Genomic DNA, 57,286 nt, shown 5'->3' with positions numbered 1-57,286 from the left:
AGCGGGCCGAGCAGGTCGCCGAACTCAACCGCGCCGCGCCGCTTCTGCGTCGCGAACTGGGTCGGCGCATGCACATCCGTATCGTGCCAAAGCTGGAGTTTCGCTACGACGAGGTGGTGGAGCGCGCCGCCCGGCTGTCGGCGCTGATCGATGCCGCAGTGGCCGCCGACGCCGTCCACCACCGCGACGAGCCGGCGGCGGACGACGCCGAGGAATCGGTGTGACCGGGCGTCGCCCGCGCCGTCCGGTGAGCGGCGTGCTGCTGCTGGACAAGCCGGTCGGTTGGACTTCGAATGCGGCACTGCAGGCGGTCAAGCACTTGTATCAGGCCGCCAAGGCCGGGCACACCGGCAGCCTCGATCCGCTGGCCAGCGGCCTGTTGCCGATTTGTCTGGGCGAGGCCACCAAGCTATCCGGTTTCTTGTTGAACGCCGACAAGGGTTATCGATTTACCTGCCGGCTGGGAGTGACCACCACGACCGGCGATGCCGAAGGTGAAGTGGTGGCCGTTCGTCCAGTGGGACCACTAAGCCGGGAATCGATGGAAGCGGCGCTGCGGCGATTCGTGGGCGCGATCCGGCAGATCCCGCCGATGTACTCTGCGCTGAAGCATAATGGCCAGCCGCTGTACAAACTGGCGCGCAAAGGCATGGAGGTCGAACGGGCGCCGCGCGAGGTGACCGTCCGCGAGCTGCATCTGCTGCGTCTGGATGACGAGGAGTTCGAGTGCGAATTGCGTTGTTCCAAGGGCACTTATGTGCGGACGCTGGCCACCGACCTGGGCGAGATACTGGGTTGTGGCGCGCACGTTACGGCGCTGCGCCGCACTGTGGTGGAGCCCTACGATGCCGCGAGGATGGTGACATTGGAGTCCTTGCGCGAGTGGGCCGAGCAGGGGTTGGCGGTGCTGGATACGAAGCTGTTGCCTTCGGACAGCGCGGTGACGCAGTGGCCAGCGGTGCGGAGTGGGGGGGGATGCCGCCTTTTACTTACGGCAGGGCCAGCCGGTGCTGGCGCCGCGCGCGCCTTCCCAAGGCTGGGTACGTTTGTACCAGGATGAACAGCGCTTTTTCGGCATCGGCGAAATCCTCGACGATGGCCGGGTCGCGCCGCGCCGGTTATTGGCCTGCGAGGTTCCGTGACAAGGTTTACTTGTTGCCCGACCTTGAATAAGGCTAACATTCTTTACTTTATTGAATTGACGGATCGAATCCGAATTGGAGTTTGACCTTATGCCGCTCAACATCGAACAAAAGACTCAGGTCGTGCGGGATTTTCAGCGCGGCCCTGTCGATACGGGCTCTCCGGAGGTGCAGGTTGCGCTGCTGACCGCCCGTATCAACGGCCTGCAATCGCATTTCAGCGATCATAAGAAGGATCATCATTCCCGCCGTGGATTGCTGAAAATGGTCAACCAGCGCCGCAAGCTGCTGGATTACCTGAAAAGGAAAGATCTGCAATGCTATCAGGATCTGATCAGCCGCCTTGGCCTGCGCCGCTGAGGTTTTCCATCGATCTTTTGTTGCATAGGACGCTTTCGTGACGCCCATCAAAAAAACTTTTCAGTACGGCCAGCACGCGGTGACGCTGGAGACCGGCGAGATCGCCCGGCAGGCCAGCGGCGCGGTGGTGGTCAACATGGCCGATACCGTGGTGCTGGTCACCATGGTCGCCGACCGGAAGACCAAGGAAGACCGGGATTTTCTGCCGCTGCGGGTGGACTACCAGGAGCGTAGCTACGCGGCGGGTCGTATTCCCGGCGGTTTTTTCCGCCGCGAGGGTCGTCCTTCCGAAAGCGAAATCCTGACTGCCCGACTGATCGATCGGCCGTTGCGCCCGCTATTTCCGGATGGATTCACTAACGAAGTGCAAATCGTCGCCACCGTGATGTCGTTGAACAATCAGGTGGATCCGGAAATCCCGGCGTTGCTTGGCGCGTCGGCGGCGGTGGCGCTGTCTGGCGTGCCGTTCCAGGGGCCACTCGGCGCGGCCCGGGTCGGGTACCGCGACGGTCAATACCTGCTCAATCCAACCCGCCGCGAGTTGAAGGATTCGCAGTTGGACTTGGTGGTGGCCGGGACCGAGCGGGCGGTGCTGATGGTGGAGTCCGAGGCCGATGAATTATCCGAGGCGGTCATGCTCGGCGCGGTCATGTTCGGTCACGAGCAGATGCAGGCCGCCATTCGCGCCATCAACGAACTGACGGCGGAAGCCGGCGCGCAATCGTGGAACTGGCAGCCGCCGGCCGATGACGCGGCGCTGGCGGACGCGGTGCGTGCCATCGCCGAAACCGCGCTGGCCGAAGCCTATCAAATTCCCGAGAAGCTGACCCGCCAGCAGCGAGTGCATGAAATCCACGAGCAACTGAGCGCGCAACTGACGGCTCAGGAACCGGGACGCTGGGCCACGCAGGCGATCGACGGCGCCTACTCGACGCTGGAAAGCGCGATCGTGCGCGGGCGCATCCTGTCCGGCCAGCCGCGTATCGACGGTCGAGATACTCGCACGGTGCGGCCGATTTCCATTCGGGTGGGGGTACTGCCGCGCGCTCACGGTTCGGCGCTGTTCACTCGCGGCGAAACCCAGGCATTGGTGGTGACCACGCTCGGCACCGACCGCGATGCCCAGATCATCGATGCCATCGAGGGCGAGTACCGCCAGCCGTTCCTGTTGCACTACAACTTCCCGCCGTATTCGGTGGGCGAGATCGGCCAGATCGGTAGTCCCAAGCGTCGGGAGATTGGGCACGGCCGCTTGGCCAAGCGCGGCGTGCAGGCGGTGATGCCCAAGCCGGAGAATTTTCCTTACACCGTGCGAGTCGTGTCGGAAATCACCGAATCCAACGGTTCCAGTTCGATGGCCTCGGTCTGCGGCGCCAGTTTATCGTTGATGGACGCCGGCGTGTCGATCAAGGCGCCGGTGGCGGGCATCGCCATGGGCCTGATCAAGGAGCAGGACCGTTTCGCGGTGCTGACCGACATCATCGGCGATGAGGATCATCTGGGCGATATGGACTTCAAGGTGGCCGGCACCACCACCGGGGTGACCGCCCTGCAGATGGATATCAAGATCGACGGCATCACCCGCGAGATCATGGAGCAGGCGCTGGCCCAGGCCCGCGAAGGGCGTTTGCATATTCTCGACAAGATGGGCGCGGTCATCGAAGCGCCGAAGCTGGAACTGTCCGAGTACGCGCCGCGCTATACCACATTGCGTATCAATCCGGAAAAGATCCGCGACGTGATCGGCAAGGGTGGCGTCACCATTCGTTCCATCACCGAGGAAACCGGTGCCACCATCGACATCACCGACGACGGCGTGGTGAAAATCGCCGCCGTGGACAAGGCGGCCGGCGACGAAGCCCGCCGCCGCATCGAACAGATCACCGCCGATGTGGAAGTCGGGCAGATCTACGAGGGCAAGGTGGTTCGGATCATGGACTTCGGCGCGTTCGTGGCCATTCTGCCCGGCCGCGATGGGATGGTGCATATTTCCCAGATCTGCGAGGAGCGCGTGCAGAGCGTGAGCGACAAACTGGCGGTTGGCGATGTGGTCAAGGTCCGGGTGCTGGAAATTGACAAGCAGGGCCGCGTGCGTCTGAGCATGAAAGGGCTGGACTGAGATCGGTAGCCGCCAGAGGCATGGTTTCTTGCCTTGGCACGGTTGCTTCGAGTATATTTCCATGTCTTGCCGTAACAGAAAACGCGGCAAGGTTTTGGAGAGATGGCCGAGCGGTCGAAGGCGCAGCACTGGAAATGCTGTTTAGGGGTAACTCTAACGAGGGTTCGAATCCCTCTCTCTCCGCCAGATCGACCCGTTCCCACTCTGGTTGCAATGGTGGCCCGTATCGGTCCCTCCGCGACGACAAACTGTGAACCCCGTCAGGCCCGGAAGGGAGCAGCGGCAGCAGTGGCCTCGGGCGCCGGGGTGTGGCTGATAGGGGCCGCCACCCACTCTCAAGATGCGTGGGTCAAGGATGACGGTAGGCTCACCGCTTTTGTTGCCATTGGAGGAGCCTCATGAGCTATCAGGTTCTGGCCCGCAAATGGCGCCCCCGCACCTTTCACGAATTGATCGGCCAGGAGCATGTGGTCCGTGCGTTGACTAACGCGCTCGACCGGCAGCGGCTGCATCACGCTTTTCTGTTCACCGGTACTCGCGGGGTGGGAAAAACCACCATTGCTCGGATTTTCGCCAAGTCGCTGAACTGCGAGATCGGTGTGTCCTCCACGCCTTGCGGGCAATGCGCCGCTTGTCGGGAAATCGACGCCGGCCGCTTCGTGGACCTGATTGAGGTCGATGCCGCCTCCCGCACCAAGGTTGAGGATACCCGCGAACTGCTGGAGAACGTGCAGTACGCGCCTGGCCGGGGTCGCTTCAAGGTGTACCTGATCGATGAGGTCCACATGCTGTCCGCGCACAGCTTCAACGCATTGTTGAAGACCTTGGAGGAGCCGCCGCCGCCCGTGAAGTTCCTGCTGGCGACCACCGATCCGCAGAAGTTGCCGGTCACGGTCCTGTCGCGCTGCCTCCAGTTCAACCTCAAGCGCTTGCCAGCAAGCCAGATTGCCGGATATCTGGATCAGGTTTTGGAGCGTGAGGAAATCTCCCGCGAGCCAGCGGCGGTGCGGCTTATCGCCCGTGCCGGCGACGGCAGCATGCGCGATGCCTTGAGCCTGCTGGATCAGGCGATTGCTTTCGGCGGCGGCCGAGTGGAAGCGGCCGCGGTTGAGGCCATGCTCGGCAGTATCGATCGGCGGCGGGTGGTGAACCTGCTGCGGGCGTTGGCGGCCGGCGAGGCGCCCGCAGTGATGCGGCAGGTTGCCGAACTGGACGAACTGGCCCCGGACTATGCGATGGTGCTGGCCGAACTGCTGTCGTTGTTGCAGCGGGTGGCATTGGCGCAGGTGCTGCCCGATGCCGTGCCGGAGGATGGCGTGGCCGATCCAGAGGAGCTGCGGCAATTGGCGCAAGCCTTGCCGCCGGAGGATGTCCAGTTATTCCATCAAATTGCCTTGTTGGGTCGGCGCGATCTGCCGTTGATGCCCGAGCCGCGCGGCGGCTTTGAAATGATCTTGCTGCGGATGCTGTGCTTCCGACCGGTGGCTTGGGAAGTCGCGACGCCGGTTCCAGCCGAGACAAGGCCCGTCCCGGTTCCGACCATCGCGCCCGCCTCGCGACCCGCGCCGCCGGCGAGTGAGGTTCCAAGCCAAGCAACCGCCTCGGAATGGGGTACTCTGGTCGGGCAGCTTAAACTGACCGGCATCGCCAAGCAGGTGGCGATGAATTGCGCCTTGATCGAGCGGCAAGGTAATGATTTTCGATTGGCCCTGGAACCCGGCCATGCCCAGTTGTTCAACAAGTCGATCGAGGATCGGCTGAAAGCAGCGCTGGAGCAACAACTGGGCGCACCGGTCGGTCTGCGATTTCAAGTGGGCGGCACGGTGGAGGACACCCCCGCCCGCCAGCGGTTCCAGCAACAGGCGGAACGACAGCAGGTTGCCGCCGAGCGGATCGCTCAGGACCCGCATGTGCGAGACATGCAGAAAACGTTCGGCGCGCAAATCGTGACGGTCCATCCGCTGGATGAGTCCGAGGGCTGACGATTCCTTATCGGCGGCCATGATCCCATTGCGACTGATTAAGGAGCGCAACGATGAAAGGTGGTTTGGGTAATTTGATGAAACAGGCGCAAAAGATGCAGGAAAATCTGCAAAAGGCGCAAGCGGAAATCGCGGCGATGGAGGTTGTCGGAGAATCCGGTGGTGGGCTGGTCAGTGTGGTCATCACCGGTCGCCACGAGGTCCGACGGATTCGGATCGACGACAGCTTAGTGGGCGATGACAAGGATATGTTGGAAGATTTGGTCGCCGCCGCGTTCAACGACGCCGTCCATAAGGTCGAGCGCACCATGCAGGAAAAGATGGGTGGCCTGACCGCTGGCATGGGTTTGCCGCCGGGCATGATGGGCGACTTGAAACTGCCGTTCTGACACTGGCGTGGCCGCTTCGCCGCTGCTGGTTCAGTTGATGGCGGCGCTCCGTTGCCTGCCGGGAGTGGGGCCGAAGTCGGCGCAACGGATGGCGCTGCATCTGTTGGAACGGGATCGCGATGGGGCCGCGCGCTTGGTCGAGGCGCTGCGAGTGGCGTTGGATCGAATCGGTCGTTGTCGGCTGTGCCGCGATCTGAGCGAAACCGAGATTTGCGCTTTGTGTGCCCACCCGCGCCGTGACCGTTCGCTGCTGTGTGTGATCGAAACACCGGCCGATGTGTTGGCCGTGGAGCAATCCACCGGCTTTCAGGGCTTGTATTTCGTGCTGATGGGCCATTTGTCGCCCTTGGACGGGATCGGGCCGGCGGAGTTGGGGCTGGAGATTCTGGAAGCGCGCCTAGATGAGGGCGAGGTGCGTGAGATGATTCTCGCCACCAATCCGACCGTGGAAGGTGAGGCGACCGCCTACTACATCGCCGAGCTGGCCCGCGAGCGCGGTATCCGCGCCACTCGCATCGCCCACGGCGTGCCGTTGGGAGGAGAATTGGAGTCCGTGGACGGCGGCACGCTGGCGCACGCCTTTGTCGGTCGTCGGGATTTGTGAGTCGAACGGAGCACCCATCATGAACGACTGTATTTTTTGCAAGATCGCCGCCGGTGAGATCCCCGCCGATATCGTCTACGACGATGGCGAGGTGTTGGCCTTTCGGGATATCAACCCCGAAGCGCCCGTGCATCTTCTGCTCATTCCCCGCCGGCATATTGCCACCCTGAACGATCTGAGCGAAGCGGACGCCGCGCTGGTTGGTCGGTTGTATTTGGCGGGCCAGCAGATAGCGATGGAATTGGGTGTGGCCGAAAGCGGCTACCGTACCGTGATCAATTGCAATCGCGATGCCGGCCAACTCGTCTTCCATATCCACATGCATTTGTTGGCGGGCCGGGAGTTGGGTTGGCCGCCGGGTTGAACCCTGTCGGCACAAGCGGATTCGCAATGCAAATCGTTTTCATCAGCAGTTGCCAGCGCCTCTCAATCCACGATCTATACTGATTTTCGCCGGAACTTGCCGGTCGTGTGAACGTGAGGCCAATAATGAAAAATTGTGTTGCGTATCCTTATCGGAATGCTGTTTTTCGCTTTTTTTTGCAAAAAGCTGGCGGTGGTCGGCTTGGTGGCGTTGGTCGTGGGTGGACCGCCGCTCTGGGCGGCGTCCGAGGGTGGCGACCTGGTTGCGCGTGGCGCTTATCTGATGGCGGCGAGCGGCTGCGCCGATTGCCATACGCCGATGAAAATGGGTCCCAAGGGTCCCGAGCCCGACCTGTCGCGCCATTTTTCCGGCCATCCAGAGCAACTCAAACTCTCGCCGCCACCCAAGGCCGATGCGTCCTGGGTCTGGTTTGGTTCCGCCACCAATACTGCCTACGCTGGTCCCTGGGGTATCAGTTACGCCGCCAATCTGACCTCGGATAAGGAAACCGGACTGGGTTCCTGGAAGGAAAGCGAGTTTGTCCAGGCGCTCAAAACCGGCAAGCACGCGGGGGTTGGTCGGCCGATCATGCCGCCGATGCCCTGGCAAGCGTTGTCTCATTTGACCGAGGACGATTTGCGGGCGATGTTTCGATATTTGCAAACCGTACCGCCGGTTCACAACCGAGTACCCGACTACCAGCCGCCCGCCCAATGACTTGATCAACGCCGCCCGGTTGCTGGACTGGGCGGTTCCTGTCCGAGCCACAAATCCAGATGGTCGAGCAGCAGCGCCTGTAGATCGGCATGGAAGCGACGAGCGGCGGCGGGCGTCAGCCGGTGCTGAGCATTGAGCAGCGCCCCGTGATACAAGCCGACGAGCAGCGGTCGGTAGCGCGGATTGTCGGGGTCGGGCAGTTCGCCCAGGCGTTGCACCAATGGATGATCCACATTCAGCAACAGCGTCAACGGTTGGCTCCGCAGGCGCTCGCGCACCTCCCCGGCCAATTCGGCCAGTCCCTCCAGTAGAAACGATTTTTCCAGTGCCCGCTCCATCTCATCGAAAGCAGCGACGCGCTGCCCGGCGAGTAGCGCCACGCTCAAGCTGGTGGGCTGGAAGCGACTGGCCCGTGCCCGCACTGGTATTTCCCGCTCCGACAGCGCCCGTTCGAGCGCCCGTTCCAATCGGACGTAAGCGATCTGTTCCGCCGTGTCCAGTCCTTGGTATAAGGTCGGGTCGTCCAGGCGATCCAGCGGCTTGAGCGTGACGGTGTCCGAGGATTGGCTGGCGTAACGGCGCAATAGGGTTTCGTCGAAGGGGCGGCCGGCGTTGATGGCCAGCAACTGGCGCGCTTGGCACAGGGCATAGAACTGATTGGCGTCGGCTTCATGAGTGAAGAAGTACAGCGATCGTTTGCCCTCAGTGGTCGCTGGCTGGCGCGAGAGATAGTCGGGCAGGGTCAACAGCCCCTGGTTGGTTTCGAACGGCAAGTGATCGAGCACCGCCGCGCCAAATTCCGCATGCCGCGCCGCCATGCCTTTGATGGCGTCGTGATGCCAGTCGCACAGTTGCAGGAAGCGCGGCCGGTCGCGGGTAGCCAGATCAAGCAGGGCGGCGACGATCGATGCGCCCAACGCTTCGCGCAGGGCATGATAAGCGGCGTCGCGCATGACGTTGTCGCGGGCGGCGGTCGGTTGCAGGTCGGGACAATCCAGTACCCCGCGCACGAATCGCGCCCACTCCGGTAGCAGTTCGGTATCGTTGGCGCGGATGCACATCCGAGCCTGGAACAAATCCACCGCGCCGCCGGCTGGTCCACCCGGCGTGTAGCGGGCGGGGATGAATAAGCCGCCGAGCGTGCGCGGTTGCGCCAGATCGATGGGAATCGTCAACAGTGGCGGGTCGGCGTAGCGTTGGCTCAAGAAGGCGCTCAACGACCGTTCTCGCTCACCGGGATCGCGCCAGTCCGGTTCGTGCCAGGGGGCGTTGACCGCGTTAATCGGACCGAAGCCGTTCAACAGGATCGGAAACGGCAGGAAATCGGCGTAGCGACGCACGATCCGATGGATCAGGCGACCATCGAGAAAGGCGGTTTGATTCGCTGCCAGCGTGACCGTCACTCGTGTACCGGGCGGTTGCGAGTTCGCCGGCAGGGCGTCCAGTTCGTAATCCTCGCCGCCGTGGTTGACCCAACGCCAGGCTTGCGTCGCCATCGGTTTGCGGGTTTGGACTTCGATCCGTTCCGCGACCACGAACGCCGACAGCAGGCCGATGCCAAACTGGCCGATGGTGGCGACCGCCACATCGCGAGCGGCCAGTTCGCGGGTGTGGCTGCCGGTGCCGGTGCTGCCGATGACGCTCAGAAATTCCTCGATGTCCCGCCGATCCATGCCGGTGCCGTTATCGCTGAAACTCAGGGTGCGATTGGATTCGTCCACCTCGATGCGAATCTCGCCGGGTGGTTCCGGGTCGTGGATGCGGCGCAACTGGATGCTGTCGTGGGCGTTTTGCAGCAGTTCGCGGATGAACACGTCCGGTTCCGGGTACAGACTCTTAGCCAGCAGTCGAACCAGACCTTGAAAGCTGGTACGCATCTTGGGCATGAGGCGGCCATCTCCTGGATTGCGTGGTAGTGCGGTAGGATGAGTGAAATACCGGAGGACAGTCTGATGCAACAAGAACCTCTCGACGGTAAACCAGCCACCACTAAGCCAAGCGATCAGGCGTTGCTGAATGCCTATTATCAGGAACCGATCAAGCAGGCGGAACGCTTTGCCGACTTGGCCAAGGAATTGTTCAAGGTGGAACTGGCGATTCCTGGAATTTACGCTGCCGTGCTGCGCTTGTCTGGCATGGAGCAGTCTACCAATCACAGCGCCGTATGGGCTGCGTTTGTATTCTGGACAGCAGCGTTGATCTTGACGCTACGGACAATTTTTTCCGCGCAAGTACGAGGTGCTGGAGAATGTTGTGTGTTTGAGCCGACCAATACCCCGCCAAGGACCATTCAGCATCGAGGAGTATTTTCAGAAGAGTATGCAGGATAAGCGGCGACAATCGTTATGGTCGATCCTGCTGTTTTGCGCGGGGATTGCCGCCGCCGTCTTGGCGGTGTTTGGATGAAGTGAGGAGAAATAGAGATGCGACAGGCTCTACAGGTTAAGTGCTGGAAGTGCAAAGATGCCTTTACGATGAGCGCCGAGCCTTCCCGAAAACTCGGCCCATTGGTAGAAGCGAAAATCTCTTGCCCTTTTTGTGAAGCGATCAATCAGGTCACGGTTCGCGCCGGTCAATTGAAATCCGTCATCTTGTATCGAGATGGCGAATCCGTCGAGGCGGTCGATCTGGACAAGCCCGGCGCTTTGCTGGGCCAAGTGTTTGAAGGCACTCCACCCGACGTGACTTAAGGGATTCCACCATGCCGGTTCATCTTCATACGCCACTGATTTTGCAGCCGCCCGCTGATTTGGCCAGCCGCTTTCCTCATGTGCTCAGCCTGGCTCAACAACTATCGCTCAAGTACGTGCATCGGTACGTGGTGACGGAACATGATTTACAAACCGTGGGCGATGCGCTGTGGCAAACGCTGGGCGTGGACGAAGTGCTCGCCGCCGCGCGCCAAGCCGCCGGCACGCGGATACTGCCATTGATTGTCGAAAGCGCCGACCCGCTGGTGCAGTCCTTGCCGTGGGAATGTCTGCATCATCCCGAACACGGTTTTCTTGGCAAACATCCCGGTTTCAGTCTGACGCGCCGCTTGTCCGCCGCGCCATCCGCTTCCGTCGAGCCGCCCAAAGGTCCACTGAAAGTCTTGCTGTTCACCGCCTTGCCCGACGATTTGGATCAGGAGAAGGAACGCCTGGATATGGAAAGCGAGCAGGCGAACGTGTTGGAGGCGCTGGACCCGCTGATTCATCAGGGTTTGGTGCAATTGACGACGCCCGACGACGGGCGCTTCGATCATTTTCGGCAACTGCTTCGAGAGCAGGAATTTCATCTGGTGTTCCTGAGCGGTCATGGCCAGTTCAACGCTGACCCGCTGCTGGGTCCAGTCGGGGCCTGGTTTCTGTTCGAGGGCGCGGATGGCCGGGGTGAGCGGGTGGAAGGCGAGGAACTGGCAAAAGCGTTTTCGGGAACGGCCGTGCAAGCAGTGGTGTTGTCGGCCTGTCAGTCGGGCAAGTCGGCGTCCGCCGATCTCGGTTCCAGCTTGGCGACGCGCTTGTTGCGAGCGGGTTTGCCGCATGTGGTGGGGATGCGGGAATCCATTCTGGACGTGGCGGGCATCCACTTTGCCCATGCCTTGTGCAAGGCGCTGGGTCTAAAAGAACGGCTGGATGTCGCCCTGCAAGCCGCACGGGGATTTATCGCCGAGTCGCCGGCGCTGGCCGGATTGCGCAAGGACTTGTCCGGCGCGACGGAGCGGAGTTGGGGCCAGTGGTGCTTGCCGCTGCTGTACAGCCGCGACCCGGCGCAACCTTTGATCGACTGGCAATTTCAGCCGGTCCCGCCGCAACCGCCGTTGGAGCGGTATCACGAAATCGCCGGGATGCCGTTGCCCGCCGCGTTCATCGGACGGCGGCGGGAACTGCGAGAACTGGGGCAACTCGTGTACGGCGACCGGCCTGGACAATGTCTGCTCACCGGCGCGGGCGGTCAGGGCAAGACCAGTCTGGCGGGACGTTTGGCGCAACGGTTGGAAAACCGGGATTGGTTGGTACGGGCCTACACGGCGCGGCAGGGGGACAACTGGAAAGATTTCGTCAACGAGTTGCTGTTCTGCCTGGAGAAACCGCTGGCGGAACAGGTGGATCGCGCGCTGTTGCGTTGCCAGACGGAGACTGACAAGGCGCGGTTGATAGTGCGGGCATTGATGCAGCAGACCGGCAACAAGCTGGCGTTGGTGTTCGATAACTTGGAAACCCTGCAAGACCCAACCACGGGGCAAATCACCGACGAGGCGGTAGCCGCGTGGTTGGACGCCTGCAAGCCGGTAGGTTCTGACCCTGCGCCCGTGGTGCTGGTCACATCGCGCTGGGTGATTCCCGGTTGGGAGGGAGACCGGCGTGGGCAGCGGTCGCTTGGAGCGCCGTTGTATGGCGATTTTCTGCGCTATCACCAGCAGTTGGGCGGAGCGCCGTGGGGCACGGAGCGGCTGCGCCGGTTGTACGAGGCGTTGGACAGCAATTTCAAGGGCTTGGAGTTTTTCCACGAATCGAGCCAAGTGGCCGGGGATGACGAGGCGTTCCTTCAACAACTGGAGGACTCCAGGAAGGAACTGCAACTCCACATGATGGTGGAAAAACTGGTCGGCTATCTGCAACCGGACGAGCGGGAATTGCTCAACCGGTTGCGTGCCTATCTGGCCCTGACCTTCGCCAATGGGGTGCGCGTCGTCGCCCAGGGTTTGCCCGAGCCGAAGCGGTTGTTGCGGCGGCTGGTTGGGCTGTCGCTGGTGGACATGGAGATGGAGGTAACGTTGCACTTGCCGCGTTATCGGCTGTCGGCGGTGGTGGCGGACTGGCTGCAAGCGCATGATCCGGAACCGATCAGCGATATCCGGCAACGCGCGGCGCGGTATCAGCGTTGGGTGCATGACTACCTGCTGCACACCTTGGAACAGGCGCTTAACGCCCATGAAGCCTTGCGGCAGAGCGGCTTGGACGAAGACGCAGCCCGGTTCGCGCTGGACACTATCGTTCCTTATTTCAACCACATCGGGCTATATCACACGCTGCTCAAGGAGTGGCTGCCGGCGTTGCGGGAAAGCCGGAATCAGGAATTGCGGGCGGATGCGCTGAACCAATCCGGCAAGACTTGCCTTCATGTCGGCCAGTACGCCGAAGCCAAACCGTTTTTGGAGGAATCGCTGGCTATCCGCCGGGCGATCGGCGACCGGGCCGGGGAAGGCGCGACCCTCAACAACCTCTCGCGGATTTACGATGCGCGCGGGGATTACGACACGGCGCTGCGCTATCTGGAGGAATCGCTGGCCATCCAACGGGCCATCGGCGACCGGGCGGGTTTATGCCCGACGCTGTTCAACATCGGCCATCTCCATTGGCGGAAAGACGAGCATCAACAGGCGCTCGCCTGCTGGGTGCGAACCTATCGAATTGCCAAGGAAATCGGATTATCCGAAGCGCTGATAAATTTGGAAAAGCTGGCCAAACAACTGGGTGGCAGCGGTTTGGAAGACTGGAAACGGCTATCGCAGCAAATGGAGTCCGGGGAATAATCCGCAGGAGCGAACCGATGAATCAAGCCAAAGCCGTTCCACGATTGACCCGCTACGATCAACTACTTGCTCTACCGGAAAACCAGGTAGGCGAGATCATCGGTGGCCAACTCTACACCCAGCCGCGTCCCGCTGGACCTCATGCAGCGGCGGAATCGGCGATCAACGTCAATCTGGGGTCGCCTTTCCACTTCGGGCGCGGCGGAGGGCCTGGAGGCTGGTGGATTCTGGTGGAACCCGAAATTCACTTCGTCCGCGACACCGAAGTCGCCGTGCCCGATCTGGCCGGTTGGCGGCGCGAACGAATGCCCACCATTCCCCGCGACCACCGTTTCGAGGTCGTTCCCGACTGGGTTTGCGAAATCCTCTCGCCGTCCACCGCGCAAAAGGATCGAACCCTAAAACTCCCGCTTTACGCCCGTTACGGCGTCGCCCACGCTTGGCTGGCCGATCCGTTGGCACGCACGCTGGAAGCTTTCGAGTTGCGCGAAGGTCAATGGGTGTTGCTTGGCGCGATTGGAGAAGACGCGCCGGTTTGTTTCCCGCCCTTCGCGGCCATCACCTTCTCGCTCGCCGATCTGTGGGTTTGAATATACTGTTCGCCCACTCAGCCATCGCATGCTTGTCCGCTCATGTCCACATCCCCCCATTTCCCCCCGCCGAATTTGCCCCCCTACGTCTACGCAAGGACGAAGATCGTCGCCTGCGCGCCGGCCATCTCTGGGTCTACAGCAACGAAATCGACACCGGCGTTACCCCCCTGCGCAATTTCGAACCCGGCCAGCCGGTGGCGATTCAAGCCAGCAACGGCAAAACCCTTGGCACCGGCTACATCAACCCGCACGCGTTGCTGTGTGCCCGGCTGATCAGCCGTGACTTGGAGCATCCCTTCAGCGCCTCGTTGCTGGTGCACCGCTTCAACGTGGCGCTGAGCCTGCGCGAGCGACTGTACGACCGGCCGTTCTACCGCTTGATCTACGGCGAGGGTGACGGGCTGCCGGGCCTGGTCGTGGATCGCTACGGCGACTTCTGCGTGGCGCAACTCACCACCGCCGGCATGGAACAATTGAAGGACGCCATTCTTGCCGCGCTGCAAAAAGTGTTAAATCCGACGGCGATACTATGGCGCAACGACAGTCGAGTACGGGAGCTGGAAGGGTTGGAACGCTACGTCGCCGACGCTTTCGACACGATTCCAGACACCGTAACGGTCGAGGAAGACGGGCTACGCTTTCAAGTCTCGCCGCGCACCGGGCAGAAAACCGGCTGGTTTTACGACCAGCGCGACAATCGCGCCCGGCTGGATCGTTACGTGGCCGATCGTCGAGTGCTGGACGTGTTCAGTTACGTCGGTGCCTGGGGTGTGCGGGCGGCGGTGCGCGGCGCGAGGGAGGTGCTGTGCGTGGATTCGTCCACGACCGCGCTGGAGCAAGCAATGGTCAATGCGACGTTGAATGGGATCGGCGATCGAGTCAGAACCGAACAGGGCGATGCTTTCGAGGTGCTCAAAAGCTTGCGCGAGGCCCGCGAGCGCTTCGATGTGGTGATCGTGGACCCACCAGCTTTTATCAAGCGTCGCAAGGATTTCAAGGAAGGCGCGCTGGCCTACCGGCGGCTCAACGAGATGGCGATGCAGGTGTTGGAACGCGACGGACTGCTGGTGTCTTGTTCCTGCTCGCAGTTGTTCTCCCGCGATGTGTTGGTGCACACCCTGCTGCAAGGGTCGCGGCATCTGGATCGCAATCTGCTGATGCTGGAGCAGGGTCGGCAGGGACCGGATCATCCGGTTCTTCCGGCGATTCCCGAAACCGACTACCTCAAGGCAATATTCGCGCGGGTGCTGCCGGCCTGAAAAAGACCCGATTGATCCCCTGCAACCACTCAAGGATCTCGAACGATGAACGAGCAGGATTCCCGCCACCTGATTCGAGTACTGGAAGAAATACGCGATAATCAGAGAACGCAACTGGAGCGCCAGGCCGAGGCGCTGGCATTGCAGCGCGAGCAATTCGCGCTGGTTCAAAAGCAAACCGAACGCGCGGAGCGCCTGCAGGATCGTGCCGAGCAAATCCAGGCCAAAAGCGCGCAACTGGTCGCTGGCGCCCGCAAGGCGATGGTGGTCGTCCTGCCTGTTCTCATCGTGCTGATCGCTTACCTGACTTGGCTCATCTTTCGTTGAGCACGCAGCGTCCCGACAGCGTTGCAATACTTTTGCGGACTTCGCATTTCTGAAAAGTTCGCGGTTATGGTCGGTGGCGGATCGCCAGCGACTCGAACATCCTCCACGGAGTTTTCCATGCTCGTACATCCCGATTTCGATCCGGTGGCGTTCAGTCTGGGGCCGCTGCATGTGCGCTGGTATGGCCTCATGTATCTGCTGGGTTTCCTCGCCGGCTGGGCGCTGGGCCGTTACCGCGCCCGCCAACCCGGCTCCGGCTGGACCGCCGAACAGGTGGACGATCTGGTGTTCTACATCGCCTTGGGCGTCATTCTCGGCGGCCGGATCGGCTACATCCTGTTCTATGGCTTCAGTTCCTTCCTCGACAATCCGCTGGTGCTGTTCCGGGTCTGGGAGGGTGGCATGTCGTTTCACGGCGGGTTTATCGGCGTGCTGCTGGCCATGGTGTTGTTCGCCCGCAAGTACCAAAAAGAATTCTGGCCGACCATCGACTTCGTCGCGCCGCTGATCGCGCCGGGCATCCTGTTCGGCCGACTCGGCAATTTCATCAACGGGGAATTGTGGGGTCGGGTCACCGATCTGCCGTGGGGAATGATATTCCGCCAGACCGGCGACAACCTGCCGCGCCATCCGTCGCAGTTGTACGAGGCGACGCTGGAAGGCTTGGCGCTGTTCCTCATCGTCTGGCTGTTTTCGGCCAAGCCGCGCCCGACCATGGCGGTGTCGGGGGTGTTCGCGCTGAGCTATGGTATTTTCCGCTTTCTGGTGGAGTTCGTCCGCCAGCCGGATGCGCAGCTCGGCTATCTGGCTTTCGGCTGGGTGACCATGGGGCAGGTACTGTCGCTGCCGTTGATCATGGTGGGTGTGGCGCTGCTGACGCTGGCCTATGGACGGCGACCGGCTGGCCGGGCATGAGGCGGGTCTTGCACCGGACTCCCAAGGCGTCTTCTCGTATTGGGGTAAGAAGCCATGTAGAGCCATGGCGGGGAGTCGATAAGCTTCGGCAACCAAACCGATTGCAGGCAGTCATTAGAATGATCGGTCAAGGTTCTGTCAGCTCACAACCAAGGAGGATGATTTCCATGTTTTTTGTGCATCTGCAAGTCGATTTCCGACACGCAAATCCGCGAGGCGGTTGATCAGGGTGCCCGCACCATCGGCGATATTAGCGCTCGCTTTGGGGTGGGCGTCGAATGCGGCAAGTGTCTGGATGATATACGACAACTTCTTGATGCTTGTGTAGTGGCGCCACCGTCGCCGGTCACGAGCCATTGTTCCACGGCGCCGGTCGAGGTTACGCCGCCGCGAGCCACCGAGCCCGCTCCGCAGCGGGCGGCCTGGTTTGCCGTGGATTTGTGAATCCTGGGAGAAAATCCGATGAAAGGCGACGCCAAGGTCATTGAATATCTGAACAAAGCCCTTCGAAATGAGTTGACCGCCATCAACCAGTATTTTCTGCACGCCCGCATGTTCGACAACTGGGGATTCGGCAAACTGGGCAAGCACGAATACGACGAGTCGATCGACGAGATGAAGCACGCCGATCGCCTGGTGCGGCGAATTTTGGATTTGGAGGGGCTACCCAACTTGCAGGATCTCGGCAAGCTTTATATCGGTGAACACGTCGAGGAAGTGTTTCGGGGAGATCTGAAACTCGAACATGACGCCCACCCCCTGTATCGGGAAGCCATCGGTTATTGCGAGAGCTGCGCCGATTACGTGACCCGCGACCTGCTGACCGCCATCCTCGCCAGCGAGGAAGAGCATATCGCTTGGTTGGAAACCCAGTTGGCATTGATTGGACGTCTGGGATTACCCAATTACCTGCAAGCTCAGATGTGAGCCTGCCTTGGCATCGCCCGGCGCTCATCGGCCATGGGTCGGTCGGACTGCTGTAGACGGTGGTTTCGTGCTACGATTCCACCGGATGGCCTGTCGTGCCAAACCACCGTAATCCGCCGGAGCGCGCCGCCGTGTCCCGGCCATCAGAATGAAGAATTTTGGGGAGTCGCCGATGCTGATCTATAACCTTTTTCCCTTGTTGGCTGGGCCGTTTGGGGACTGGGAACCGCACTTCAAACGGGCCGCCGACATGGGTTTCGACTGGATTTTCGTCAATCCAGTCCAGAAACCCGGTTCCTCGGGCAGCCTCTATTCCATCGCCGACTACTTCAAGCTCAATCCTCTGATGGTGGACCCGGCATCCAAGCTTTCCCCCGAGCAGCAGATCAAGGGAGCGCTGGCCGCCGCCGACCGGCTGGGTCTCAAGGTGATGGTGGACCTGGTGATCAACCATTGTGCCTTCGACTCCGAACTGACGCGCCAGCACCGCGAATGGTTCATGCAGGAAAATGGCGATATTGCTCACCCGTCCTGCATGGAGGATGGCCGCAAGGTGGTGTGGGGCGATCTGGCGCGTTTCAACCACCAGCATACTTCCGATCCGGAAGGGCTGTACCGCTACTTTTACCAGATTGTCGAATTTTTGCTGGAGCTGGGGTTCAAGGGCTTCCGCTGCGATGCGGCCTATCAGATTCCCGGTCATATCTGGGGACGGCTGATCCGCGAGATCCGGCAGAAATATCCGGATACGGTATTTACCGCCGAGACCCTGGGTTGCACCGCCGACCAGACCAAGCAGACCGCCCAGGCTGGTTTCGACTATGTATTCAACAGCTCCAAGTGGTGGGATTTCCACGGGGCTTGGTTGCTGGAGCAGTATCAACTCGTTCGCGATATCGCCCCGTCCATCAGCTTCGCTGAGAGTCACGATACCGATCGGCTGTTCCAGGAGGTCAACGGCAACGTGGCGGCGATGAAGCAGCGCTATCTGTTCTCCGCCCTGTTTTCCGCGTCCGGCGTCATGATGCCGATCGGGTTCGAGTACGGGTTCCCGTCGCCGGTTGCATGTGGTCAACACCCGCTCCAGTGATTGGGAACAACCCAACATCGATTTGTGCGCGTTCATCACCGCCGTCAATGCGATCAAGAGTCAGTACGCCATTTTCCGGGAGGAGGCTCCGACCACGATTCTGCCCTACCAGAATCCCAATATCCTGCTCATGTGGAAAGCGTCGGTCCGCACTCACGAAGAAGCGTTGATAGAACTTACGCATTGACAAGTATCGTATGGTGTGGTCGGTAAAGACGAACTCGGTCCACGAAGGTTTTCGGTTGATGAGAGTTATCAGTCGCCCATCGACAGCGCGTTGCACTTTGGCGATGTATGTTTCTTTTTTGTTAGGTGAGCCGCATTCGCCAACGGGGAATCGCTTGGCGGAGGTCATGGAGATCAGCCATGACAGCGTCAATCGGTTTTTGCTCCGCGAAGACTACACGCCCCGCGATTTGTTCGAGGAAGTCCGCTCCGGCTTGACGTTGAAGGGCGGCACGGTCAGTGTCGACGACAGTGTGTTAGATAAACCGTACGGCCAACTGATGGCCTTCGTGGGTTATTTCTGGTCGGGAAAACATCATGGTGTCGTGAAGGGGATCAATCTGATGACGTTGTATTACACCGATCCGCACGGTCGCCATCAACCGATCAATTACCGAATTTACGACAAAACCGCGAACAAGACCAAAAACGATTATTTTCAGGAAATGCTCGTGGAAGTGCTCGCTTGGGGACTCCAGCCAGCCTGGGTCACCGGCGATAGCTGGTACAGTAGCACCGCGAATCTCAAGATGATTAAAAACCATCATCGGGGATTTCTGTTTGCACTGGAAAGCAACCGTCGGGTTTCCGTGGAAAAAGGCCAATGGCTCCAGGTACAACAACTGGCGATTCCCGAAGACGGCTCGCTCGTGTACCTCCGGGGATTCGGTACGGTCAAAGTGTTTCGGACGCAGTTGAAAAACCAACCACGCCATTATGCCTTGTATCAGCCGAACGACGAGGATTGGGTCGCTTTTGATCGTCCTGCTTTCCTCAAGCTCCACGACCAACACTGGCAAATCGAGCAGTATCATCGGACGCTCAAACAAGTGTGCCACATCGAGCATTTTCAGGTCCGACAACCCACCGCCATTCGCAACCATCTCTTTGCGGCGATCTGTGGCTATGTCCAATTGCAACGACTACAGGCTACCGATGTGATTCGTAATTGTTATCGTTTGCAGCGTGAGTTGTTTAATGAGGTGATTGCCGCGTTTATTAAAGCCTTCGCCCCCAACTTGGGACACCTCAACCCACATTTCCAACCTCCTGTCAATGCGTAAGTCCTATATAAATGCAACTCCGTGGTGAGCGCGGCGGTCGGAACGATAAAAGAAAGTACGAATCACGGGCTGGTCGCCATTGTCGAATGATGCCGAGGAGAACTCTCATGCGCCTCGAATTCCTGATCGTCGATCCGCAAAACGACTTTAGCGACGCACCGGACGCGGCGTTACCGGTAACGGGCGCTGGGGCGGACGCCGAACGTCTGGCGCACTTGCTGGAGCGGTTGCGCGACCGCATCGACGGCATTCGCGTCACCCTCGATACTCACCAGTTGCTGGACATCGCCCATCCCGTGTTCTGGGTCGATGAGGCTGGCCGGCGGCCGGCGCCTTTCACCCAGATCAGCGTGGCCGATGTCGAGAACGGGATCTGGCACGCCTATGATGGGCATACCCAACAGCGGGCGCTGGCGTACGTGCGAGCGCTGCGCGATAACGGCCGCTACCAACTGACCATTTGGCCGCCGCATTGCCTGATCGGCACCTGGGGCCATAACGTGATGCCGGTGGTGGCCAAGGCGCTGCGTGCTTGGGAGGAAGCCAAGTTCGCGCGGGTGGATTACGTGATCAAGGGTCATAATCCCTGGACCGAACATTATTCGGCGGTACAGGCCGACGTGCCCGATCCGGCCGATCCGGGCACCCAGATCAACCGACGACTGATTCAGGTCCTGGAAAACGCCGATGTGGTGGCCTTGTCCGGCCAAGCGCTCTCGCATTGTGTCGCCAACACGGTTCGGGATATCGCCGACCAGTTCGGTCAGGAGAGTATTCACAAACTGGTGCTAAGGTGTTAGGTTCTGTTGACATTTTGTAGTACGGGTTGGAGAGTCGCGAACTTTTGCGGAACGCTATGGACCGAAGCCTCCTGACCGACGAACAATGGGCGGTGATTTTAGCGTTTCTTTTGAGACATCCCCATGTTTATGTGGGAAATCCCCTCACTTGCCGAGCTTTTTTTGGAGGCGGTGTTATGGGTGCTGCGCAGTGGCGGTCAGTGGCGATTGTTGCCGGCGGCACGGGGGGCTTGGAATCATGTCTTCAAGCGGTTTGCCCGGTGGCAACGACGCGGTGTCTGGGCCGAGTTGCAGGCCCACGTCGTGCGGGACCCCGACCTGCAACAGATGCTGATCGATAGCACGGTGGTTCGTGCCCACCCCTGCGCGGCGGGGGCGGAGCAAAGCTCCGCCGAGGCGGAAGCCTTGGGCCGTTCGCGGGGCGGCTTTGGCACCAAGATTCATGCCGTCACCGATGCCTTGGGTAACCCCTTGGTCTTCGTCCTCACCGGTGGACCAGCGTCCGACATCGGGCAGGCCGAACGGTTGATCGGGGCATTCCCGGCCCACGCCGTGATCGGCGATAAGGGCTACGATTCCGACGCGTTCGTGAAGGTCGTGGAGGAACGCGGTATGCAAGCGATCATCCCGCCCCGTTCCAATCGCCTCAACCCGAGGGTCTACGACCGGCATCTTTACAAGGAACGCCACCTCGTCGAATGCTTTTTCAACAAGATCAAGCATTATCGCCGCATCTTTTCGCGTTTCGAGAAAACCGCTCACCACTTCATGGCCTTCCTGCACTTGGTTGCCTTCCTCATTTGGACTCGATGAAATGTCAACAGAACCTAATACTACAGTTGTAGAAACTCACATAAAGTCATGGGGAAAGGACAGGACTTTGCACGTTGTCGCCGCCGCCAATGAAAATACTGGGCGATGCGCTGATGACGGCGTCGCCAACGGAACCCATGGAGCATACAGTTTCGGTGAGAAAGCGGTCCGGTCAGGGGGGTGATGAACCCTAACCAACGGCGAAGGTCGGCCAAGGAGACCGTGACCGTGACGGGTCTATCTGGAAGCGGTAGAGGTTTTTTTTCAACACCCGCTGTCGACAACCGACGAGGAAGGCATGGGCAGCCATGACCAGCGTGATATGCCGGTACCAGCCGTGCCAGGTCCGCACTTCGTACTGATCCAAGCCCAGTTGCGACTTGGTTTCTTGAAAGCAGCGTTCGATGGCCCAACGGGCACCGGCGGCCAAGGCCAATTCGGCCAAGGAACAGGTCACGGGCGCGAAGGCCAAATAGGCGGTCAGACGCCCTTCGTCCAAGGTGCGGCGGACCAGAAGATAGCGTTGGCCGATCGCCTCGGGCGGCGTGTTGATCGGTTGGCAAGTCCATTCGTACTCACGAGGCCCTTGGTTGCCCGCCCCCGCGCTGAGCCGCGCCCACGCGGTCTGTGGGTCGGTGGCGAGGGCGGCCAAGACGTCCCGCACCGCGCGTTGTACCCCACCCTGCCAGAAATAAGTTTTACCACTGACCGCCAGGACATAGGGTTGATTCCGCTCCTCCAGGCTGGCGCGCAGGCGATAGCTGTCTCCATACACCACATCGCCGGTGACCCAACGGGCCGGGATGCCCGCATCCAAGGCGCGAAGAATCATTTCCCGCGCCAGTTCGGTTTTCGGTTGGTGTACCACATCGTCATCAATGCCCGCCCGCTGACAGCGCACGCGATCCGCCGACCACTCTTCCGGGAGAAACAGGGCGCGATCGATCAAGCCTTGCCCCCAGCAGCTGGCATAGGCCAGAAACACTCCGATCTGACTGTTCTCGATCCGGCCGGCGTCCCACTGTATTGGCGCTTCACCCCGGCGGAATGACGGCCTTTCTTCAAAAAGCCGGTTTCATCGACGATCAAGACGCCTTCCGCATCCGCCAGCGCATGGATCACCCGAGCCCGCGCCGCATCCCGCACCCCGTCCGCATCCCATTGAGCACGGCCCAGTAAGTGCTGGAATCCATAGGGATGGGCCTCACCCCGTGCTTCCGCCAACTGCCAACAATTGCGTCGTTCCACCCCACCCAGCAACCCCTGGAGATACGCCGCCAGCCATTCGCGCGTCTCGAACCGTTTCGCGTAACCACCCAGTTCCGCGACCCACTCGGCCCAGGCCGCTTCCCAATCCCTCGCGTCTCCTTCCCATTCATCCTGCCACGCTTCACCCATCACCAACCGCGCTCTCGGCAAACAATCCAGATGAAGTATATTGTATTATCTACAACTGTAGTACTTAGACAGAGAGGGCGGCGAAATCGATCAATCGGGCTGCCTCCCCCCGGGTTTGCATGCTCTCCTATCTCTACTACGCCAGCCGCCACCAGTCGTCACGTGCCCTGGCGGTGGTGATCGAGGCACTGCGGCATCGTCGTTAGGGCCAAGGGCCGGTCGGGCGATGACCCCATCTTGTCGAGATTTCGCGGATGACGACCTGGGGCGCGGTGCAATCGGGCGACCCTCGCCATGGCCGAAAAGCCTTCAATGGAAGACGGAGTGGGCGAGACGAGAACAATAAAAACTCAAGCAACTCATTTATATAATAAATAGAGTACAGTTTTGTGGGCGGATCGCCCCGAATCCCGGCACGAACGCCGAAAGCGATCCGGTCGCCACGCGCTCGGATTTGTCCTGTCGGCCTTCTCTCAGTCTTGGATCGCGCGGCTCGCGGTCGCGGTCCGAGCAGCGTTCTCGAAACGGTTTTTCGTTCGGTCCGCTCATTTTGAAACGGGCCAATCGGTCGGGCGCATGGCTCGATACCGCGCCGAAAGCCGGCGCGTTCCCGACGATGGCATGGCGATCGCGACACGCCGCCAAACCGTTAGCGCCGGCGACCCCCTACTCTCGGATCGCCAGCGCCGGCCGCACGTCCGTCCGGGCGAAATCCTCGCCCACGAACAGTAGGGGCGCGTCCAGGGTCCGGGCCAGGGCGTAGGCGAAGCAGTCGCCGAAGTTCAGGCCGGCCGGATGGCGGCCTTTGCCGAAGCGGAGAAACGCCTCGCGGGCGAGCCGGGCCTGCGGCTCGTCGACCGGACGCCGCTCGATGGCGGCGGTTTGGAGAAAGCGATCCAGAAATGCTAGGGTGGCCGCGTCGCCGTGGCGTCCCGCCACCACTAGGCTCAACTCCACCCAGCCGGCCACCGATAGCAGGCGGGACGCCGCCGCATGCAGGCGCGACGCCAGCGTCTCCCAGCCCGGCTCGCTTTTGAGGAGGGCCACCACCGCTGACGTGTCGACCACCAGGACGGTCACCGGGGCAGGCCCGCCTCGTCGTACAGGTCGGCGTCGGTCGGCCAGGCCGGCGGCGCGGAGACCGACCGCACCTGCGCCGCCGCCTCTTCGATCCGCCGCAGATAGGCGGCCCGGTCGTCCTCCAGCCGCCGCAGCTCGTGCCGGACCGCGACCGCGACCGCTTCGGTTAGACTGGCGCCCAACTGGCCGGCGAGCTCGCGGACCGCCGCTTCGGTTTCTCGATTCTTGATGTTCAGCATGGCGAGGGGTAAAGAATTGGTTTACGTCGGTAAAGATTACGCCCCGCGCCCGACGAAGGCAAGACGCCCGAGCGCCCCTGACGGAAGGCCAGGCCGGGCAACGCCACTCGAAATAAGTTCTGATAACCTCTTTTATCGGAACTTAAGAGGTCGCTTTTATCCTGATAATTACGTGTTACGTATTATGGCATTTTGCGAGATCGGCGGTCCGCCCCGCCGCGTCCGGTCAAGCGACGGCCAACGTGCGATGCCCGACCGGGTCAGCCGCCGGCTTCACCGTGATCTCGATGTCGTACCCAAGCCGGGTCAAGCAGTCCATCAGTTTGCGCTCGGACAGGTTGGCGAAGTCGCCCCGCAGCAACGCCGAGACTTTCGGCTGCGGGATGCCCATGCGGCGACCGGCCTCTTCTTGGGTCAGGCCCCGTTGACGCACGGCGCGGACGATTTCGATCGCCAAGCCGGACTTGATTTTGAGCTTTTCGGCACCAGGGAAACCCAGGTCCGCAAAAACGTTGCCGGAGCCGGTCTCGACCTCGATCCCTTCAACGAGACGTTTTGCCATCTCTCATCTCCTTCGCGATCACCTCGGCCACTTTCAGCCGGACTCGAATGATTGCCACGTCCTCATTTCGGCGTGGCGATCCCACTTTTGCTCTTCTTCTGAAAGCAGTGCAGGACAAACACCGCTTGCTCGAACTTCACGGTATAGACTGCGCGGTACGTGCCTCCTCGACCATTTCCAGGACGCTGGCGCCACCGAAGCTCGCCAGCGCTTTCGCGGCGTCGTGCCAATCACCACGCTGGGCAAAGTCTAAAGCGTGGCCGAAGAACTTTCTCACCTTGAGCGGAAGCGCCATCAGGTCTTTCTTGCGGCTTCCGATCCAGATCAGTGGTTTTTTCTCGGGCGGCCATATACATATTATACTTGAACAGGTATAAGAGAGGCGAGCGATGGAACGCGCATTCGCCGTCGCTCGGCTGGCCTGGCAGTGGCGAATTCAGCTTGAGGCCGCGGCGCACATGAGCCGGCTGCCCCCAGGACGAGGCCACATAGCGCCGATCATCGATGCCATTTAGCGCTAAAAGCTCCATGCGACTCCGTTTTCACCGGTAGTCACTTAAACGGTCGTTTAAGTGACCGGAGCACAGCATGCTGATCGGCCACGCCCGCGTCTCCAAGGCGGACGGCTCGCAAACCACGGACCTCCAGCGCGATGCGCTGCTGGCCGCTGGCGTTCGGCCGGATTACCTGGGGTCTGCTCGGGATATATGTAAATTGTTATCACTTCTTGCTGGTTGAAGGGATGGTGTCCGAAAATGGGTTTACGGCTATGATTTTCAACTATTTATTTTTATATAATTTATTATGCGAGTAAACCTGTATCCCCGAGCAGCCCCCAGGAAGGTGGGTTTTTCGAGGTTCCCATGAGTGCCCTCAACCCTCATATCCAGGCCGAACTCGAAGATCGGCTGCGGTTTGAAACCCTGCTGGCCGAACTCTCGATGCGTTTTATCAACCTACCCCCCGATCAGGTGGATCAGGAAATCGAGAATGCCCTACGTTGCCTAGTCGAAGCGTTGCATGTCGATCGATCGACCCTGGGGCATCTGAGCGAAGATCGTCGGGATATCGTTGTGACCCACTCGTTTACTCGACCAGGATTTGAGGCATTTCCTCTGTTCCCGTCCCTGGCCACCGCGGCACCGTTGTTGGTCCGAACGCTGTTGAGCGGCCAACCTTTCATAATGCCGCGCCTGGTTGATTTGCCAACGGAAGGTGATGCGGATCGGCAACTTTTCAGGAGCCACCAAATCCTGTCGGGCATGGTGGTTCCCTTAATGGTCGGCGGCCGCGTCATCGGCGCAGTCGGTTGCAGCCTGGCGCACGGAGAGCGCGAGTGGCCCGAGCCCATGGTGCGTGGCCTGCGCCTGATCGCCGACGTGTTTGCCAATGCCTTGGCCCGTCAGAGTGCCGACCGGGCGCTACAAGAAAGCGAGGAGCGCATGCGTCTGGCGGCGGCGGCGGCCCATATCGGCCTGTGGGTTTGGGATATTCCCCACGACGCCATCTGGGTCTCGGATCGAGCGCGTATCCTGTACGGTGTCCAACCGGACGAACCGGTCAACTTCCAGCGATTTATAGCGTCTTTGCATCCAGAGGACCGGAGCCCAGTAGAGACCGCCGTGCAAGGCGTGTTACGCCAGGGTGGTGATTTTTGCGAGGAATACCGGGTCGTGTATCCCAATGGCGTCGTCCGTTGGCTCTATGCCATCGGTTCCTGTCGGCTGGACGCGCAAGGCCAGCCAGTACGGTTGATGGGTGCTTCCCTCGACATCACCGAACGGCGGGACCAGGAAGCGCGTCTCCGCGGCGCCCTGGAGGAAGTGCAACGCCTGCAGGCGCAACTCGCGCGGGAAAATCTTTATCTCCGACAGGAAGTGAAATCCAGCCAAGGCCACGGCCGCATCGTTGGCCAAAGTCCGGCTCTTCGTCGGGTCCTGACGCAAGTGGAACAGGTGGCCCCGACCGCCTCCTCGGTGCTGTTGCTGGGTGAAACCGGAACCGGCAAGGAATTGTTCGCGACGGCGATCCACACATTGAGCCCACGCCGCAACCGTGCCATGGTCCGGGTGAACTGCGCGGCGATTCCGGCGGCCTTGATCGAGAGCGAACTGTTCGGGCGCGAGAAGGGCGCCTATAGCGGCGCGCTTGCCCGGCAGATTGGCCGCTTCGAGATGGCGGATGGGTCGACGATCTTCCTTGACGAGATCAGCGAATTGCCGCTCGAATCCCAGGCGAAGTTGCTCCGGGTGCTGCAAGAAAAGGAGGTCGAACGGTTGGGTAGCCCAAAGATCATCAAGGTGGATGTGCGGGTGATCGCCGCCACCAACCGGGACTTGGCCAAGGCGGTCGCCGAGGGCCGCTTCCGTGAGGATTTGTATTATCGCCTCAACGTGTTTCCAATCACGGCACCGCCATTGCGCGAGCGGCTGGAGGATGTGCCATTGCTGGTGTGGGCCTTCGTGGAGGAGTTCTCGAAGGCCATGGGGAAGCCGGTCGAGGCGATCACCAAAACCAGTTTGCTAGGGCTACAACGGTATCCGTGGCCCGGCAACGTGCGTGAACTGCGTAATACCATCGAGCGGGTGATGATTCTGGCTAGTGGCCCCACGCTGAAGATCGACCGGCCGGGCACCGTTGCCACTCCGGTCACCCGGGGTCTTGCCACCTTGGCCGAGGCCGAACGCGAACACATCCAGCGGGTGCTGGAATTCACCGGCGGACGCATCCGGGGTGCGAGCGGCGCGGCGGAAATTCTCGGCCTCAAACCCACCACCCTCGAAAGCCGCATGGCCAAACTCGGTTTGCACCGCCGCTGAGTTGTGAGTCCCCGATATTTCGGAGTTCCACGATATTTCAGATTCCCTGCTGGCGCCGACGCTATTTTTCGACTGGGAAAATATTTACAACTTATTAATTTTAAATATCTTCTTATCAAAAATCTCATTCCGGTTCGGTTGGCGCGTTGCCTGCAATTGTCGAGGGCATGATCGAACTGCGGCTTTGCCTGCGAACCCCTCCAAAGCGGACCCCGTCGCTACGTGTCGCGTTGCGATCGCTAGCCCGGTTGGCGCGGCTGGAGCGAGGTTGTTTGGAGACCCATCTTTTCACGGAAAGTTGCGATCCTCGGTGTCTCTGTTACGTCGAGGCGTGGGATACCGAGGACAATCTACGCTCGATGCTTTGCTCGGAGCATTTTACCCGTCTCGTGGAATTGATGGAGACAGCCACCGAACCACCCATGCTGGATTTTCGCACGATCACCGCAATCCGTGGCCTTGAATTCGCCTGGCAGGCACGGCACGGGCAGAACGATCCGCAGCCCGGGGAAGCGGACGATCCTGCGTTGTCCGCCATGGCGACCGACCCGCCACCATGAATGTTGCTCATCCTGTCAACCAAGCTCCGGGTTGCGTTGGATTCTCGGCATCATCAACTGAAGAGGAGTGTTTTCCATGAAAAAGCGTCCCATTCGCAAGGATCTTGGCCCGATCACCGCGACCCTGGGTCTGGTTTTGACGGCGCCGGTCTGGGGGGGCTCAACCGGTGGAGACCGACCTGGTCAGGGAAGAAATCCAGGCCGTGCTGCAAAAGCACGACGAGGCTCTGGACAAGCAGGATCTCAAGGCCTTGCTTTCGCTTTACGCCGACGATCCCAAAATCGCCATGATGGGGACCGGCCCTGGCGAGTTCTGGAAGGGCAAGGCGGAGGTCGAAGCCGCTTACCAGGAATTTATGAAGGACTTCAAGGCCGGATCGCTGAAACATCAATGTCCGGATACCTCCGGCGGTCACCGGGGCGAAGTCGCCTGGCTGGTTGCCTCGTGCAACATGCAAGACGTTGCCCTGGACGGCCAGACCCGGAAGTATGGGCTGAATGTTTCGGCTGTGTTCGAAAAACAGAAAGAGGGCTGGAAGATTCAGACCCTGCACTTTTCCAACCTGACCGGCGCTGATACTCCACCGAAAGGCAAAGCTTCGGCGGCTCCAGCGGCTACGCCCGCCGCGGCTTCAAAGCAAGCCGAGTGAGTGGAGAACGATCATGAGCGATCAACAGAATACACAGTCTCTCGAACACGCGGATGCCCCGGAAATGCAGGAGCGACGCACCTTTCTGCGCGGTTTGGGCAAATGGTCGCAGGCGGTGATTGGCGGAGTGCTGCTGGGCGGGGGGGTTGATGGTTCCCCATCGCGCCCGCGCCGGCTGGATCAACCGCCGCGGCGGTTACGGCGGCGGCGGCTGGATCAATGGCGGTGGCGGTGGCGGCGGTTGGATCAATCGCCGCGGCGGTTACGGCGGCGGCGGCTGGATCAATCGTTAACCGGGTATGAAGATCATCCTGCCGCTGGCCCGTTACCTTCCGATCAGTGAGCCCTAATGAACCAACGCCTGATGGCACGTTTGGCGCGCCTCGCGCCCGGCGTGCCAGCACTCCTGCGCTACCGATTCGCGGCGGACTTCCGCCACGATTTGGTGGCCGGCATCTCGGTGGCGGCGGTCGCGTTACCCGTCGCCGTTGCGTATGCGGAACTCGCCGGTTTTGATCCGGTCGTGGGCCTGTACTCATGCATCCTGCCGCTGGTGGCCTACGCCCTTTTCGGCACCTCGCGGCAGTTGATGGTGAATCCCGACGCGGCGACCTGCGCGATGATTGCCGCCGCCATCACACCACTGGCCGCCGGCGATCCAGCCTTGTATGGATCGCTCGCGATCCTGCTGACGTTCTTCACCGGCCTGTTTTGCATCGCGGCGAGTTTCCTCCGGCTGGGCGCGCTGGCGGATTTCCTGTCCAAGCCGATCCTGGTCGGTTTCCTGAATGGCGTCGCCATCAGCATCCTGCTCGGGCAAATCGGCAAGCTGTTCGGCTTTGCCATCGAGTCCGGCCGCATCATTCCCCGCCTGCTTGAATTCATCGCCAAGCTGCCACAGACGCATGGTCCAACCCTGGCGGTGGGTTTGGGCAGCTTTGCCGTGCTGCTTCTGGCGCGCCGGTTCCTGCCGCGCTGGCCGGCGGCGCTGATCACGCTGGTGGTCGCCGGCATTGCGGTCGCCGTGCTGAAACTGGATGGACAGGGAGTGGCGGTTCTGGGTGCGGTTCCCGCCGGACTGCCCCTGCCGCGCTGGCCTACCGTCTCCCTCGAACACTTGCCCGCTCTCCTTGCCAGCGCGGCGGGTCTGGCCCTGGTGCTGTTTTCCAGCGGTGTGTTGACCGCCCGCAGCTTTGCGGCGAAGAACCGCTACGAGATCGATGTCGATCGCGAGTTTGCCGCGTTCGGCGCCGCCAATATCGCCGCCGCCCTGTCCCAGGGTTTTGCCGTCACCGGCGCGGCCTCGCGCACCGCCATGGCGGACTCAGCCGGCGGTCGCACGCAGGTCACTGGTCTGGTGGCCGCCGCGACCATCGCGACGGTGTTGCTGTTTCTGACCGGACCCTTGCGGTACGTTCCCATCGCCGCGCTGGGCGTGGTGCTGGTGTTCGCCGCGTTTTCGCTGTTCGATATCCGCGCGTTGCGAGACATCTGGAAGATCGACCGGCGCGAGGTGGGGCTGTCGGTGCTCACCATGCTGGGCGTGGTGGCGGTGGGCGCGATCAATGCCATTCTGATCGCGGTGGCGCTGGCGCTGGTGCGTTTCGTCAAGCTGACCGCGCGGCCCCGCGATGAGGTGCTCGGCCAGGTGGACGGCCTGCCTGGGTTCCATTCGGTCGAACGACATCCGGGCGCCAGAACCTTCTCCGGCCTGGCGCTTTACCGTTTCGACGGTCCCATCACCTTCTTTAATGCCGCCTACTTCAAACAGCGGGCATTGGCGGTGGCCGACGCCGCCGGCCCGGAACTCCAGTGGTTCGTCATCGATGCGATTCCCATCAGCCACATCGACGTAACCGGTCTGTATGTCTTGCGCGATCTCAGGGAGGCTCTGGAAGAGCGCGGCATTACCCTGATTCTGGCCGGACGCAAGACCGAACTTCTCAATTGGCTGCAAGAAATAGGACTCTACCGCTCCGAACACAAGGAGCATATCTTCCCGACCCTCCGTCAGGCGCTGAAAGCCTACCGCCGCGAAACCCGCCCGGCGGATGCGCCGCCTGATGAGGAGTAAACGAGCGCATAATTGATTATTTAATAAATGGTTATTCGAGATTCCCAAGGAGCTTGATCGATGACCGAGCCATCCCAATCCCTATCTACTCTCTCCACCCAGGCCCTTATGCCCGCTCCTGCCCAACAGGCCGTTGATTACTGGATCGATGGTTGGCAGCGCACCATTCTGTTCTGGGACGTGCTGCGCCAGCGCAGCGACCAATATTACGCGCAGAAAGCCAAGGCAGTCCCCAATGTATTGAGCTTCGACGTGGATCTGGTGCTGGACGGCCGGACCTTCGAACGGCCGGTCAATTATGGGCTGGTGCGAGTTCAGCCGCCGGAAGGCGTGATCATCGACCCGAAGAAGCGCCCGTTCGTGGTGGTCGATCCGCGCGCCGGCCACGGTCCGGGGATCGGCGGCTTCAAGGCCGACAGCGAACTGGGCGTGGCGATGCGCGCCGGTCATCCCTGTTACTTCGTCGGTTTCACCCCCGACCCGATGCCAGGCCAGACCATCGAGGACATCATGCGTGCCGAGGCGGTCTTTCTGGAGAAAGTTATCGCGCTGCACCCCGACGCCGAAGGCAAACCCTGCGTGGTCGGCAACTGCCAAGCCGGATGGGCAGTGATGATGGTGGCCGCGACCCGGCCGGAATTGTTTGGTCCGATCATCGTGCCCGGTTCGCCGCTGTCCTACTGGGCCGGGGTGGAAGGCCAGAACCCGATGCGCTACACCGGCGGGGTGCTAGGCGGCAGTTGGCTGACCGCGCTGACCAGCGACATCGGCGGTGGCAAGTTCGATGGCGCCTATCTGGTCGAGAACTTCGAGAGTCTCAACCCCGCCAATACCTTCTGGACCAAGAACTACGACCTTTGGTCGAAAGTCGATACCGAGGGATCGCGCTTCCTGGAATTCGAGAAATGGTGGGGAGGCCACGTCAATCTCAACGCCGAGGAAATGCAATGGATCGTCGATCAACTGTTCGTCGGCAACCGGCTGGCCACCGCCGAAATCGTCACCAGCGACGGGGTGCGCATCGATCTACGCAATATCCGTTCGCCGATCATTTGCTTCTGTTCCAAGGGCGACAACATCACCCCGCCCCAACAAGCGCTGGGCTGGATTGTCGATCTCTATGCGCAAGACGACGATCTGCGCGCCTGCGGTCAAACCATCGTTTACGCCATCCACGAAAGCATCGGCCATCTCGGTATCTTCGTCTCCGGTGGGGTGGCCAAGAAGGAACATCAGGAGTTCGCCTCCAACATCGACCTGATCGACGTGCTGCCGCCCGGTCTGTACGAAGCGGTGCTGACCCCCAAGACCGCCGATGCCGCCAACCCCGATTTGATCGTCGGGGACTGGATCGCGCGCTTCGAACCGCGCACTCTGGACGACATTCGAGCCATCGTTCAGCCCAGCCTGGAAAACGAGCGGCGCTTCGCCGCCGCCCGACGCGTCTCGGAAATCAACCTCGGTCTGTATCGCACCCTGTTCCAACCGTTCGTCCAAGCCTTCGCCAACACGCAAACGGCTGAATGGCTCCACAAGCTCAATCCTTCCGAACTACCCTTCGAGCTGTTTTCGGATCGCAACCCGCTGATGCGGCAGATTGCCCAATTGGCCGAGCAGGTGCGCGAGCAGCGCCAGCCGACTTCACCCGATAATCCCCTACTCCATGTGCAAGCCATGATCTCGGACGGGATCATCGCCGCCCTTGACGGCTATCGCGATCTGCGTGATCGCGGCATGGAGCAAATCTTCCTCGGTATTTACAGCTCGCCGGTGTTGCAAGCGCTGGTCGGGTTGCGGGCTTCGGACGAGCCTCCGCGCCGGCGACCGGGGGTCGAACCGGAGCGCATCGCGTTCATCCAGCAGCGCATCGCCGAACTCAAGGCCCGTATCGCCGAAGGTGGCCTGCGCGAAGCGGCGATTCGCAGCCTGGTCTACATTGGCATGGCGGGATCCGGTGTCGACGAGCGCGCCTTCGAGGCGCTACGGCAGATGCGCGCCGAACATGGCGGCCTGACCCTGGCGGAGTTCAAGCAAATGCTGCGCGAGCAGTTCTTTGCCCTGCTGCTCGATCGCGACGAGGCGCTGGCCGCGATCCCCAAGATGCTGCCCATCGATACGGCCACTCGGGCGGAGGTGCTCGGCAAGATCCGGCAGGTCGTGTCCGCCGCCGGCGAAGTGAGCGACGCACGAGCGGAGCGGTTGACGCGGATCGAACAACTGCTCATCGCGGCTGGAACGGGCGGTGACACCGGCGGTTCCGAGAACGCTTCAGCCGGTTAGTCCGGCGTGACCCATCCGTCGTGGAAACGGTGGGTTACACACTTGATACGCTAAATTCCCCAACCTAATTTTTCTCCCGTCAGGACTTCACATGGACTACGCGCTGACCTCACTGATCGCCCTGATGCTGTTTCTTGGGATGCTGGTTTTTCTGGAAGCCGGCCGGCGGATTGGCAACCGTCGACTGGCGAACGACGCCGAAGGAGCGCGGACCGGTACCGGCGCGATCAAGGGCGCGGTGTTCGCGCTGCTGGGCTTGCTGATCGCCTTCACTTTCTCGGGCGCGGCCTCGCGTTTCGATACGCGTCGGAATCTGGTGGTCGAGGAGGTCAATGCCATCGGTACCGCCTACCTGCGGCTCGGTTTGCTGCCAACCGATGCGCAGCCGGCGCTGCGGGATTTGTTCCGACGCTATGTGGATTCCCGGATGGAGATCTATCGGAAGCTGCCCAATGTCGAAGCCGCCAAGGCGGAGCTGGTTCGTTCCACTCAGTTGCAGGAAGAAATCTGGACTCAGGCGATGGCCGCCGGACGCATGGAAGGCGCACCGCCACCAGCGACGATGTTGTTGCTGCCGGCGCTGAACCAGATGATCGACATCACCACGACCCGGGCCATGGCGACTCAACTGCACCCGCCGACGATCATCTTCGCGCTGCTGTTCGGACTGGCGCTGGCCAGCGCGCTGCTAGCCGGCTACGGCATGGCCGGTGGAACGTCGCGCAACTGGCTGCACATGATCGGCTTTGCCGCCGTCATGGCGGTGGCGGTATACGTCATCATCGACATCGAGTACCCACGCTTGGGCCTGATCCGGGTCGATGCCTTCGATCAGGTGCTGGCGGATCTGCTGACCGGCATGAAATGAGCCGGAGTCCCGTGAGATCACAACGATAAATCCGTTGCCACCAGCGCCAGCAAATAACCTGATGCACCGACCGCAGTTTGGCATTGACCGATTGATGTTGGCGAAAGAGGAGCCATTCATGGACTGCAAGCACGAGAAATACCAACGGCTGATCGCCCGGTGTCAAGCCCTGACCCCGGTGCCGACCGCCGTCGCCCACCCCTGCGACGAAACCTCGCTCAAGGGCGTGGTGGAAGCCGCCGAACTGAATATCTTGCAACCGATCCTGGTGGGTCCGCGCGCCAAAATCGAAACCACGGCGGCACACTTCCCACTCGATATCTCCGGCTACGAAATCGTGGATGTCCCCCACAGCCATGCCGCCGCCGATGAAGCGGTGCGACTGGCCCGCGAGGGCAAGGCCGAGATGCTGATGAAAGGTAGCCTGCACACCGACGAGCTGATGGGCGCGGTGGTGCGGACCGCGACCGGCTTGCGCACCGAACGGCGCATCAGCCACGCCTTCATCATGGATGTGCCGAGCCTGGACCGACCGATCATTGTTACCGACGCGGCGATCAACATCTTCCCGACCCTGGAAGATAAGATTCACATCGTCCAAAACGCCATCGACCTGGCCCGCGCGCTGGGTCTCGAACAGCCGAAGGTGGCGATCTTGTCCGCCATGGAAACGGTGAACCCCAAGATCCAGTCCACTGTGGAAGCCGCCGCCCTGTGCAAGATGGCCGACCGCAAGCAGATCGTCGGCGGCATCCTGGACGGCCCGCTGGCGCTGGACAATGCCATCAATCTGGCGGCGGCTCAGATCAAAAAGATCGACTCGCCGGTGGCGGGGCTGGCCGATATCCTGGTGGTGCCCGATCTGGAAGCCGGCAACATGCTGGCCAAGAGCCTGAGCTTTCTGGCCGACGCCGACGCCGCCGGCATCGTGCTCGGCGCCCGGGTTCCCATTATTCTGACCAGCCGCGCCGATTCGGTCACGACTCGGCTGGCGTCCTGCGCGGTGGCCGCGCTGGTTGCTCAAGCGCGGCGGGAAAGCGCCAGCAAGGCGGTGGCGCCATGAGTGACGCGATTCTGGTGGTCAATGCCGGCTCATCCAGTATCAAGTTTTCGCTGTTTCTGGAACGGGGCGAAGCGCTCGACCTGTTGCTGGGCGGGCAAATCGAGGGCCTCTACACCACACCTCGCTTCAAGGTCAAGGACGCGGCGGGCGCCACGGTCGGCGAACGACAGTGGTCGGCGGGTGAACCGCTCGGCCACGACGGCGCCATCGCCTATCTGGCTAGTTTTCTACGCGAGCAACTCGGCGAGCACCGACTGGTCGCCGTGGGGCATCGGGTGGTGCATGGGGGTCTCGACTACGCCGCGCCGGTCCGGCTGACCGCCGAGATCGTCGGCCACCTGGAGCAATTCATCCCGCTGGCACCGTTGCACCAGCCCCACAACCTCAGGCCGATCCGCCTGTTGCTGGCCCATCAGCCGCAATTGCCGCAGGTGGCCTGTTTCGACACCGCTTTTCATCGCCACCAGCCGGAAACCGCCCAGGCGTTCGCGCTGCCGCCCGAAATCACCGAACGGGGCGTGCGGCGCTATGGCTTCCACGGTCTCTCCTACGAATACATCGCCTCCGCCCTACCTCAGGTTGACCCTCGCGCGGCGGCGGGACGCGCGGTGGTGCTGCATCTGGGCAATGGAGCCAGCATGTGCGCGATTCACGGCGGCCGGAGCGTCGCGAGCACGATGGGTTTCACCGCCGTGGACGGGCTGCCGATGGGCACCCGCAGCGGCAATCTCGATCCAGGCGTCGTCCTCTATCTGATGGACGAGCTGAAGATGGATGCCCGCGCCATCGAAAAACTGCTCTACCAACAGTCGGGCTTGTTGGGTGTTTCCGGCGTTTCCAGTGACATGCGCGCCCTGCTCGCCGCCGACGAACCGCGGGCGAAATTCGCGGTGGAACTGTTCGTTTACCGCATCGGCCGGGAACTGGGTTCGCTCGCCGCCGCGCTGGGCGGACTCGACGCCCTGGTATTCACCGCCGGCATCGGTGAGCACGCCGCGCCGATCCGGGAACAGGTCTGCCGGGCCGCCGCCTGGCTCGGGGTGGAACTCGACCCGACCGCCAACGCGGCGGGTGGTCCGCGCCTCAGCACGGCGGGCAGCCGAGTTACCGCCTGGGTGATTCCGACCAACGAGGAATTAATGATCGCCCGCCATACCCGGACGCTGGTGGCGGCCGGCGCGCCGGGCTGACCTGATCTGGCTTGGAAAAATTGTGTTTTCAGCCATCAGGCTGTGAGGTAACCGATCGGGCGAACGTGCAGTGGTTTGACCCGACCGGGATTCCGCTAGCCAACCTGAACCGAGGAAGAATCTGATGATGATGAATATTCACAAAGTAGCCGGCCCCGTCCTGCTGGCCACCACATTATGGGTGGGCAGTCTGGCGCTGGCGGCGGATGCCAAGAAACCGTCCGGAACGGTCGCGATCGACGAAACGCAGTTCGCGTTCATTCTGGGTGGCAGCGTCGGTGGCGGCACGCTGACGTTCCATGGCAAGAAATATCCCTTCAAGATCGGTGGACTGACCGCGGGCGTCAATGTCGGCATTTCCAAAATGAGCGCCGCTGGCGAGGTCTACGATTTAAAAGAAAATCTCCAAATTCCCCGGCACCTACACCAAATTGGATGTCGGCATCGCGCTGGGCGGCGGTGTGGGCGGCTTGCGACTTAAGAACGAGAACGGCGTGATCATGCGGTTGGAGTCGCGCACCCAAGGCTTGCAGTTGAACGTCGGCTCGGCCAGCGGCATCTCGGTCACGATGGAATAGTCAGCCCACCCCACCGGACAGGGATTGCCGCGCCGCCAACACGACAAGGCCATCCCTGCATCGGCGCCCATCCAATCAGGAGCGTTTCATCATGACGGTTGAAATCCCTCGTCCCCCACTCAAGGGCAAGAAGGCGCTGGTGACTGGCATCGCCAACGAACACTCTATCGCCCATGGTTGCGCCAAGGCGTTTCGCGAGCTGGAAGCGGAATTAGCGATTACCTACCTGAATGAAAAATCGAAACAATACATCGAACCGCTGGCGAAAACCCTAGAGGCACCGATCTTCATGCCCCTGGACGTCAGCCAGCCGGGCCAGCTCGAAACCCTGTTCGAGGCCATCACCCAACAGTGGGGCCGGCTCGACATCCTGGTCCACTCCATCGCCTTCGCCCCCAAGGACGATTTGCAGGGCGGATTGCTCGATTGTTCGGCGGCAGGGTTCGCCAAGGCGATGGACATTTCCTGTCATTCCTTCATCCGCATGGCCAAGCTGGCGGCGCCGCTGATGACCGAGGGTGGCGCGATGTTCGCCATGAGCTACCACGGCGCGACGGAAGTAGTGCCCAACTACAACGTGATGGGGCCGGTCAAGGCCGCGTTGGAATCATCCTGTCGCTATCTCGCTTACGAATTGGGCCGGCAGGGCATCCGGGTGCACGCTATCTCGCCGGGGCCGCTCAAGACCCGGGCCGCCTCGGGACTGAAAGACTTCGATCTGCTGCTCAACGAAGCGGTGCAGCGGGCGCCGATCGGCGAACTGGTCGACATTATGGACGTGGGTTTCACCTGCGCCTATCTGGCCACGCCCTACGCCCGCCGCTTGACCGGCAGCACGGTGTACGTCGACGGCGGCGTGAACATCATGGCGTGAAGCCGCCCGCGCGCTCCTCGCCGAACCCGCTCACCAGGAGAACGACCATGGCGTTTCGTCTGTTGCAGTCCATTTTTTCCGGTAGCAACCAGCCCGGCAAATTCGACAAGGACTTGATGCTGAGAGGCATCGAACGGGTGGTGGACGGCACCGATCCCCGTCTGCGGGCGGTGAGCCACTACCGGCGCAAGCTGTGGGGCGCGGTGGAACACACCATCGACTTCGTGGTGAATTTCGTCAATGCTCTGCCGCCCGCCATTGTGGCCGACCGGCAAGGTTATATGACCGACCCCCGCTTGCGCGCCCTGTTCGCCTCGCCCGAGAGTTTGCGCGAGATCCTGAGTTTCAGCGACGGCACCCGCGGCTACCTCAAACAGGCGTCCGTCCCCTTGCCGGCGGAACTGTATGCCGGACTCGGCGCGGCGCGGGTCGAAAGGAACGTGCTTGGGATCGAGATGGAGGGGGAAATCCTCCGGCGGGACGTGCCGCAAACCGTCGTCGACTTCCGCGACCACCGGCTGGTTTTCCTCACCGACAACGAACAGGACACTCGTCGGGAACTCATGAGGCGCGCGGCCGATTACCTGATCGAAACCGCCTTGCAACGCCTGACCGCCAGCCGTGTCCAAAAAACCCAACTGGAACAGCGGCAGCGAAAGCTGCTCCAGCAAAAAGCCAGTCTGCTGAAGAAAGCCCAGGTCGGTTTTGAATCCCTGGCGGAACCGGCCACGGCGGAACCCGTCGATTTGAACGCCCTCGAACGACAGCTTCAGGACCTCGAAACCGAACTGAGCCAACTGCGCGCCGATTCGGCCACGCTCGACAAGCACCTCGCCAAAGTCGCCGCCACCCTGAGCGAACCGGAGAAATACCTGAAGCTGGAGCCGGTTTCGCTCACCCTGGACCACACCAACACCAAAGTTCCCGCCGATTCACCTCGGATCGCCAACGCGATGACCTTCCAAGAAATCGTGATGGGGAAAGATCGCCGAGTCACCGCGTTGTTCGTCCGGTTCCCTAGCGGCGAACTGCTGCCGCAACCCGATTTTTTCAAAGAAGCCAATCGCCTGCTGTACTCGACCCGATGAGGGTTGTGAGCACCCTCCCCCTTGCGGGTGAGGGTTGGGGTAAGGGAGCGACATATCGAACCATTTTTCTGGAGAACTTGCCATGAGCGAAAAAACCAAGTCGACCACCGATCTTGCCGCCGCGATCAAATCCTTGAAGAGTTACCTGCTGGAAAAGGGCCACCGTATCGAGCGCGGTCCTTCCTACGAAGGTCAAAGCAAGACCCCGGCCAGCGTGGCCGCGACGGCGCGGCGGTACGAAGGAATGGGCTACGCCAAGTACATGCAGGTCGGCAATCCGCCAGTCTACGCGATGCTGGGGCGCGGCCACCAAGAGATACACATTTTCCAGCCGCAAGACCCGAAGGTTCGGGAATGGCTGGAGAATGACCAGAAAGCGTTGAACGATCCAGCCCTGCGCCAGTACCTGCTGCAAACATCCGGTATGAGCGAGAGCGAACTGCAAGCCGCCCGCAAGCCGCGAGTCTTCCGCATCACCGAGGTGGACGACGTGTTCATCATCACCAGCGAGGACGCTCCGCCGGAACGGCGGTGAGCACGGCCACCACCCGATCAACCACAGGCAAGGCATCATGAACCCTACATCCCGCGAGCGGGCAAGCGCCTTTTGGTCAAGGTTAGGGCTGGCCAAGCTACTGCTCCTGATCCTCGCAATCCTGGTCGGTCAGGTTGCCAGCGCTCAGGATCGGTGGCCCCGTGAGATCAAGGCCAAGGAAGGCAAGGTCGTCATCTATCAGCCGCAGTTGGAATCCTTCCAAGGCGACAAGGTAGCTGTCCGCGCTGCCGTGTCGGTGCAAAAGCCCGACATGAAAGCACCCGTGTTCGGAGTGGTGTGGTTCGACAGCCGGGTTGCCACCGACCGCGACAAGCGGACGGTGGAATTCCAGGAGATCAAAGTCACCCAAGTCAAATTTCCCAACGCTCAACCGGTCCAGGAACGCCGACTGGCGGCGTTCCTGGACCGGGAAATCGCCGCTTGGCCGAAACCCACGATAGCCCTGGATCGGCTGCTGGCCGCCTTGGCCGAAGTAGAGAAAGTCAAGGCCGGCGCCAACTTCAACAACACACCGCCCAGGATCATCTTCGCCACGGTTCCGTCAGTGCTGGTGCTCATCGACGGCGAACCCATTCTGCGCGACGTGGAGGGCTTTCCGGTCAAGCGGGTGGTGAACACCCCGTTCGTGTTGCTGTTCGATCCGACCGACAGTAAGTACTACCTCACCGGCGACGCCCTCTGGTTTGTCGCCCCGGACGTAAAAGGTCCGTGGCAAATGCTGGAATCCCCACCCGCGCCAGTGGCGGCGGCGGCTAAGAAGATCGCCGAGGCCGAGGTGCCGACCCAGGTGCAGCCCGCGACGCTGAAGGCCGAGACCGTCCCGCAAATCGTGGCGGCCATCGAGCCCACTGAACTCATCGTCACCGATGGCCCGCCCCAATTCGCGCCGTTGGAGGGCACCGATCTGCTCTATCTCAGCAACAGCGGGCGCGATGTCTTCCAAACGGCAGGCGCCCAACAATACTACGTGTTGCTGTCTGGCCGCTGGTTCGCCAGCCCATCCCTGGAAAACGGGCCGTGGGCCTACGTCGCCCCCGACAAGTTGCCGGCGGGCTTTTATCGGATCCCCCCGGCTTCGGTGAAAGGGCATGTGCTGGCCTTCGTGCCGGATACCCCCCAGGCCAAGGAAGCGGTCGCCGAAGCCCAGATTCCGGTGACCGCAGCCATTCCCCGGAAGGCCGTCATCAAGATCAGCTACGACGGCAAGCCTGAGTTTCGCCCCATCGAAGGCACTTCGCTCCAGTACGCCGTCAATACCACCACACCGGTGATCAAAGCGCAGGACCAATATTATGCCGTGGACCGGGCGGTCTGGTATCAGTCCGCCCAGCCGGATGTCGGCTACCAAGTCGCCATCTCAGTACCGTCCGAGATTTACCAGATACCGCCGAGTAGCCCGGTGTACAACGTCACCTACGTGCGGGTGTATCAGGCGACGCCGGAAGTCGTGTACGTGGGCTACACGCCAGGCTATACCGGAACCTATGTCGCCGGCGGCACGGTGGTCTACGGCACGGGTTACGTCTATCCGCCCTACGTCGCGCCCGTCTATTACTATCCCGCGCCGGTCACCTACGGCTATGCACCGGTCTACGATCCCGGTTACGGCGCCTGGAACTTCCTGGCCGGCGCCACCTTCGGACTCATCGCCGGCGCGGCCGCCTCGAATTGGTGGGGGGGCTACGGTTGCTGCGGCTGGCATGGCGAAACGAACATCGACATCAACCGCAACGTCAACATCAGCCGCGATTACGTCCAGCACCTGAACGTCGATCGGGCGAACCTGCGCAACGCCAACTTCAATCGGCAGAACTTCCAAAGCCTGCGCTCCAACCGTCAGGATTTCCGCAACAACGTCTACCAGAATCGAAACTGGCCCCAGCAACTTCAGAATACGCGCCGGGATCAACTCAACCAGCGCCACCAGCAACTGGCCAGCGGCCAAGGGGCACGCACCGAGCGCGCACGGGATCGGCAGGCACGCGCGGGCGAGCGGCAGAGTGGTCAGGCGCGACGCCAGCAGCGGCGCGAGCCGGAACAGCGCCCGGCGAGCCGCGAAGGATCGCGCCAACAACGCCCGGCGGGCGCGGGGTCGGCCAGATCCGCGCAACGCGCCAAGCCCGCCGACTTGGGCCGGAACAATGTTTTTGCCGATCGGGATGGTAATGTCCATCGTCGGACCAACCAGGGTTGGGAGCAGCGCGACCGAAACAACTGGTCACGGCCGGAAACCCGCCAGCAACCCAGCTTTGCTAGCGCAGCGGCGCGCTCTTAACCGGGATTACAACGCCCGCGCCCGGGGTGCCGAAAGGACCCAGAATTTCCAGCGGGTGAGCGGAGGTGGCGGGTTCAGTTGTGGCGATGGTGGGTTCAGCCGGGGTGGCGGTGGGCGGCGGCGCTGAGTGCGGCGGCAGGGTGAGGAAACCATGTTGCAAGTCAATTTCGGAAAATCGTTACGATTGGCCCTGCTCCCGCCGATACTGGTATTGCTATCGGCCTGCGCCAGCATCGGAGCCGGCTCCGTCAACCGGGATCGGCTGGATTACGCCGAAGCGCTGGCGACTTCCTGGAAGGAGCAGATGCTGCTCAATATCGTCAAGCTGCGTTACGCCGACACGCCGATGTTTCTTGATGTATCGTCGGTCATCAGCTCGTACCAGTTGCAGAGCCAGGTAAGCCTCTTGGGCACCGTTTCGACCGGCTTAACCCCCAATCTTCCGGACACCTGGGGGCGGGGCACCACTGTGGGGGCAACCGGTTTCTACACCGATAGGCCCACCATCTCCTACACGCCGCTGCAAGGGGATAAGTTCATCCGCGGCCTACTGCGGCCGATGGCGCCGGCCGCTCTGTTCCAACTGGTGCAGGCCGGCTACCCGGTGGATCTGGTCTTGCAACTGGCAACCCGCGCGATCAACGGCGTCTACAACCGCTCCAGCCGTGCGATGGGGAGCCGGGACGCCGACCCGGCGTTTTACCCGTTGCTCGACGTGCTGCGCCGCCTGCAGTTGTCGGAGGCGATCGGGTTCCGGCTCGAAAAACGTGGCCCGGAGGAAACCTCGCTCATCACCATCCGCGGCGAGAAGGTCACCCCGGCGGTCGAGCAGGATAGTCGCTTCATCCGAACCGCGCTCGGTCTCCAGCCGGACGCGCGGGAACTGATCCTGACCTTCGGGGCCGTCCCGCGTAACGATCGGGAATTGGCCGTGCTCACCCGGTCCATGCTGGAGATTCTGCTCGAACTGGGCGCCCAGGTGGAGGCGCCGATCACCGACATCGAGAATGGACGGACTTTGCCCCTTCCGCCGCCTCGCCCGGACAGCGGACCTCGCGACCAGCCCTTGGTGAAAATCCACTCCAGCGCCGAACCGCCGAGCGATGCGTTTGTCGCGGTGCGTTACAGCAAGCACTGGTTCTGGATCGATAATCGCGACTTCCGCTCCAAGGGCATTTTCACCTTCTTGCTCTTGCTGACCTCGCTCGCCGAAACCGGCGTGGCGCCACAAGCCCCAGTGATTACCGTACCCGCGAACTAAACTGAAATTAAGCCACGAAAAACTGTTCCCTATGGCCACACTGAAACCCCACGAACCCATGTTGACCGCGGACGAGGCGCTCCAGCGTCTCATCGACGGCAATCTGCGCTTCCTGCGGGGTGAAGCCCGGTTTCCCACCGTACAGAAGGACATCCTGGCCGATCTCGCCCAGGGCCAGCGACCCTATGCGACGATCCTGGGCTGTAGCGATTCGCGGGTTCCCCCGGAACTGATCTTTGACGCCGGCTTCGGCGAGTTGTTTATCGTGCGCGTGGCCGGTAACGTCCTCTCGCCGGAAATCATGGGCAGCCTGCAATACGCCGGTTTGCACCTGCATACGCCGCTCTTCGTCGTGCTCGGTCACAGCGGCTGCGGGGCGGTGCAGGCGGCGCTGGAGACCCAACGGCACGGTTTACAACACCGTGCGCGCATTCAAATCCTGATCGACAACATCCTGCCCGGATTGCCCAACCCAGATCCCCAGACCCCTCCGTCGACACAGCTTGACCAAGCCATCGAAGCCAATGTCCGCTGGACCATGCGGCAACTTCTGGAAACGCCCGAAGGGCAAGCCCGTCTGGCCGAGGGGCGCATGCAGCTCGTCGGCGCGGTTTACGAGATAGAGTCCGGAGGCGTCCGGTTTTTGTCATGACAAAGTAACTGTGGGCTGTGATCAATCATGCTAAAGAAGCTAAGGATAGGTCCACCGAACATGCCGATCTGGTGCATTCCGCTGCTGTATATGGGCGTGACCATTGTTTGCGGCTTGGTTTTTCCTCGTCTTGAGCAGGAATACCTCACCACCTACAGCCATGGCATGTCGGTCGCGTCGGCTCAGGCGACGTTGTCCGCCATCGCGTCGGGCATGATGGCGCTGACCGGCATCGTGTTCGCGCTGGCCTTCGTCATGGTGCAATTCAGCGCCATCGCTTATTCCCCGCGCCTGGTCGCCTGGTTTGGTCGCGATCCGGTGCTGTTTCATGCGCTCGGCTTGTTCACCGCCACATTTTTTTTATGCCATCGTCACCCTGGCCTGGATCGATCGCGGGGGGGACGGCACGGTGCCCCTGTTCTCCGTTCTGCTCGTGACGGTGCTGCTGATCCTCAGCATGGCCGTTTTTGCCAAACTGGTGCAGCGGCTGAACGATATTCAGATCACCAACGTGCTCCATTTCATCGGCCAGCAGGGGCGCGAGGTCATCCGAACGATGTTCCCGCGCCTGGACGCGCCGGCGGGTCCGACCCCGGAGTCGTGGAGAGCGGCGGTCGAGGCGGCCCAGCGGTGTCCGGTCACCCAGACCTTGCGCTACTCCGGCGAACCCTTGACCATCGCGCGCTTTCGGGTCGCCGCCCTGGTCCGGCAGGCTCAGGCGGCGGATGCCGTGATCGTGATGGAATGCGCCGTCGGCGACACCCTGGTCGAAGATACCCTGCTGTTGCGCGTGCACGGCGGTCGGCAACCGCTGGCCGAAACTCCGCTCCGGCAGGCGATTCAGGTGGCGCGGGAACGTACCTTCGAGCAGGATCCCAAATATCCCCTGCGGCTGTTGGTGGACATCGCCATCAAGGCCCTCTCCCCCGCCATCAACGACCCGACCACGGCGGTTCAGGCCATTGACCAGATCGAGGATTTGTTGCACCGCCTGGGTCGGCGCGCGCTCGACGCCGGCTGCGTGGCCGACGAACAGGGCGTTTTGCGTCTGATCTTCCCAACACCCACCTGGGAGGATTACCTCACGCTCGCCTTCGACGAGATCCGTCAGTTTGGCGCCAGTTCGGTTCAGGTGATGCGCCGGCTGCGCGCGGCTCTCCTGAGCCTGATGGATTCCGTGACCGAGGCCGAGCGCAAGGAGCGGATACGACGGTATGTCCACCATTTGAACCTGATGGTGGAACACTCGATACTCGACGCCGAGGACCAAGTGGTGGCGCTCCAGGAAGACCGGCAGGGCCTGGGCCTGTCGCGCCGGCGGGCCGAAACCGAACGGGACGCCATACCCAGTCCGTGACAAAGCGGGCGGATTCGACGAGCTTTGCGGAAGATCGTGATGCAGCTAGAGAACGGGACCACCATCGCACGTTTGCGCGCGCCGCGCGCCGCCGCCATCGCCGGCATCCTCTTTGCTGGTTTGTTGATCACCAGCTTGTTGCTCATCCGGCGGGCCGTCCCGGCCGATCCGCTGGAAGCCGGGGTTTGGCTTCAGAGCCATGCCAACATGGTGGCGCTGGCGCTGAACCTGGTGCCGTTCGCCGGCGTTGCCTTTCTGTGGTTCATCGGCGTGCTGCGCGACCGCCTGGGGGAACGGGAAGACCGCTTCTTCACCACCGTTTTTCTCGGCAGCGGGCTGCTGTTCCTCGCCATGCTGTTCATGTCGGCGGCGATGGTGGGCGGCCTGATCATCGCCTACACGGCGGACTCCAGCCGGCTGATCGGGTCCCCCACCTTCACCTCCGCCCGTGCCATCGCCTATGAAATCATGAATATCTACGCGATCAAGATGGCGGGGGTGTTCATGATCGTGACGTCCACCCTCGCGCTCCGCACCCGGTTCATCGCCCGCTGGATCGCCTTCCTGGGCTATGCGGTGGCGCTATTGCTCCTGCTCAGCAGCCGCTACATCGAGGGGATTTTGTTGGTCTTCCCGCTGTGGGTGCTGCTGATCAGCCTCTACATCCTGATCGACAACCTGCGCCGACCGTCAAGCGGCGGCGGCCATATCGGAGAAAGAACGCCATGAGTAAAACCAAGGTTGCAAAAGACCTCGACGCGCCCCAGACAACCGAAAAACTGAAGACCAAGGACTACGACCGGGAACTGACGAAACTACACGTCGAACTGGTCAAGCTGCAAGAGTGGGTCAAGCACCAGGGACTCAAAGTCTGTGTCGTGTTCGAGGGTCGCGATGGCGCGGGCAAGGGCGGCACCATCAAGGCCCTCACCGAGCGGGTCAGCCCGCGCGTGTTCCGGGTGGTGGCCTTGCCGGCGCCGACCGAGCGCGAGAAATCGCAGATGTACGCCCAACGCTACTTCCCGCATTTTCCGGCGGCCGGCGAGGTGATCATCTTCGACCGCAGTTGGTACAACCGCGCCGGGGTCGAGCGGGTGATGGGATTCTGCACCGAGGAACAGGTCAAGCGCTTTTTGCAGATGGTGCCACAATTCGAGCGGGTGATGGCCGAGTCCGGCATCATCCTGCTCAAATACTGGCTCGAAGTCAGTCCCGAGGAGCAGACCCGGCGGCTCGAAGCGCGTATTGAGGACGGCCGTAAGATCTGGAAGCTGTCACCGATGGACCTGCAATCCTACAGCCGCTGGTACGACTATTCGCGGGCACGCGATGCGATGTTCGCGGCAACCGACACCGCCTGGGCGCCGTGGTACGTGGCCCGCTCGGATGACAAGAAACGGGCGCGGCTCAACATCATCCGCCACCTGTTGAGCCAGGTTGCTTACGAAGAACTGCCGCGTGAAAAAGTGAAGCTGCCCAAGCGGCAAAAGGCGGGGGACTATCGGGAACCGGACTATCCGTTCAAGTACATTGCCGAGCTGTATTGAGGGATGGGCATCCGATGCTCGGAGCGATTCCCTCGATCAGGATCGATGTGGCGGTAAATGGAAAACCCGCTCAGGCAATGCACGGGACGGCGGCGTCATGACCCAGAGGTTTCTGGACCCCCCAGTGCGGGGAGGTCAGCGGCGATCGTTCCGAACCCTACTTGAGGCGTATTCATGAACATCACCACCTTGGGCGAAGCCCGCTTCCCGTCCCCCCAGCGGCGTACGGTCAACGACCAGGCTCGCGTGTCCTCCCATCTGATCCGCGACCCCGACGCACCCCCGGTGGAGGAACTCTGGTTCGAACTCGCCGGCCCGCGCGCCCGCTTGTTCTTCGACCCCCGGCAAACCCGCGCCGGCATCGTCACCTGCGGTGGGCTGTGCCCCGGCCTGAACAACGTCATCCGCTCGCTGTTCCTGGAACTCCACCATGGCTACGGTGTACGGGAAGTGCTCGGCTTTCGTGGCGGCTACCAGGGGCTCGATCCGGCTCGCGGCATGGAGCCCTTCGTGCTGACCCCCGCGTTCGTCCACGACATCCACAAGGACGGCGGCACCGTGCTCGGCACCTCGCGCGGCCCAGTGGAGGTCGGCGTCGCCGTGGATCACTTGATCCGGCGCGGTGTGAACATTCTGTTCACCCTGGGCGGCGACGGCACCCAGCGCGGCGGCAACGACCTGTTTCAGGAAGCGCAACGGCGCGGCCACCCGCTGGCGGTGGTCGGCATCCCCAAGACCATCGACAACGACGTGGCCTTCGTCTCGCGCAGCTTTGGCTATCTGACGGCGGTCGAGGAAGCAACCAAGGTCCTGCATTGCGCCCACACCGAGGCCCACAGCGTCCGCAACGGCATCGCCTTGGTGAAGGTGATGGGCCGCCATGCCGGCTTCATCGCCGCGGGCGCCACGGTGGCCAGCCAGGACGTCAACTTCACCCTGGTCCCCGAAGTGCCGCTCCAACTCGAGGGCGAAACCGGCCTGCTCGCCGCGCTCAAGCAGCGCATTCTCCAGCGGGCGCACGCGCTCGTCGTTGTGGCCGAAGGCGCCGGCCAGGAGTGGTTGGCGGCCAGCGGTGGGAAGCGCGACGCCTCGGGTAATATCAAACTCCAGGACATCGGCCCGTTTCTGCGCGAACGCATCGAGCGGTACTTCCAGGCGGAGGAGATTCCGGTGACGCTGCGCTATTTCGATCCGAGCTATCTGATCCGCAGCGTCCCGGCCGACGCCGAGGATTCCATTCTCTGCGATTTCTTCGCCCGCAACGCCGTTCACGCCGCCATGGCTGGTAAGACCGGCCTGGTGATCGGCCTGCTGCACGACCTCTTCATCCATGTGCCCATCGAATTGCTCGTGAGTCGCAAGAAGCACCTGGACCTGGGCGGACCTGGCTGGCGCGCGGTGCTGGCCGCGACCGGCCAAGCGTTTGGGGAAGACGCCGGTCCGATCCGAACGACGCCCGTGTCCCCCTCGGCGACGTGAGTGCGGCCCAGCCAACGCCATGCCGATAGAAAATCCCGATACCTCATCGCTGCCCGCTCCCCGCCCACCGGAGTCGCTCTCGGTCGTGGTCGATCTGCTGGTGCATACCGGCAGCCTGCTGCTCCAGCACGGCGCCGATGCCGCGCGCGTGGAAACCAGCCTGCAACAAATGGAACCGGGTCTGAGCATCGACCGGATCGATGCGGTGGTCATGTCGAAAACCATCCTGCTGACCGTGACCCGCCAGGACGCCCACCATACCCGGGTGGCGCGTGTACCGATCGTGGGCATCAATATGAACATCCTGAACGAGGTGGAGCAATTGCTGGGACTGTTCCAGCAGGGGCGGGTGACTCCCGGACAACTGGAAATGCTGCTACAACGGATCGCGACGCTTCCACATAACTACTCGCGCGGTGTGGTTGTGGTGGCGGTCGGTTTGGCCTGCGCGGCATTCTGCCGGCTGTTCGGCGGCGACTGGGCGGCACTGGCGATTACCGCCGTGGCCGCCGCGATGGCCACCTGGGTACGGATGTGGCTCAATCGGCGACAAGTCAATTATTTCCTGGTGGTCCTGCTCACCGCGCTGACGGCCAGCCTGGTGGCGAGCAGCGCGCTCTGGCTGAGTCAGACCCCGCAAAGCGCGCTGACGGCGGCGGTCCTGCTGTTGGTACCCGGGGTGCCGCTGATCAACGCCAGCGTGGACATTCTGCATGGGTACATCTCCGCCGGCATGGCCCGGGCCATCACCAGCCTGGTGGTGGTCCTCGGGATCGCCCTGGGCTTGGGGATCGTGGTGCGGCTGTTCCAGGTCAAATTATGAGCGGCGCCGAACTGGCTTGGCCGCTGGCTCAACAGGGCTGCTGGGCGGCGGTGGCGACCCTGGGATTTTCGGTGCTGTTCAACGTGCCGAAGTACGCCTTGCCTTATTGCGCGCTGATCGGCGCGCTCGCCTATGTGGTGCGGGCCGGGCTAATGAACGGCGGCATCGGCATCGTGTTGGCCACCTTGCCCGCGGCGCTGGTCATCGGGGTATTGGCCACGGCACTGGCCCAGCGCTTCGCGGTGAGCGGGGTACTGTTTTCCGCCAGCCCGGCAATCCCGCTGGTGCCCGGCAGCTACGCCTACAAAGCGGTGATGGGCCTGGTGATGGTGGCGGATTCGCCCCACCTGGAACACAGTGGCGACCTGCTGCTGGCGGCGTTCGATAACGGCATCAAGGCGACGCTGATCATCCTGCTCCTCAGCTTCGGGATTGCGCTGCCGGGCCTGGTGTGGAGTTCGTTCCGGCGCGCGAATTGACGCGAGCGCCACACGCCGCACGGGAAACCCATTCAACGGTACTGTCCAGTTGCCGGGGGCGCTTTGAATCGGTTAGGGGAGCGGGCCATGAAAACGCCATCCGATCCTTATCGCGGTCACCGCTTTCCCGCCGAGATCATTGCTCACCCGGTCTGGCTCTATGTTCGCTTCACCCTCGGCTTTCGAGACATCGACGAACGACTCGCTGCCTGGGGCATCGTATTGACCTACGAGACGATCCGCCCATGGACTCTCCAATTCGGTCAGAGCTTCGCGAACGAACCGCGCCATCGGTAACCCAGGCGGGGCGATCAATGGCACTTGGATGAAAGGGTCATCACGACGAATGGCAAGCATCATTCGCTCGGGCGGGCGGTCGATCAAGAAGGCTACCTCAGTCTCGTCCAGCGCCGACGCCCTGCCAAAACCGCTCAGCGGTTCTTTCGCCAGTGACGCAAGGGCCTCCAATAGGTCCCTTGGGTGCTGATCACCGACCCGCTCAAGCGCTACGTCGCCGCCCAAGAAAAGGGTCATGCCGGGCGTCGAGCATCGCCAGCACCAGAGCTTGAAAAACCACGCCGAGCGGTCCCACCCACGCGCTTGCCAACAAGCGCGCCCGATGCGGCGGTTCAAATCGTCCCGCCAGGTACAACGCGTTCTGTCCGCTCACCATCCGATGAACCATCTTTTCCACCTGCGTCGCCATCGGATATCGGCCACCCCGTATCGGGGTGCCCGCGGAGCAGCGTTCGAGACGTGGTCTCGGGTGATGGGCGTCCAAAAAGCAGCGTAACCGCTATCCCATACCGCCATCATGCGATAAACGCGTCATGACCCCATTAACTTGACAGTACACCCTTTGGGCGCCTGGCCGCCGCTATGTTTTGTGCGCAATGTCTTGCCACAAAGCGTTTAATTCGCGTAAAGAGGGCGGGATAACCCCGCCCTCTGATTCAACCCGCCGCTGGCTGTGGTTTACCGGTGGCCATCCGCTCCGCTTCGTTGACCCAGCCACCGCCCAGCGCCGCATACAGGCTGACCATCGCGGTATACAGAGTTCCCTGGTCCTGCACATACTGGAGTTGCGCGGCATAGAGATTGCGCTCGGCATCCACCACGAGTAAGTAATCGGAATAGCCGTTTTGATAGCGAAGCGTGGCCAAATGCAGAGTGCGCTGTAAGGCCTCGACCTGCAATGCGCCGTCCTTCAACTGCTCATGCAGTTTGTTGATCGCGATCAGACTATCATCCACTTCGGCGAAGGCTTTTTGAATCACCTGCTGATAATTCAATAAAGCCTGCTGTTGCACGGCTTCCGCGGCCTGCAACTGGCCGGTCAGAGCCCCGCCGGTGAAAATCGGCTGGAACAGTTGGCCCGCGAACTGCCAGGTGCGCGACGGTCCCTTGAACAGATCCGAGAGATCGGTACTGGCCGTGCCCAGAAAACCGGTCAGGGAAATACTGGGGAAAAACGCTGCCTTGGCCACCCCGATCAAGGCGTTGGCGGCGATCAATTGTTGTTCCGCCTGCCGGATATCGGGACGGCGCTCCAGCAGATCGGAAGGTAAACCACCGGGGATTTGTGGCAAGGTTAATAGATCCAGGGTGACCCCTCGACTGATCTTGCCGGGATTGCGCCCCAGCAGCAGGCTGATGGCGTTCTCCTGTTGAGCAATCTGCCGCTCCAGCAAGGGCACCTGCACCGCTGCGTTCTGGTATTCCGCCACGGCCTGCTGGTAGTCCAGTTCCGAGATCAAACCGGCCTTGAAGCGCAGGCCATTGATCCGCACCGATTCACCACGGGTTTGCAAGGTTTCCTGAGTGATGGTCAGTTGCTTGTCGTAGTCGAGCAGTTGCACGTAACTGTTGGCCACCCGACTCACTAGGCCGAGAATCACCGTACGCTTGGCTTCCTCGGTCGCCAGCAGTTGCGCGCGGGCCGCCGCGGTGGCGCTGCGCAACTTACCCCACAAGTCCAGCTCGAACGACACGCCCAAATCAACTTGGAAACTGTTGGTCGGGTTTTCGCCCAGCGTAACGCCGCCATTCTCGGTATTGCGGGTGCGTGCCCCAGCGGCGTTGGCGCCGACCTGGGGAAACTGTGCGGAGCGAGTCACGCCATAACGGCCGATATACTCTTCCACTCGCGCGGCGGCGATTTGCACGTCCTTGTTTTCTTGCAACGCGGTTTGGATGAGATTGTTCAGCACTGGGTCGCGGAACTGCTCCCACCAGGCGGTATTGGCGAGATCGTTGGCGGTTTGGAGATCGACCTCCCATTGCGCCGGAATCGGTACCTCCGGGCGTTCGTAAGTCGGGCCGACCGCGCAACCGCCCAAGGCGAGACCGATGGCTACCGCAAGTAAGGTCTTATGCATCGCGGCGGTCCTCCGGCAGACTCTCCGCCCCGGTTCCAGCGGGAGAGGGATGCGGTGGCGACCCGGAATCGGAGGATTCCTTCTTCTTGCCGTCGCGCTTCTCGCTCAAGCCTTCGAACAGGCGGAAAAACATCGGCACGAAGAAGATCGCCAGCACGGTGGCGGCGGTCATGCCGCCGACGATGCCCGTGCCGATGGAATGGCGGCTGTTGGCGCCCGCGCCGGTGGCGATGACCAGCGGAATCGCGCCGAGAATGAAGGCCAGCGAGGTCATCAAGATCGGCCGGAAGCGCAAGCGCGCCGCCTCCACCGCCGCTTCCAGAACCGGCATTCCCTCCTCGTGCTTCATCACCGCGAACTCCACGATCAGGATGGCGTTCTTGGCCGCCAGACCGACCAGGGTCAGCAGGCCGATCTGGAAATACACGTCGTTTTCCATCCCGCGCAGCCAGACCGCCAGCAACGCTCCGAACGCTCCGAACGGCACGGCCATCATCACGCTAAATGGCAGCGACCACTTCTCGTACTGGGCCGCCAGGATCAGGAACACCATGATCAGGCCATAGATGAACACCATCGCCGAATCGCCGCCGACCTTCTTCTCTTGATAGGCTTGGCCGCTCCAGCCGAAGGAATAACCCTGCGGCAGCACCTCGTGGGCCACCGCTTCCATGGTGGCCAGCGCCTGGCCGGAACTGTAGCCCGGCGCGGCGCCGCCAGTGACCTTGGCGGCGGGGAAGGTATTGAAACGGGTGATCAGATTCGGGGCGCTGGTGTATTCCAGCTTGGTGACCGCCGCCAGCGGCACCATGCCGCCGTTGGTCGAACGTACGTAAACCTGCTTGATGTCGTCGGGGCGGGAACGGTATTCCGGGGCCGCCTGCACGATCACCTGCCACACTTGGCTGTACAGGTTGAATTGGCTGACGTACAGCGAGCCGAACAGCGCTTGCAGGGTGCCGAACACGTTACCGACCGGCACGCCCAGGGTTCGGGCCTGTTCGCGGTCCAGCGAAACGTACAATTGTTGCGAGGCGGCGTTGAGGGTCATGGTCAAGCCGCGCAATTCCGGGCGTTGGCTGGCCTTGGCGACGAAATCCTTGGTCACCTGCGCCAGTTGCTTGATGTCGCCGCTGCCGCGACTCTGAATCCAGAATTCGAAACCGCCGGTGGTGCCGAGACCCGGGATCGAGGGCGGATTGAACACCAGGGCGATGGCTTCGCCGATCTTGCTGAATTGCCCCATCACCTCGCGGATGACATTGGGGGCGCTCTCTTTCGGATCCTTCCGCTCTTCGTAATCCTTGAAGGACACGAACAACGTGGTGTCGGTGGTCTTCATTTGCGAATCCAGCAGGCTGTAGCCGTTGACCGCGACCACGCTACCGACCGCTGAATTGGCGCGAAAGATATCGCTCATTTGCGCGCCCACCGCCTCGGTTCGATCCAGACTGGCGCCATCCGGTAAGATCCCCACGCCGAACACATAACCCTGATCTTCATCCGGCACGAAACTACTGGGCACTTTCTGAAACAGGCCATACGTCGCCGCCAGCATCACCGCGAACAGGGCCAGCCCCAGTAATATCCGCTTGGCGACAAAGCGCACGCTTTTGGCATAACCGCTGGTCAACCAGTCGAACCCGCGATTGAATGGACCGAAGAAGAATCGATACAGCCAATCGGTTCGTTGGTCGCCATGTTCCCCCGGCTTGAGCAGCAGCGCCGCCAGCGCCGGACTGAGGGTCAATGCCACCAGGCCGGAAATCGCCACCGAAATCGCGATGGTGATGGCGAACTGTTTGTACAACTGCCCGGTCATGCCGCCCAGGAACGCGACCGGCACGAACACCGCGCTCAACACCAGCACGATGGCGATCACCGGTCCGGTGACTTCTTCCATCGCCCGATGCGCCGCTTCCTTGGGCGACAGGTGGAATTCCGCCATGTTGCGCTCGACGTTCTCCACCACCACGATGGCGTCATCCACCACGATGCCGATGCACAGCACCAGGCCGAACAGGGTGAGCATGTTGATCGAGAAGCCGAGCAGATACATGCCGCCGAAGGTGGCGATCACCGAGACGATCACCGCCACGATGGGAATAACGGTCGCTCGCCAGCTTTGCAGGAAGATGAAGACCACCAGGATGACCAACACGATGGCTTCCAGCAGGGTATGCACCACCTCGTTGATCGAGGCCTTCACGAACTTGGTGGTGTCCAGGGCGATGGAGTAATCGATGCCAGCCGGAAAGCTCTTCTTCAGTTCTTCCAGTGTTTCCCGCACCTGCTTGGAAACGGCCAGGGCGTTGGCGCCCGCCTGTTGATACACCGCGATGGCGGTGCCGATCTTGCCGTTGAAACGGCTGCGCAGGTTGTAGCTTTGCATGCCCAGGGTCACGTAGCCGACATCCTTGAGCCGCAGCACGCCGGCGCCGGTGGTGCTGGCGCGCAGGATGATGTTCTCGAACTCCTCCGGCGTACTCAGCCGGCCCTGAGTGGAGACCGGAAAGGTCAGCTCCACCGGGCCGTTGGTGGGCGATTGGCCGATCTGACCGATGGCGAACTGCTGGTTCTGGGTCTGGATGGCCTGAATCACCTCGTCGGTGGTCAAGCCCAGATCGCTCATCCGATCCGGTTTCAGCCAGACCCGCATGGCGTAATTGGGAGTACCGAAGATGCTGGCCTGATTGGCGCCGGGAATGCGTTGCAGGGCGTTGAGTATATACAGGTAGGCGTAATTGCCGACATAGGTTTCATCCTGACTTCCGTCCGGTGAATAGATTGCGATCACCATTAGGAAGGTGGACGATTTGGTTTGAACCTGCACCCCCTGTTTGGACACGGCTTCCGGTAGCTGCGGCAAAGCCAGACTCACCTGATTTTGCACGTTGACCTGGGCGATGTCGGGATCGGTGCCGATGTCGAAAAATACGTTCAGGGTCATGTTGCCGGTCGAGGAGCTGGACGAATACATGTACATCAGATTGTCCACGCTGTTGACCTGCTGCTCGATGGGCGCGGCCACGCTTTGCGAGACCACATCGGCGCTGGCGCCGGGATAGGTGGCGCTCACCGTTACCTGGACCGGGGTAATTTCGGGATACTGGGCAATCGGCAACACGCCCATCGCCGACAGTCCGGCCAAGGTCAGGATGATGGAAATGACCGCGGCGAATACCGGGCGATCAATAAAGAAATGGGAAATCATCGGGCGCCCTCTCAGGGTTTGAGCGGCGTGGCGCTGGGCACTTTCGCCGACTCGGGCGCGGGTGGCGCCGCCGGGCGAATCTGTACCGGTGCGCCCGGTTGCAGGCGTACCGCGCCGTCCACCACCACCCGGTCGCCGGGCTCCAGGCCAGAATTGACGATCCACTGATCGCCGTACCAGTCACCGACCTGAATCGGCTTGGGCTGCGCGGTGTCGTCCGGGCCGACCACGAACACGAACTTGCCGTTCGGTCCCTGCATCACCGCCACTTGCGGCACCATGATGGCATTGGGGCGAACCGCGCCCTTGAGTTGCACGCGCACGAACTGGCCGGGGCTCAATTGATTGTTCGGGTTGGGCACCACGGCGCGGACGTTGTAGGTGCCGGTTTGCGCGTTGATCACCGGGTCCACGAAGGTGATCTGGCCTTTCTGGGGATAAGCGGAGCCATCGGCCAGGATCAACTCCACTTGAATCTTGTTTAGCCCCGGCCTATTCAATTGCCCCGCTTCCTGCTGAGCCCGGATTTTCAGGACCTCATTTTCGCCCAACCCAAAGTTGACCCACATCGGATCGATCTGCACGATGGTGGTCAACTGGGCGTTTTTACCGGCTGGCGTAATCAGGGCACCCTCGCGGAAATTGGCGCTGCTGGACAAGCCGTTCAGCGGCGACTTGATGGTGGTGTAGCCCAGATTCAATCGCGCCGTCTCCACCTGCGCCTTGGCCGCCTGCACCTGTGCCTCGGACGTCAGGACGCCGGCGGTGGCGTTGTCCAGATCTTGCTGGCTGACCGCGTTTTGCTTGGCCAGCGGCTTGACCCGAGCCAGGGTTTGACGGGCGCGAGTCAACAGCGCTTCCTGCTGGGCCAGAACGGCCTTGGCATTGTCCAGCGCGGCCTGGAAGGGCTTGGGATCGAGTTGAAACAGGAGTTGTCCGGTTTTTACCAGACTGCCCTCTTCGTAAGCGATCTTATCCAGGTAGCCCTCGACCCGGGCATTGATCTCGACCTGCCGGGAACTGGCGGTTTTGCCGGTGAATTCGAAGGTCGCCGGGGTATTTTCCGGTTTGACCTCGACCACGCTGACGGGAGTCGGCGGGCGGGTCATGGCGGCGGGTTGCTGGGCCAGCGCCGCAAAGGAAAACACGCTCAATAACGCTAACAGCAGTACTTCGGCGCGAGACCCAAATGGAAAGGTTCGACGAACAGGATGCAGATCTTCCACGAGATGGAACTCCCTTGGCTGATATTCGGCAAGAAATTGGTTCTGTCGTTTTGAGATTTTTTTGGCCACGCCGTGTTGCCCAACAAAGGGTTGGGCTTCGGCGTTCAGCCCAACCTACCAAAAGCCGCCCGCGCCCGCCTCCGATGATCGGTGGGGAGGTCAGGCCTGTCGTGATAAAGCGCCCCACCGTCGCGCAGTTCGTCAGCAGGTAAGAGTGAAACCGCAACAGCATGCCGCCGGAGAGCGTGTGAACCTTGAACCCGTGTTGCAACAGGAGCCGGGTGGCGTAATGGGCACGCTGGCCGGAGCGGCAGATGACGAGAATTGCCCGATCGCGAGGCAACTCGTCGAGCCGCGCCCGCAGTTGTCCCAGCGGAATATCGACCGCTCGCGGCTTGCTTTCCACGGCGAGTTCCACCGGCTTGCGCACGTCGAGCAGGAGTTCCGCGTCGACGCCGTCCCAGTGGCCGATCGGCCTGTCGCCGCCCAGGATGTCCGCCGCCACCAGGCCCGCGAAGTTGACCGGATCCTTGGCGCTGCCGAACTGGGGCGCGTAGCACGGCTCCGCCGCCTCCCGGTCGTGGATCGTCGCGCCCATTTGCAATGCCATCGCCAAGGCGCTGATCCGCTTGTCCACGTTGTCCTCGCCGAGCGCCTGCGCGCCGAGGCGCTTCCCGTCGGACTTGCGAAAGAGCACCTTCATCGCGATCGGCCGCGCGCCCGGGTAGTAGCCGGCGTGCGAGTTCGGGTACAGGTGGATTTTTTTTGTAATCGTCGTTGCCAAGCTGCTGGAGCGTCTTCTCGCTGGCGCCGGTCCAGGCCACCACGCCGCCAAAGAAACCGATCGCGGATCACCCGCGCATCGGGAACCGTTCTGACCTCGAAGATGCCCGGCAGATCGATGCCCGGCAGAGCGATGCCGGGCTGCGGCGGGCGAATCGTCGACGTGCCGGGCGACAGCACCAGCTTGTCGTGGGCTTCGGTCGTGACTTCGCCGGTGGCGACATCGCGCAGTCGAACGGTCTTCATCTCCGGCGCGATGCCGATCACCTCGCAGCGCGTCCGCACATTGATCACGAACTGGTTGCGAAACGTATTTTCGTTGGCGACTGGCAGGCTCGATTCCTTCTCGATCACGCCGCCGATGTGATAGGGTAGCCCGCAATTCGCGGAGGAAACATAAGGCCCGCGTTCCACCATGAGGATTTCCGTTGTTTGGTCCAGCCGGCGCAGGCGGGCCGCGCATGACGCGCCGCCGGCCACGGTACCCACGATAATGATTTTCACAAACATTGTCTCCTTAAGCGCGAACCCAATAGTGTGATTGGTTTTTGGATCTGCCTCGGTGCTTCAGCGCCGTCCGCCCCGGAAACCACCCCCCCTCGCGCGCCGCCGCCACCCGCGCGGCTGAACCCGCCACCCCCGCTCGCCCGCTGGAAATTCTGGGTCCTTTCGGCACCCCGGGCGCGGGCGTGTATCCCGGTTAAGAGCGCGCTGCTGGCTAGCAA

General features: G+C 61.7%; 53 protein-coding genes, 1 tRNA gene, 1 other RNA gene and 7 pseudogenes (1 of these 62 cut by a window edge). 50 read left to right on the top strand and 12 right to left on the bottom strand.

All coding sequences use genetic code 11. From position 1 onward, the window contains the following. From rbfA to E4P82_RS10160, 11 genes and pseudogenes are all read left to right on the top strand, one after another. On the top strand, nt 1-224 hold the 3' portion of the coding sequence (rbfA, locus tag E4P82_RS10210) for a 30S ribosome-binding factor RbfA (protein ID WP_169248777.1). The gene continues 181 nt to the left of window position 1, outside the view; the window shows 224 of its 405 coding nt (coding positions 182-405); the start codon falls outside the window, past its left edge; its stop codon occupies nt 222-224. Next, nucleotides 221-1,142 (top strand): annotated as a pseudogene (gene truB, locus E4P82_RS10205) (tRNA pseudouridine(55) synthase TruB). The gene rbfA and the pseudogene truB overlap by 4 nt, the downstream one beginning before the upstream one ends. Nucleotides 1,143-1,232: 90 nt before the next feature. Beyond that, entirely contained in the window at nt 1,233-1,502 is a 270-nt protein-coding gene (gene rpsO / locus E4P82_RS10200; protein WP_169248776.1) for a 30S ribosomal protein S15, read from the top strand. A gap of 37 nt (nt 1,503-1,539) precedes the next feature. Beyond that, nucleotides 1,540-3,621 (top strand): polyribonucleotide nucleotidyltransferase, encoded by a 2,082-nt coding sequence (pnp, locus tag E4P82_RS10195; RefSeq protein WP_169248775.1) that lies wholly within the window; start codon nt 1,540-1,542, stop codon nt 3,619-3,621. Nucleotides 3,622-3,717: 96 nt separating this feature from the next. Next, nucleotides 3,718-3,807 (top strand) — tRNA-Ser (locus tag E4P82_RS10190). A gap of 38 nt (nt 3,808-3,845) precedes the next feature. Next, nucleotides 3,846-3,942, top strand: an RNA gene (gene ffs / locus E4P82_RS10185) — signal recognition particle sRNA small type. 77 nt (nt 3,943-4,019) lie between these two features. Further along, nucleotides 4,020-5,603 (top strand): DNA polymerase III subunit gamma/tau, encoded by a 1,584-nt coding sequence (gene dnaX / locus E4P82_RS10180; protein WP_169248774.1) that lies wholly within the window; start codon nt 4,020-4,022, stop codon nt 5,601-5,603. Nucleotides 5,604-5,656: 53 nt separating this feature from the next. Then, complete coding sequence (locus E4P82_RS10175) at nt 5,657-5,992, top strand: YbaB/EbfC family nucleoid-associated protein (protein ID WP_169248773.1); 336 nt, start codon at nt 5,657-5,659, stop codon at nt 5,990-5,992. Nucleotides 5,993-5,999: 7 nt separating this feature from the next. Next, entirely contained in the window at nt 6,000-6,596 is a 597-nt protein-coding gene (gene recR, locus E4P82_RS10170; protein WP_169248772.1) for a recombination mediator RecR, read from the top strand. A gap of 19 nt (nt 6,597-6,615) precedes the next feature. Further along, nucleotides 6,616-6,960, top strand: a complete 345-nt coding sequence (locus E4P82_RS10165) for a histidine triad nucleotide-binding protein (RefSeq protein WP_169248771.1) — start codon at nt 6,616-6,618, stop codon at nt 6,958-6,960. A 138-nt stretch (nt 6,961-7,098) separates the two neighbouring features. Beyond that, nucleotides 7,099-7,677 (top strand): c-type cytochrome, encoded by a 579-nt coding sequence (locus E4P82_RS10160; protein WP_246327502.1) that lies wholly within the window; start codon nt 7,099-7,101, stop codon nt 7,675-7,677. A gap of 5 nt (nt 7,678-7,682) precedes the next feature. Here E4P82_RS10160 and E4P82_RS10155 read toward each other — a convergent pair whose 3' ends face one another. Continuing rightward, on the bottom strand, nt 7,683-9,563 hold the full coding sequence (locus E4P82_RS10155; protein ID WP_169248770.1) for an ATP-binding protein: 1,881 nt from the start codon (nt 9,561-9,563) through the stop codon (nt 7,683-7,685). Nucleotides 9,564-9,629: 66 nt separating this feature from the next. Here E4P82_RS10155 and E4P82_RS10150 point away from each other — a divergent pair, with 66 nt between their 5' ends. The 14 genes from E4P82_RS10150 (at nt 9,630) to E4P82_RS10090 (ending at nt 21,208) form a co-directional block, all read left to right on the top strand. After that, nucleotides 9,630-10,007 carry a hypothetical protein gene (locus E4P82_RS10150; protein ID WP_169248769.1) on the top strand — a complete coding sequence of 126 codons (378 nt, stop codon included), beginning with the start codon at nt 9,630-9,632 and terminating at the stop codon, nt 10,005-10,007. 93 nt (nt 10,008-10,100) lie between these two features. Next, complete coding sequence (locus E4P82_RS10145) at nt 10,101-10,367, top strand: hypothetical protein (RefSeq protein WP_169248768.1); 267 nt, start codon at nt 10,101-10,103, stop codon at nt 10,365-10,367. A gap of 11 nt (nt 10,368-10,378) precedes the next feature. Beyond that, a complete protein-coding gene (locus tag E4P82_RS10140) occupies nt 10,379-13,195 on the top strand; it encodes a CHAT domain-containing protein (protein WP_169248767.1) in 2,817 nt (938 codons plus the stop codon). Nucleotides 13,196-13,212: 17 nt separating this feature from the next. Then, the gene (locus E4P82_RS10135) at nt 13,213-13,785 is read left to right on the top strand and encodes a Uma2 family endonuclease (protein WP_169248766.1); all 573 of its coding nucleotides are present in this window, start codon (nt 13,213-13,215) and stop codon (nt 13,783-13,785) included. Nucleotides 13,786-13,835: 50 nt separating this feature from the next. Further along, complete coding sequence (locus E4P82_RS10130) at nt 13,836-15,047, top strand: class I SAM-dependent rRNA methyltransferase (protein ID WP_312914686.1); 1,212 nt, start codon at nt 13,836-13,838, stop codon at nt 15,045-15,047. Nucleotides 15,048-15,092: 45 nt separating this feature from the next. Beyond that, nucleotides 15,093-15,374, top strand: coding sequence for a hypothetical protein (locus E4P82_RS10125; RefSeq protein WP_169248764.1), 282 nt, complete (start codon nt 15,093-15,095; stop codon nt 15,372-15,374). Nucleotides 15,375-15,491: 117 nt separating this feature from the next. Further along, nucleotides 15,492-16,289, top strand: a complete 798-nt coding sequence (gene lgt, locus E4P82_RS10120) for a prolipoprotein diacylglyceryl transferase (RefSeq protein ID WP_169248763.1) — start codon at nt 15,492-15,494, stop codon at nt 16,287-16,289. Between the two features lie 174 nt (nt 16,290-16,463). After that, a complete protein-coding gene (locus tag E4P82_RS10115) occupies nt 16,464-16,733 on the top strand; it encodes a (2Fe-2S)-binding protein (protein ID WP_169248762.1) in 270 nt (89 codons plus the stop codon). 18 nt (nt 16,734-16,751) lie between these two features. Beyond that, the gene (bfr, locus tag E4P82_RS10110) at nt 16,752-17,216 is read left to right on the top strand and encodes a bacterioferritin (RefSeq protein WP_169248761.1); all 465 of its coding nucleotides are present in this window, start codon (nt 16,752-16,754) and stop codon (nt 17,214-17,216) included. Between the two features lie 172 nt (nt 17,217-17,388). Further along, nucleotides 17,389-18,306: an alpha-amylase family glycosyl hydrolase gene (locus E4P82_RS10105; protein WP_246327501.1), complete on the top strand. Its 918-nt coding sequence runs from the start codon at nt 17,389-17,391 to the stop codon at nt 18,304-18,306. After that, nucleotides 18,278-18,493 carry a hypothetical protein gene (locus E4P82_RS22080; RefSeq protein ID WP_246327500.1) on the top strand — a complete coding sequence of 72 codons (216 nt, stop codon included), beginning with the start codon at nt 18,278-18,280 and terminating at the stop codon, nt 18,491-18,493. Before E4P82_RS10105 ends, E4P82_RS22080 begins: the two co-directional genes overlap by 29 nt. A 58-nt stretch (nt 18,494-18,551) precedes the next feature. After that, nucleotides 18,552-19,595 carry an IS701 family transposase gene (locus E4P82_RS10100; protein ID WP_169248783.1) on the top strand — a complete coding sequence of 348 codons (1,044 nt, stop codon included), beginning with the start codon at nt 18,552-18,554 and terminating at the stop codon, nt 19,593-19,595. 107 nt (nt 19,596-19,702) lie between these two features. Beyond that, nucleotides 19,703-20,395 carry a cysteine hydrolase family protein gene (locus E4P82_RS10095; protein WP_169248760.1) on the top strand — a complete coding sequence of 231 codons (693 nt, stop codon included), beginning with the start codon at nt 19,703-19,705 and terminating at the stop codon, nt 20,393-20,395. Nucleotides 20,396-20,451: 56 nt separating this feature from the next. After that, a protein-coding gene (locus tag E4P82_RS10090; RefSeq protein WP_420887093.1) for an IS5 family transposase occupies nt 20,452-21,208 on the top strand; the annotation gives its coding sequence in 2 pieces (ribosomal slippage) (nt 20,452-20,553 and nt 20,555-21,208; 756 coding nt in all). Between the two features lie 190 nt (nt 21,209-21,398). Here the strand turns inward: E4P82_RS10090 and E4P82_RS10085 are convergent. The 5 genes and pseudogenes from E4P82_RS10085 to E4P82_RS10065 all read right to left on the bottom strand — a co-directional run bounded on the left by E4P82_RS10085 (nt 21,399) and on the right by E4P82_RS10065 (nt 24,782). After that, nucleotides 21,399-22,606: pseudogene (locus tag E4P82_RS10085) on the bottom strand (IS701 family transposase). A 666-nt stretch (nt 22,607-23,272) separates the two neighbouring features. Continuing rightward, a complete protein-coding gene (locus E4P82_RS10080; protein ID WP_312914662.1) occupies nt 23,273-23,674 on the bottom strand; it encodes a type II toxin-antitoxin system VapC family toxin in 402 nt (133 codons plus the stop codon). A gap of 8 nt (nt 23,675-23,682) precedes the next feature. Then, complete coding sequence (locus E4P82_RS10075) at nt 23,683-23,925, bottom strand: type II toxin-antitoxin system VapB family antitoxin (protein ID WP_169248759.1); 243 nt, start codon at nt 23,923-23,925, stop codon at nt 23,683-23,685. A 226-nt stretch (nt 23,926-24,151) separates the two neighbouring features. Continuing rightward, the gene (locus tag E4P82_RS10070; protein ID WP_169248758.1) at nt 24,152-24,487 is read right to left on the bottom strand and encodes a helix-turn-helix domain-containing protein; all 336 of its coding nucleotides are present in this window, start codon (nt 24,485-24,487) and stop codon (nt 24,152-24,154) included. Next, a pseudogene (locus tag E4P82_RS10065) lies at nt 24,468-24,782 on the bottom strand (type II toxin-antitoxin system RelE/ParE family toxin). The gene E4P82_RS10070 and the pseudogene E4P82_RS10065 overlap by 20 nt, the downstream one beginning before the upstream one ends. Nucleotides 24,783-25,075: 293 nt before the next feature. Between E4P82_RS10065 and E4P82_RS10060 the strand changes: the two are divergent. From E4P82_RS10060 to E4P82_RS09990, 15 genes and pseudogenes are all read left to right on the top strand, one after another. Next, nucleotides 25,076-25,177 (top strand): annotated as a pseudogene (locus E4P82_RS10060) (recombinase family protein); the annotation flags it as partial. 173 nt (nt 25,178-25,350) lie between these two features. Next, nucleotides 25,351-27,306, top strand: coding sequence for a sigma 54-interacting transcriptional regulator (locus E4P82_RS10055; protein WP_246327498.1), 1,956 nt, complete (start codon nt 25,351-25,353; stop codon nt 27,304-27,306). Nucleotides 27,307-27,452: 146 nt separating this feature from the next. After that, nucleotides 27,453-27,866 (top strand): putative quinol monooxygenase, encoded by a 414-nt coding sequence (locus E4P82_RS10050; RefSeq protein WP_169248757.1) that lies wholly within the window; start codon nt 27,453-27,455, stop codon nt 27,864-27,866. 167 nt (nt 27,867-28,033) lie between these two features. Further along, entirely contained in the window at nt 28,034-28,516 is a 483-nt protein-coding gene (locus tag E4P82_RS10045; RefSeq protein ID WP_169248756.1) for a nuclear transport factor 2 family protein, read from the top strand. Nucleotides 28,517-28,529: 13 nt separating this feature from the next. Continuing rightward, the gene (locus tag E4P82_RS10040) at nt 28,530-28,859 is read left to right on the top strand and encodes a hypothetical protein (RefSeq protein WP_211203102.1); all 330 of its coding nucleotides are present in this window, start codon (nt 28,530-28,532) and stop codon (nt 28,857-28,859) included. A gap of 6 nt (nt 28,860-28,865) precedes the next feature. Beyond that, nucleotides 28,866-30,590 (top strand): SulP family inorganic anion transporter, encoded by a 1,725-nt coding sequence (locus E4P82_RS10035; RefSeq protein ID WP_246327497.1) that lies wholly within the window; start codon nt 28,866-28,868, stop codon nt 30,588-30,590. A gap of 60 nt (nt 30,591-30,650) precedes the next feature. Next, entirely contained in the window at nt 30,651-32,870 is a 2,220-nt protein-coding gene (locus tag E4P82_RS10030) for a DUF3141 domain-containing protein (RefSeq protein WP_420887092.1), read from the top strand. Between the two features lie 91 nt (nt 32,871-32,961). After that, nucleotides 32,962-33,738, top strand: a complete 777-nt coding sequence (locus tag E4P82_RS10025; RefSeq protein ID WP_169248755.1) for a bestrophin-like domain — start codon at nt 32,962-32,964, stop codon at nt 33,736-33,738. A gap of 94 nt (nt 33,739-33,832) precedes the next feature. Then, nucleotides 33,833-34,801 (top strand): phosphate acetyltransferase, encoded by a 969-nt coding sequence (locus E4P82_RS10020; protein WP_169248754.1) that lies wholly within the window; start codon nt 33,833-33,835, stop codon nt 34,799-34,801. Beyond that, nucleotides 34,798-35,991, top strand: a complete 1,194-nt coding sequence (locus E4P82_RS10015; RefSeq protein ID WP_169248753.1) for an acetate/propionate family kinase — start codon at nt 34,798-34,800, stop codon at nt 35,989-35,991. Before E4P82_RS10020 ends, E4P82_RS10015 begins: the two co-directional genes overlap by 4 nt. Before the next feature lie 124 nt (nt 35,992-36,115). Then, nucleotides 36,116-36,472 carry a hypothetical protein gene (locus E4P82_RS10010; protein ID WP_246327495.1) on the top strand — a complete coding sequence of 119 codons (357 nt, stop codon included), beginning with the start codon at nt 36,116-36,118 and terminating at the stop codon, nt 36,470-36,472. Between the two features lie 188 nt (nt 36,473-36,660). After that, nucleotides 36,661-37,443 carry an enoyl-ACP reductase FabI gene (fabI, locus tag E4P82_RS10005; RefSeq protein ID WP_169248752.1) on the top strand — a complete coding sequence of 261 codons (783 nt, stop codon included), beginning with the start codon at nt 36,661-36,663 and terminating at the stop codon, nt 37,441-37,443. Between the two features lie 47 nt (nt 37,444-37,490). Continuing rightward, complete coding sequence (locus tag E4P82_RS10000) at nt 37,491-38,531, top strand: hypothetical protein (RefSeq protein ID WP_169248751.1); 1,041 nt, start codon at nt 37,491-37,493, stop codon at nt 38,529-38,531. An 82-nt stretch (nt 38,532-38,613) separates the two neighbouring features. Beyond that, nucleotides 38,614-39,066 carry a hypothetical protein gene (locus E4P82_RS09995; protein ID WP_169248750.1) on the top strand — a complete coding sequence of 151 codons (453 nt, stop codon included), beginning with the start codon at nt 38,614-38,616 and terminating at the stop codon, nt 39,064-39,066. 37 nt (nt 39,067-39,103) lie between these two features. Continuing rightward, nucleotides 39,104-41,362, top strand: a complete 2,259-nt coding sequence (locus E4P82_RS09990) for a hypothetical protein (protein ID WP_169248749.1) — start codon at nt 39,104-39,106, stop codon at nt 41,360-41,362. Here E4P82_RS09990 and E4P82_RS09985 read toward each other — a convergent pair. Continuing rightward, nucleotides 41,340-41,522: a hypothetical protein gene (locus tag E4P82_RS09985; protein WP_169248748.1), complete on the bottom strand. Its 183-nt coding sequence runs from the start codon at nt 41,520-41,522 to the stop codon at nt 41,340-41,342. The two genes, E4P82_RS09990 and E4P82_RS09985, sit on opposite strands and share 23 nt — an antisense overlap. On the opposite strand from E4P82_RS09985, the gene E4P82_RS09980 reads away from it, so the two are divergent. From E4P82_RS09980 to E4P82_RS23660, 10 genes and pseudogenes are all read left to right on the top strand, one after another. Next, nucleotides 41,514-42,623: a hypothetical protein gene (locus tag E4P82_RS09980; protein ID WP_169248747.1), complete on the top strand. Its 1,110-nt coding sequence runs from the start codon at nt 41,514-41,516 to the stop codon at nt 42,621-42,623. The two genes, E4P82_RS09985 and E4P82_RS09980, sit on opposite strands and share 9 nt — an antisense overlap. A 58-nt stretch (nt 42,624-42,681) precedes the next feature. Next, nucleotides 42,682-43,275 carry a carbonic anhydrase gene (locus E4P82_RS09975; RefSeq protein ID WP_169248746.1) on the top strand — a complete coding sequence of 198 codons (594 nt, stop codon included), beginning with the start codon at nt 42,682-42,684 and terminating at the stop codon, nt 43,273-43,275. Between the two features lie 27 nt (nt 43,276-43,302). Then, nucleotides 43,303-43,581 (top strand): annotated as a pseudogene (locus E4P82_RS23665) (DUF2254 family protein); the annotation flags it as partial. Nucleotides 43,582-43,603: 22 nt separating this feature from the next. Beyond that, nucleotides 43,604-44,632: a DUF2254 family protein gene (locus E4P82_RS09965; RefSeq protein ID WP_169248745.1), complete on the top strand. Its 1,029-nt coding sequence runs from the start codon at nt 43,604-43,606 to the stop codon at nt 44,630-44,632. A 39-nt stretch (nt 44,633-44,671) separates the two neighbouring features. Then, nucleotides 44,672-45,361, top strand: a complete 690-nt coding sequence (locus tag E4P82_RS09960; RefSeq protein ID WP_169248744.1) for a hypothetical protein — start codon at nt 44,672-44,674, stop codon at nt 45,359-45,361. Further along, nucleotides 45,358-46,179, top strand: a complete 822-nt coding sequence (gene ppk2 / locus E4P82_RS09955) for a polyphosphate kinase 2 (protein WP_169248743.1) — start codon at nt 45,358-45,360, stop codon at nt 46,177-46,179. The genes E4P82_RS09960 and ppk2 overlap by 4 nt, the downstream gene beginning before the upstream one ends. 174 nt (nt 46,180-46,353) lie before the next feature. Continuing rightward, entirely contained in the window at nt 46,354-47,658 is a 1,305-nt protein-coding gene (locus tag E4P82_RS09950; RefSeq protein WP_169248742.1) for an ATP-dependent 6-phosphofructokinase, read from the top strand. Nucleotides 47,659-47,677: 19 nt separating this feature from the next. Continuing rightward, a complete protein-coding gene (locus E4P82_RS09945; protein ID WP_169248741.1) occupies nt 47,678-48,481 on the top strand; it encodes a threonine/serine exporter family protein in 804 nt (267 codons plus the stop codon). Next, a complete protein-coding gene (locus E4P82_RS09940) occupies nt 48,478-48,960 on the top strand; it encodes a threonine/serine exporter family protein (RefSeq protein WP_169248740.1) in 483 nt (160 codons plus the stop codon). Before E4P82_RS09945 ends, E4P82_RS09940 begins: the two co-directional genes overlap by 4 nt. Before the next feature lie 87 nt (nt 48,961-49,047). Next, a pseudogene (locus tag E4P82_RS23660) lies at nt 49,048-49,753 on the top strand (IS6 family transposase). Between the two features lie 160 nt (nt 49,754-49,913). On the opposite strand, the gene E4P82_RS09930 reads toward E4P82_RS23660, so the two are convergent. From E4P82_RS09930 to E4P82_RS22065, 5 genes and pseudogenes are all read right to left on the bottom strand, one after another. Next, nucleotides 49,914-51,338 carry an efflux transporter outer membrane subunit gene (locus E4P82_RS09930; RefSeq protein ID WP_169248739.1) on the bottom strand — a complete coding sequence of 475 codons (1,425 nt, stop codon included), beginning with the start codon at nt 51,336-51,338 and terminating at the stop codon, nt 49,914-49,916. Further along, nucleotides 51,331-54,552, bottom strand: a complete 3,222-nt coding sequence (locus tag E4P82_RS09925) for an efflux RND transporter permease subunit (RefSeq protein WP_169248738.1) — start codon at nt 54,550-54,552, stop codon at nt 51,331-51,333. The genes E4P82_RS09930 and E4P82_RS09925 overlap by 8 nt, the downstream gene beginning before the upstream one ends. A gap of 11 nt (nt 54,553-54,563) precedes the next feature. Next, complete coding sequence (locus E4P82_RS22075) at nt 54,564-55,700, bottom strand: efflux RND transporter periplasmic adaptor subunit (protein WP_420887091.1); 1,137 nt, start codon at nt 55,698-55,700, stop codon at nt 54,564-54,566. 367 nt (nt 55,701-56,067) lie between these two features. Further along, nucleotides 56,068-56,562 (bottom strand): annotated as a pseudogene (locus tag E4P82_RS23655) (rhodanese-like domain-containing protein); the annotation flags it as partial. Continuing rightward, nucleotides 56,478-57,065: an FAD-dependent oxidoreductase gene (locus E4P82_RS22065; protein WP_312914632.1), complete on the bottom strand. Its 588-nt coding sequence runs from the start codon at nt 57,063-57,065 to the stop codon at nt 56,478-56,480. The pseudogene E4P82_RS23655 and the gene E4P82_RS22065, both read right to left, overlap by 85 nt. Nucleotides 57,066-57,286: the final 221 nt, after the last annotated feature.

The organism is Candidatus Competibacter phosphatis (genome assembly GCF_012939995.1).
Lineage (GTDB): Bacteria > Pseudomonadota > Gammaproteobacteria > Competibacterales > Competibacteraceae > Competibacter > Competibacter phosphatis.
The sequence above is the reverse complement of the archived record's forward strand: the minus strand, read 5'-3'. Positions and strand labels throughout refer to the sequence as shown.

Excerpts from the sequence above, each read along its gene's own strand:
- E4P82_RS10040 (WP_211203102.1), top strand. The coding sequence starts at position 28,530 with ATGAGCGATCAACAGAATACACAGTCTCTCGAACACGCGGATGCCCCG.
- E4P82_RS10150 (WP_169248769.1), top strand. The coding sequence starts at position 9,630 with ATGCAACAAGAACCTCTCGACGGTAAACCAGCCACCACTAAGCCAAGC.
- E4P82_RS10165 (WP_169248771.1), top strand. The coding sequence starts at position 6,616 with ATGAACGACTGTATTTTTTGCAAGATCGCCGCCGGTGAGATCCCCGCC.
- E4P82_RS10140 (WP_169248767.1), top strand. The coding sequence starts at position 10,379 with ATGCCGGTTCATCTTCATACGCCACTGATTTTGCAGCCGCCCGCTGAT.
- bfr (WP_169248761.1), top strand. The coding sequence starts at position 16,752 with ATGAAAGGCGACGCCAAGGTCATTGAATATCTGAACAAAGCCCTTCGA.
- E4P82_RS10175 (WP_169248773.1), top strand. The coding sequence starts at position 5,657 with ATGAAAGGTGGTTTGGGTAATTTGATGAAACAGGCGCAAAAGATGCAG.
- lgt (WP_169248763.1), top strand. The coding sequence starts at position 15,492 with ATGCTCGTACATCCCGATTTCGATCCGGTGGCGTTCAGTCTGGGGCCG.
- E4P82_RS10155 (WP_169248770.1), bottom strand. The coding sequence starts at position 9,563 with ATGCCCAAGATGCGTACCAGCTTTCAAGGTCTGGTTCGACTGCTGGCT.
- E4P82_RS09940 (WP_169248740.1), top strand. The coding sequence starts at position 48,478 with ATGAGCGGCGCCGAACTGGCTTGGCCGCTGGCTCAACAGGGCTGCTGG.
- E4P82_RS09995 (WP_169248750.1), top strand. The coding sequence starts at position 38,614 with ATGAGCGAAAAAACCAAGTCGACCACCGATCTTGCCGCCGCGATCAAA.
- E4P82_RS10125 (WP_169248764.1), top strand. The coding sequence starts at position 15,093 with ATGAACGAGCAGGATTCCCGCCACCTGATTCGAGTACTGGAAGAAATA.
- E4P82_RS09965 (WP_169248745.1), top strand. The coding sequence starts at position 43,604 with ATGCGCTCGGCTTGTTCACCGCCACATTTTTTTTATGCCATCGTCACC.
- E4P82_RS10075 (WP_169248759.1), bottom strand. The coding sequence starts at position 23,925 with ATGCTGAACATCAAGAATCGAGAAACCGAAGCGGCGGTCCGCGAGCTC.
- E4P82_RS10025 (WP_169248755.1), top strand. The coding sequence starts at position 32,962 with ATGGACTACGCGCTGACCTCACTGATCGCCCTGATGCTGTTTCTTGGG.
- E4P82_RS09960 (WP_169248744.1), top strand. The coding sequence starts at position 44,672 with ATGCAGCTAGAGAACGGGACCACCATCGCACGTTTGCGCGCGCCGCGC.
- fabI (WP_169248752.1), top strand. The coding sequence starts at position 36,661 with ATGACGGTTGAAATCCCTCGTCCCCCACTCAAGGGCAAGAAGGCGCTG.
- E4P82_RS09930 (WP_169248739.1), bottom strand. The coding sequence starts at position 51,338 with ATGCATAAGACCTTACTTGCGGTAGCCATCGGTCTCGCCTTGGGCGGT.
- E4P82_RS09945 (WP_169248741.1), top strand. The coding sequence starts at position 47,678 with ATGCCGATAGAAAATCCCGATACCTCATCGCTGCCCGCTCCCCGCCCA.
- E4P82_RS09980 (WP_169248747.1), top strand. The coding sequence starts at position 41,514 with ATGTTGCAAGTCAATTTCGGAAAATCGTTACGATTGGCCCTGCTCCCG.
- E4P82_RS10105 (WP_246327501.1), top strand. The coding sequence starts at position 17,389 with ATGCTGATCTATAACCTTTTTCCCTTGTTGGCTGGGCCGTTTGGGGAC.
- E4P82_RS10070 (WP_169248758.1), bottom strand. The coding sequence starts at position 24,487 with ATGGCAAAACGTCTCGTTGAAGGGATCGAGGTCGAGACCGGCTCCGGC.
- E4P82_RS09925 (WP_169248738.1), bottom strand. The coding sequence starts at position 54,552 with ATGATTTCCCATTTCTTTATTGATCGCCCGGTATTCGCCGCGGTCATT.
- ppk2 (WP_169248743.1), top strand. The coding sequence starts at position 45,358 with ATGAGTAAAACCAAGGTTGCAAAAGACCTCGACGCGCCCCAGACAACC.
- E4P82_RS09975 (WP_169248746.1), top strand. The coding sequence starts at position 42,682 with ATGTTGACCGCGGACGAGGCGCTCCAGCGTCTCATCGACGGCAATCTG.
- E4P82_RS10020 (WP_169248754.1), top strand. The coding sequence starts at position 33,833 with ATGTTGGCGAAAGAGGAGCCATTCATGGACTGCAAGCACGAGAAATAC.
- E4P82_RS10095 (WP_169248760.1), top strand. The coding sequence starts at position 19,703 with ATGCGCCTCGAATTCCTGATCGTCGATCCGCAAAACGACTTTAGCGAC.
- E4P82_RS10055 (WP_246327498.1), top strand. The coding sequence starts at position 25,351 with ATGAGTGCCCTCAACCCTCATATCCAGGCCGAACTCGAAGATCGGCTG.
- E4P82_RS10135 (WP_169248766.1), top strand. The coding sequence starts at position 13,213 with ATGAATCAAGCCAAAGCCGTTCCACGATTGACCCGCTACGATCAACTA.
- E4P82_RS09950 (WP_169248742.1), top strand. The coding sequence starts at position 46,354 with ATGAACATCACCACCTTGGGCGAAGCCCGCTTCCCGTCCCCCCAGCGG.
- E4P82_RS09990 (WP_169248749.1), top strand. The coding sequence starts at position 39,104 with ATGAACCCTACATCCCGCGAGCGGGCAAGCGCCTTTTGGTCAAGGTTA.
- rpsO (WP_169248776.1), top strand. The coding sequence starts at position 1,233 with ATGCCGCTCAACATCGAACAAAAGACTCAGGTCGTGCGGGATTTTCAG.
- E4P82_RS10145 (WP_169248768.1), top strand. The coding sequence starts at position 10,101 with ATGCGACAGGCTCTACAGGTTAAGTGCTGGAAGTGCAAAGATGCCTTT.
- E4P82_RS10035 (WP_246327497.1), top strand. The coding sequence starts at position 28,866 with ATGAACCAACGCCTGATGGCACGTTTGGCGCGCCTCGCGCCCGGCGTG.
- E4P82_RS10000 (WP_169248751.1), top strand. The coding sequence starts at position 37,491 with ATGGCGTTTCGTCTGTTGCAGTCCATTTTTTCCGGTAGCAACCAGCCC.
- E4P82_RS10010 (WP_246327495.1), top strand. The coding sequence starts at position 36,116 with ATGATGATGAATATTCACAAAGTAGCCGGCCCCGTCCTGCTGGCCACC.
- dnaX (WP_169248774.1), top strand. The coding sequence starts at position 4,020 with ATGAGCTATCAGGTTCTGGCCCGCAAATGGCGCCCCCGCACCTTTCAC.
- E4P82_RS10100 (WP_169248783.1), top strand. The coding sequence starts at position 18,552 with ATGAGAGTTATCAGTCGCCCATCGACAGCGCGTTGCACTTTGGCGATG.
- E4P82_RS10015 (WP_169248753.1), top strand. The coding sequence starts at position 34,798 with ATGAGTGACGCGATTCTGGTGGTCAATGCCGGCTCATCCAGTATCAAG.
- E4P82_RS10030 (WP_420887092.1), top strand. The coding sequence starts at position 30,651 with ATGACCGAGCCATCCCAATCCCTATCTACTCTCTCCACCCAGGCCCTT.